Source organism: Flavobacterium zepuense, assembly GCF_007097145.1.
Classification (GTDB): domain Bacteria; phylum Bacteroidota; class Bacteroidia; order Flavobacteriales; family Flavobacteriaceae; genus Flavobacterium; species Flavobacterium zepuense.
The window spans coordinates 230,686-288,356 of record NZ_VJVZ01000002.1; the positions used below are offsets into that span (position 1 = coordinate 230,686).

Below are 57,671 nucleotides of genomic sequence, written 5' to 3' on the forward strand. Positions count from 1 at the left end.
CCGAAAGTGAAATATTAAGGGTATTTTTAGTTGACCTTAGTCGAGCGGGAAGCAATTTTATTTTTCAAAAAATCTAAAATTGAGTGATTTTTTTAAAAAATGCATCTTGCCGCAGATGGTAAAAATTTTGTGATTTTAAATTTTTATCCCACCGAAATCCTGACAGAAAATACGGATGATTTTAAAGCAGCACCGCCTTAAAATAAGAATTTTATTAAGGGCATTGAACCTCCAAAATTTTGAAAATCAAAAACATATATAAATGAAAAAACCTCCCATAAATGGGAGGTTTTCCGTTGGTCCACAAGGACTCGAACCTTGAACGACTGCACCAAAAACAGTAGTGTTACCATTACACCATAGACCAATTGTGCTTCATTGCGGGTGCAAATATAGAACATATTTTAAATAATGCAAACACTACAATTAAAAAAATTAAAAAATATTTTTTGGCATTGTGGTAACAGCAGAAAATAGTTTCTTTGCACCACATCAACAACCCTGTTAATCAACATGAACCACCTTACTTTTAAAAAATGGAATACTATATTGGGTTGGGCAGTTTTTGCCATTGCCTTTGTAGTATATACACTAACTGTAGAACCATCCATGAGTTTTTGGGATTGCGGCGAGTATATTTCTACCGCAGCAAAGCTGGAAGTTGGCCACCCACCCGGGGCGCCGCTCTTTCAGATGGCGGGTGCGGTGTTTGCCATGTTCGCTACCGGGCCTGATAAAGTCGCGCTTATGGTTAACATGGTATCGGTACTATCAAGTGCATTTACGATACTGTTTATGTTTTGGTCGCTCACAATGCTTTTAAAAAGCCTTACAGCGGGTTTTAATGAATTTACAGGAGATAACCCCAAGATGGTTTTAGGGGCAGCTACAGTAGCTTCTTTAGCCTTTACATTTACCGATTCTTTTTGGTTTAACGCTACCGAAGCCGAAGTATATGCCATGGCATCGCTTTTTATATCGATACTGCTGTGGGCGGGCTTAAAATGGGGCGAGGAGATGCATACACCGCGCGGCAACAAATGGCTGCTATTGATATCCTTGCTTATCGGGCTTTCGTTTGGCGTTCACTTTATGGCGCTATTATCTATCCCATCAATCGGGCTTATTTACTTCTTCAAAAATTATAAAACCGTTACGGTAAAGAATTTCATCATAGCCAACATTTTAATTGTGGCGGTACTGTTCTTTGTTTTTGGCTTCCTACTCCCTTATACGCTTGCACTTTTTGGCAAGACCGAGATCTTTATGGTTAACAGCCTTGGGCTGCCACTCAATTCGGGCACCATCTTTGTCTTTTTACTTATTATTGCAGTGTTTTACCTTGGGTTACAGTATACTCAAAAAAAAGGACTCTTTCTTTACAACACAGTGCTGCTGTGCCTGCTGTTTATCTTAATCGGGTTTTCTACTTGGGTAATGCTGCCGGTACGCGCTAACGCCAATGTGGTTATTAACGAAAACAATCCAAGCAATGCTGCCGAGGTTCTCGCCTATTACAACCGTGAACAATATCCGCAGCAGCGTACTTTTTACGGGCCAATGTACACTGAAGCCTACGCAGGCCTTGACCCCGACAAGCCTTATATTGATGCCAAGCCCAATTACGAACCTGATTATAAAACCGGCAAGTATGTAATTGTAAATGATTATAAAAACGCCAAGCAAAACCCTGATGAGCGCCAAAGTGGGTTCCTTCCCCGTATGGGTGATGCCGACAAGGCTAAAAACTACATGATATTCGCCGGGCCGCCTAAATTCAGCATCGACCCGGCTTATGATTTCAGTCAGGAACTACAACGGTCGGGCGTGGATATAGAATCGCTAAGCGACGAAGAAGCCGGTATGGCGCTTGCACAGGCACGCGGCCAGCTGGAACAGATAATCGGGCAATTTAAGTCGGCTTACGCGCAAGGCGGGATAGGTAATGAGGAATACGATGAATTCCTTAAAAACTACGGACAATACCTACTTGTAGAAAAACCCACATTTGCACAAAATATGGCATACATGTTTGAATACCAGTTTGGCTATATGTACTGGCGTTACCTAATGTGGAACTTTACCGGCCGCCAGAACGACGAGCAGGGACGCTACGGCTATACCGATGGAAACTGGATGAGCGGCATTACATTTGTAGATGAAGCCCGTCTGGGCCCTCAGAGCCACCTTTCGCAGGATATGCTACACAACAAAGGCCGCAACCACTATTACTTCCTTCCGTTTATTTTAGGCGTTATAGGCATGATATACCACGCCCGTAAAGACTGGAAAAGTTTTTACATGTTGCTTGCCCTGTTTTTATTTACGGGTATTGCCCTAAAAATATTTCTTAACGAGCGCCCATTTGAGCCTCGCGAGCGCGATTATGCCCTTGTAGGCTCCTACTATGTTTTTGCCCTATGGATTGCCTTTGGCACCTATGCTATTTACGATGGCCTTAAAAAATACCTTCAGCCTAAAATTGCCATTCCTGTTGTACTTGCAATAACACTGCTTGCAGGCCCCGTGCTTTTAGCGAAAGAAAACTGGGACGACCACGACAGGTCTGACCGTTACACCGCAGTTGCAATGGCGAAGGCCTACCTGGACTCATGTGAACCAAATGCTATATTGTTTACCATTGCCGATAACGACACCTTTCCGTTATGGTATGCCCAGGAAATTGAAGGCTACCGTACCGATGTTCGCGTGGTGTGTACTACACTTTTCCCTACCGACTGGTATATTGATTCTATGAAGCGCAAGGCGTACGAGTCAGATCCGTTGCCAATATCTTTTGAGCACAGCCAGTATGTAGAGGGTACCCGCGATTATATACTCTATGCACCCCGCACCGATGAGCGCATAAGCATTAACGATTTTATGAGTTTTGTAGCCTCGGATGATGAGAGAGCCAAAATAACCCTGCAAAACGGTCATAAAGCTAATGTATATCCATCTAATAAGATCAGTTTCCCTGTAGACAGGGAGGCCGTCATCAAAAACAAGGTAGTAGCGCCACAGCATTACGATTCTATCGTGAAAAGTATTGATATCGACCTGCCTAAAAATGCTATTTATAAAAATGGCCTTATGATGCTGGATGTCATCCGAAACAATAACTGGAAACGCCCTATTTATTTTTCCGGCGGAACAAATGAAGATGCCGATTTTGCCTGGATGAAAAATTACCTGCAGCAGGATGGCCTTGCGCTTAAGCTGGTGCCTATAAAAACAGCATTACCCGAAGACGCAGGCATGTTAGACTTGGGGTACGTGGATTCTGAATCGATGTACAATAAGGTTATGAAGTGGGACTGGGGCAACAGTGGCAGCCCTGATATTTATGTAGACCCGCAAACAAGGCATAACAGCATTACCTTCCGCATGAACCTTGCCCGCCTTATGAATGCCCTGATAATAGACAAGCAGCCCGAAAAAGCCCGAAAAGTTATAGAGCTGGCATTAAAAAATATGCCGGTAGAGCGTTATGAATTTTACTTTATCAATGAGCCATTTGCCGGTGGCTACTACCGCATAGGCGATACCGCTGCCGCACGCAAATTGTTGGAGCAGCTTATCGCCAAGTACAAAGATGCGCTAACCTATTACGCTTCGCAGCCCATAGCCATGCAAAATAGCAATGCCACTGCCATAGTAAGGGAAATAGAACAGTACCGCAGCCTGCTTATTGTAATGCAGGAAAACAATGACACTGCTTTTTACAATAAACATAAAACAGCGTTTAACATTTTTAATCAAAGGTTTAAACATTTTGGCAGGGAAAACGAGAAGTAAGTTTTAACAAAATTTTAAATATTAGCTAACAAAAGCGGCATTGTATTACAAACAATGCCGCTTTTGCATTTATAAAGGCATTAAAAAAATGGTATTACACTTTAGCTTTGGCAAAAAAATAGTTTCTTTGCAGTTACGTTTTAATACCGGAACAATTCACCATACATGATAACATTCAATTTCAAAAAATGGAATACCATCCTTGGGTGGTCTGTTTTTGCCATTGCCCTGCTTGTTTACTCACTAACCGTAGAGCCCACCCTTAGTTTTTGGGACTGCGGCGAATACATACCCACTGCCGAAAAGCTTGAAGTAGGCCACCCACCGGGAGCACCACTTTTCCAGATGATGGGTGCCTTTTTTGCCATGTTTGCCCCAAGCCCCGATAAGATAGCGCTAATGGTAAACATGCTATCGGTATTCTCGAGCGCGTTTACAATTTTGTTTTTGTTTTGGTCATCAACCATTATCTTCAAAAATCTCGTAGCTAAATTTTCAGAGCTTAACAACAGCAATTTACAAGCTGTATTAGGCAGTGCCTTTGTGGGCAGCCTTGCCTATACGTTTTCAGATAGTTTTTGGTTTAACGCCGTAGAAGCCGAGGTGTATGCCATGGCATCATTATTTATTGCCCTGCTATTGTGGCTGGGGCTGCGTTGGGAGCAGGAAATGCATACCCCACGCGGTAACAAATGGCTGCTTATCATATCGCTTGTTATTGGTTTATCTTTCGGGGTTCACTTTATGGCATTGCTAACCATCCCTTCAATAGGGTTTATTTACTTCTTTAAAAATTACAAAACCGTTACGGTTAGAAATTTTATCATAGCCAATGTGGTAATTGTTGCCATCTTGCTTTTCATTTTCAAATTATTGTTGCCTTACACCATGGCGCTTTTCGGCAAGACCGAAATCTTTATGGTAAACAGCTTTGGCATGCCTTTTAACTCGGGTACTATTCTTGTATTTGTAGCTATTGTAGCTTTCTTTTACTTCGGGCTGCAATACACTAAGAAGAAAGAGCTTCCGCTTTACAACACCATCCTGCTTTGTACGCTGTTTATCTTAATAGGTTTCTCAACCTGGATGATGCTGCCTATTCGTGCCAATGCTAACGTGGTTATTAACGAAAACCGCCCAAGTGATGCCGCCGAGGTACTTGCCTACTATAACCGTGAACAGTATGGCGAGCAAAAGTTATTTTACGGCCCTATGTTCTCTGATGCTTACAGCGGACTGGACAAAGTGCGCCCTTATGAAGACGAGAAACCCAACTACCAAAGGGATTATAAGACCGGCAAATATGTAATTGTAAACAATTATAAAAACGCCAAACAAAATACCGATGACCGCCAAAAAGGCTTTATGCCAAGGATGTGGAGCCCCGATCATGCGGGTAATTATATGAGCTTTACGCATCCGCTGGAATTTAAATTTGACCCTGAATACGATTATGTAGAAGACCTATACCGTATGGGCTTCCCTGTTGATAAGATGGGCGAGGAAGAAGTAGGTATGGCTGTAGCCGAGTTAAGGGGTAATGTAGAAAAACAGGTTAACGAGTTTAGGGCAGGCGTTCGCACCGGCCAGGTTGATATGGATGAGTACAACAAATTCCTTAACCAAAACAGCAGGTATTTACTGATAGAAAAGCCATCGTTTACAGATAACATGCAGTTTATGTTTGAGTACCAGTTTGGCTATATGTACTGGCGTTACCTGATGTGGAACTTTGCCGGCCGCCAAAACGACGTTCAGGGGCGCTATGACCACTTGGACGGTAACTGGCTAAGTGGCATTAAACCTTTAGATGAAATTCGCCTTGGTTCCCAGGATAACCTTCCGTCCGACCAGGAAAACAACAAAGGCAGGAATGTATATTTCTTCCTTCCGTTCATACTGGGTGTGGTAGGTTTTATCTACCATGCTAAAAAAGACCTTAAAAGCTTTTATGTTATACTGGCATTGTTCCTGTTTACAGGCCTTGCCCTTAAAATTTACCTTAACGAGAGGCCGTTTGAGCCCCGCGAAAGGGACTATGCACTGGTAGGATCGTTCTACGTATTTGCCATATGGATAGGCCTTGGGGTGTATGCCATTTATGATGCGATTAAAAATTACATTGCCCCTAAAGTGGCCGGCCCTGTAGTAATTGCGGTTACGCTTTTAGCTGCCCCGGTACTTATGGCTTCGCAAAACTGGAACGACCACGACCGTAGCGGCCGTTACACGGCACTGGCTATGGCTAAGGCCTACTTATCGTCCTGCGAGCCCAATGCTATACTATTCACCATCGGAGATAACGATACATTCCCCCTATGGTATGCGCAGGAAGTTGAAGGCTACCGTACCGATGTGCGTATTGTAAACACCAGCCTGTTTATGACGGACTGGTATATTGACCAGATGAAAGCCAAGGCTTATACATCTGAACCGATGCCTATCAGCTTTACCCACGAGCAGTACCAACAGGGTACACGCGATTATATGCTGTTTGTTCAGGGTACCGAGGCACGCTGGAACCTTGGCGACCTGCTTAAGTTTATAGCATCGGAAGATCCGCGTGCTAAGAAAGAGCTTAACAACGGCCATTTTGTAAACTTTTATCCTACCAACAAAGTAAGGGTACCGGTTAATAAAGAACAGATCATTAAGAACAAAGTGGTATCTCCGGCGCTGTACGATTCTATCGTGCCGTATATAGATATTGATATTAAAGGCGATGCGTTGTACAAAAACCGCCTTATGATGCTCGACCTGTTTTATAACAACAACTGGAAAAGGCCTATTTACTTTACCGGTGGCAGCTTTGGCGACGATGATTACCTTTGGATGAAGGATTACCTGCAATTGGATGGTATGGTTTACAAACTGGTTCCGGTTAAAACCGCGATTCCTAAAGATGGCAGTCCGCTGGATATGGGACATATTGATACTGAGAAGATGTACAATATTGTGATGGCATGGGATTGGGGCAACAGCGAGAGCCCGGCCATTTACCACGACCCGGAAACGCGCAAAAACAGCATTACATACCGTACCAACCTTGCCCGCTTAATGGAGGCACTTATTAACGAAGGCAAGAGAGATAAGGCTAAAAAGGTTATAGACCTTGCCATGGCAAAAATGCCGTTAGAATACTTTGGCTACTATACCCTGCTTGAGCCTTATGCAGCCGGATATTATGAGCTTGGAGAAAAAGAAAAGGCAAGGCAGCTGTTAAACAAAATGATCAAGAAATACCAGGAGGAGCTAACGTTCTTTAAGGGTATGTCGTTAAACGATCAAAACTCGGTAAGGGTAGATATTGCTACCAATATAGAGCGCTACCGCAGCCTGCTGTACATTATGAAAGAAAATAATGATACCGAAAGCTACAACGCTGCCCGCAAAGCATTTAATGAATATAATCAGAAAATGGGCAGGCACAAGCGCGAAAACGAATAGTTTTTAAGCTAAAATTTATAACTTTGGGATGCAGCTTTAGGCTGCATCTCTTATTTAAGGCTATTTACAAATGAAAAAGTACTGGGTAAAAACGGGCAGGCTGGTTAAAAAGCTGTTTTCTAATTTTGTGTGGGATATACCTGCTGCACAAAAAACCGTGTACCTTACTTTTGATGACGGCCCCCACCCCGACGTTACTCCCTGGGTGCTTCAAATTCTAAAAGAGCACGATATTAAAGCGGTGTTCTTTTGCATTGGCGATAATATAGAAAAGCACCCCGATACCTTTAGGCAGGTTATAGAGGCTGGCCACATTATAGGCAATCATACCTTTAACCATCTTAATGGCTGGGGCACACCTAACGATGTTTACACGGATAATTTTAAAAAGTGTGAGGAGTCTATAGCAAAACGGATTACTGAGCCAGCAAAGCTTTTTAGGCCGCCGTATGGCAAAATAAAAAGCACCCAAAGCAAATGGGTGCGCAACAGGGGCTATAAGATTATAATGTGGGATGTACTCAGCGCCGACTTCGATCAGTCTATAACGCCACAGCAATGCCTGCACAACGTTACAGGTAGTGTAACCGGAGGTAGCATCATAATATTTCATGACAGTGTTAAGGCACAGGCTAATTTGCGCTATGCCCTGCCCAAAGCCATTGAGTACTTAAAGGAAAATGATTTCAGGTTTGGTGTGGTAGCCTAAATTTGTTCCTGTACAAGCCCTATAATCGTGTTGGCATCAAGCTCACCGCTTTGCCTCCACACCATCTGGCCGTCTTTATAGATCATTAATGTAGGCAGCCCTTTTATCCTTAGCGCTTCGGCCAGTTCCTGGTTTTTATCTACATCAATCTTTATAACTTTGGCTTTATCGCCAAGTGCAGCTGCAACATCGCGAATTACGGGGTGCATGGATACCGATGGCTCATTCCACTCTGTATAAAAATCGATCAGTACCGGAACCTGGGAGTTTATAAGTTCTCCGAATTTTGACATAAAGTTGGTAGTTTTAACTTACTTTAAAATCCTTATTTTGGTAAATTATTACACAAATATAGCATTTTTACCAAATCACACTATTTTTTAACCCTTTTTTAGTTCTAATACTGTAATTTCTGGCCAGATACCTACCCTGCCGGGATATGCATGAAAGCCAAAACCACGGTTTACATATACATACCTGCCAATGTTTTCATATAAGCCTGCCCACTGTTTATAAACGTATTGTACAGGGCTCCACTTAATTAAGCCCGGTATCTCTATACCAAACTGTAACCCGTGGGTATGCCCGCTTAGTGTTAAGTGGTAATTGCCCGGATGGTTCTTAACTTCATACTCCCAGTGCGATGGGTCGTGGCTCATTAATATCTTAAAATCCTGCGGGGTAAGCCCTTCTGATGCTTTTTTAAGATCGCCCGCTTTTTTAAAGTTATGGCCCCAGTTCTCTAAACCAACCAACGCAATCTCCTCGTCGCCTTTTTTAATTTTAATATGCTCGTTAAGCATCAGTTTAAAATCTATCTGGCGGTGCAGGTCTTTTATGGCAGCAAAATTATCGTCTTTTTCTTTTTGGGTAGGCCAGTCGATATACTCGCCATAGTCATGGTTGCCTAAAATCGAATATTTACCAAACTCAGGTGTTTTAATTCCTTTAAAGGTTTCTATCCACGGGTACATCTCCCTGGCATGGGTATTTACAATATCGCCGGTAAATAGTATAATATCAGTTTTTTGCTCGTTAATAAGGTCGATAGCATATTGTATACGTTCTTTATTATCAAAACTGCCGCTATGAACGTCGGATATCTGGGTAATGGTAAAACCGTCAAAATTGTCGGGCAGGTCAGGAAATGTTATTGTTTGGCGTATAACCTTAAAATTGTACTTACCCTTTGTCATACCATACAATAACGATAAAAACGGCATAGCTGCCAGCCCAAGTGCGGTTAGACTTACAAAGCGCCTCCTTTCTGACAGGAAAGGCTGTTTGCTGTCGCCCATAAACATACGGATGAAGCCCCCCAATACCCTAATTATGTCTTCGCCAAGCATAACAATAGTAATAACAAGCTTTGGCACAACCGTTATTAGTAGCAGCCCCATAGTAAAGAGCGACTGCTTGTTTTGCCCTTCGCGCCTGTCAAACTGGGTAAAGGAGTAAATAATGTAAAGTATTACAAGTATTGAAACTGCCAGGTACACCCAGTGCACCCATTTAGTTTTAGTAGCAGCTTTTACAGCCTGAAAAGTATAGATTTCGGCAATAAGAGCCACAATAAGCAGGAATATGAGAAAACGGCGCATTAAATGAAGTATTTATAAGAATATAACTGCATCATAAAACATGCCATAAAACCCGTGGCAGAAATTTATTACACTTTGTCAGCCTCTGTATAGCGCTTGCGGTGGTTAACCCCCCACTCTCTAAGGGTGCTTATAACATTATCTAACGTGTGGGCATACTCCGTCATGCTGTACTCTACCACTACCGGGATGGTGTCGTGCACTACGCGCTGCACAAGGCCGTTCATTTCCAGGTCGCGCAGCTCTTTACTAAGCATACGGTCGGTTATCTTAGGTATTTCGCGGGCCATTTCGCTAAAACGTTTGCTGCCAAAAGTTAGTGATATAATTATAGGGAGTTTCCATTTTCCGCTTAAAACATCAAGTGCATCGGTTACCGGACGAATCATTCCGGTACACTGATTATGGTCTAATTGAGATACATCTTTCATACTATAGTGTGTGATAGCACTATACACCTGTACAGTACTTACTTTTATATAGCAAAGGTACGTAGTTTTACATTCAGTATTAACCAACATCAATAAAAAATGAAATACAGTTTATTAGCAGGCAGGATATTGTTCTCGCTTATCTTTATTATATCATCGTTTGGGCACTTTGGCGAGCAGTCAATCGGTTTTGCCGCAAGCAAGGGTGTGCCGCTTGCGGGCGTATTGGTTCCACTATCGGGTATTATAGAATTATTTGGTGGGTTGAGCATTATACTTGGATACAAAACAAAATGGGGCGCATGGCTTATAGTCTTGTTTTTACTGCCAGTTACCTTTATGCTGCACAACTTCTGGACGATAACCGACCCAATGGCGCAGCAAATGGATATGGCTGCTTTTATGAAAAACATCTCTATGATAGGCGCGGCGCTTATCATTGCTTACCACGGCGCCGGGCCGCTGAGTTTAGATAACAGGGCTACCCGCAATAATGATATGCTTGAGTAAATTACTTAGACAATCATTCTTACCCTACTCCCTAATATTTAGCAAAATCCTATGGTATCCTTAGCATATATTTTAGATATGGAGTAGTAACTTTGGTAAACAGAAAAGGATAAAACCACTCTAAAATACGCAACTCTATATATACAGCACCCTGTAGTTTACACTAAAACTACAAGGTGCTGCACTTTTATAAAAAGCACCCCGGGGCTTCTTATTGTGGTGCGGTTTGCTTATTTTTACGGCAAATAATTTTTTCATGTCTCAACAAAAACGACTTTTCCTGCTCGATGCTTACGCCCTTATATTTCGTGGTTATTATGCGTTTATAAAAAATCCGCGCATTAACTCCAAAGGCATGGATACCAGCGCCATTATGGGTTTTATGAACTCGTTGCTGGATGTTATTAAACGCGAACGCCCAGACCATTTAGCGGTTGCATTTGATAAGGAAGGTAGCACCGTACGTACCGAAATGTATACTGCATACAAAGCCAACCGCGATGAAACGCCCGAGGCTATAAAAATATCCATCCCCTACATACAGGCATTGCTAAAGGCCATGCACATACCGGTAATTGAGTCGGCGGGTTGTGAGGCAGATGACCTTATAGGCACCATTGCCAAGCAGGCCGAGAAACAGGGCTACCAGGTTTTTATGGTAACACCCGATAAAGATTTTGCACAGCTGGTAAGCGAAAATATTTTTATGTACCGCCCTGCCCGTATGGGTAACGGTATAGAAATTTGGGGTGTGCCCGAAGTGTTAGCCCGTTTTGAGATCGAGCGCCCTGAGCAGGTTATTGATTATTTAGGGATGATGGGCGATGCGGTAGATAACATTCCCGGACTGCCGGGAGTAGGCGAAAAGACAGCTAAAAAGTTCCTGAAAGATTATGGTACTATGGAGAACCTACTTGCCAACACGCACGAGCTTAAAGGCAAACTGCGCGAAAACATTGAGGCCAATAAAGAAAAAGGCATTATGTCTAAAAAACTGGCAACTATTATAATAGATTGCGATGTTACCTTTAACGAGCATGATTACGAATTAACCAAGCCCGATACCTCAAAGGTAGAAGAGCTTTTTAACGAACTGGAGTTTCGCCGTATGGCGGATCAGTTTCATAAACTGTTCTCTCATGGCGAAGAGTTTGACCAGGTGGCTACAACAGGTTATTCGCCAACGCAGACCATACTTAAGCCAACGCAGCAATTTGACTTGTTTAACGATGGCGCAGCCGACCCTGAAACTGCTGCCGATACTCCCGGCTTTTATAAAACACTTGAAAATACCGACCATCATTACCAGCTTGTACAGGGCAACATGGCCATTAGCCTGCTGTTGCGAGACCTGCTTAAACAGCCCTGCGTGAGCTTTGATACTGAAACGACCGATATTTGTGCCCTTACAGCAGAATTGGTAGGGCTTTCTTTCTCATGGGAAAAAGGCAAAGGCTTTTACGTTCCCGTGCCTGCTGACCGTGATGAGGCACAGGAAATTATAAACAAGTTCATTCCGTTTTTTGAAGATGAGACGATTGAAAAGGTGGGCCAAAATCTTAAATACGACCTTGAAATATTAGCCAACTATGGTATTACCGTAAAAGGTAAATTCTTTGATACCATGATTGCGCATTACCTTATCAATCCGGATATGCGCCACGGTATGGACATTCTTGCCGAAACGTATCTGCGCTACTCGCCTATGCCTATTGAGGCCCTGATTGGTAAAAAAGGCAAAGGCCAGAAAACCATGCGCGATGTAGAGTTAGAGCTGGTTAAAGAATATGCTGCCGAGGATGCCGATGTTACCTTACAACTAAAAGAAATATTTGCCCCGGAACTGGAACGTACCGGTACCCGCAAATTATTTGACGAAATAGAGATTCCGCTAATGCCGGTACTGGCCTATATGGAGCAGGAAGGCATTAACCTTGATACCGCTTATCTTAAAGAGCTTTCGGGTGAATTGAGCACCGACATTAAGGCATTAGAACTCCGCATTTACGAAACCGCGGGCCAGAGTTTCAACCTTGGATCGCCAAAACAGCTGGGAGAAATATTATTCGACAAGCTAAAAATTGGTGGTAATAAAATTAAAAAAACCAAGACCGGCCAGTATGCCACCGGTGAAGAGGTTTTATCATACCTTGCATTAGAAAACCCTATAGTTCAGGATATTTTAGAGTGGCGCCAACTAATCAAGCTGCAAAACACCTATGTAGATGCGCTGCCGTTACAGGTTAAACTGCTCACCGGCCGCGTACATACTGATTATATGCAAACCGTAGCCGCCACCGGCCGCCTTAGCTCTAACAACCCTAACCTGCAAAACATTCCTATCCGTACACAAAGGGGCAGGCAGATACGTAAAGCCTTTGTGGCACGCGATGAAAATTACACCATAGTATCTGCGGATTACTCGCAAATAGAACTGCGCATTATTGCAGCACTAAGCGGAGACCCCGAAATGATACGTTCGTTTAAAAACGGAGAGGATATTCACGCCTCTACAGCATCAAAAGTATTTAATGTACCGTTAGAAGAGGTTACCCGCGAACAGCGTAGCCATGCTAAAACAGTAAACTTTGGTATTGTGTACGGGGTTTCGGCATTTGGTTTAAGTAACCAAACGTCGCTTAGCCGTGGCGAATCTAAAGACCTTATTGATGCGTATTACAAAACCTACCCAAGGCTTAAGCAATACATTGGCGAGCAGGTAGAAATTGCCCGCGAGCAGGGCTTTGTACAAACCATATCAGGCCGCAGGAGGTACTTAAAAGACATTAACTCGCAAAACCAGGTAGTACGTGGCGGTGCCGAGCGTAATGCCGTTAATGCCCCTATACAGGGCAGCGCGGCAGATATTATTAAAATTGCCATGATAAACATCCATAAAAGGCTTATTACTGAGAACTGGCAAAGTAAAATGCTGTTACAGGTACACGATGAGCTTGTGTTTGATGTGCATAACAGCGAATTGGAACGCATCAAACCCATGATAAAAGAAGAAATGGAAAGTGCCTTTACTTTAGAAGTTCCGTTAGAGGTAGATCTTGGCGAAGGGCTTAACTGGCTGGAGGCGCATTAATAAAATGCAATTCCCTACCCTGTTAACCACATAATCAATACCATTGTTCATTCAGCTACAAACAAACCCATTTATGGATATTTACCATATAACACAGCCAACTGCGCCTAAAGTGCCCATTATAATAAGTTCGCCGCATTCCGGCACCTATTTCCCTCCTGACATCGCCTCCAGGCTTAAGCCCGAAATGGCACAGCGGCCTGATGATGCCGACTGGTTTATAGACCGCCTGTACGATTTTGCCCCGCAAATGGGCATCACACTTATAAAGGCCAACTACTGCCGCTGGGTTATAGACCTTAACCGCGACCCCGAAAGCAAGCCCCTGTATACCGATGGGCGTGTAATTACCGGCCTGGTGCCGCTTACCAATTTTAACGGTGAGCCATTGTATGCAACTGGCGAGCCTGATGATACAGAGATTGCCGAAAGGGTAACACAATACTATGTGCCGTACCACGATAAGGTAAACGAGCTGTTACAGCAAACCAAAGAAGAGTTTGGAGTGGCGTTGCTGTTTGATGCGCACTCCATCCGCAAGGTAGTGCCGGGCATCCGCCAGGAGCCATTCCCTGAACTGATACTTGGCGATAACGACGGGGCTTCGGCTTCCGCCGAGATTATCAGCGCCGCCTGGGCCGCCCTGCAAAGCAGCGGCTACGAGGCAGAACACAACCACCCGTTTAAGGGCGGGCATATAACACGTTACTTTGGGCAGCCTCAAAACAACATCCATGCCCTGCAGCTAGAAATGGCCAAGACCAATTATATGGATACCTCCGAGACGGAGTATGACGATGCCAATGCTTCTAAAATACGCGGGGTGCTTAAAGGCATGTTCGAGCAACTTATCAAAACACTTCAGTCGTAATGGCAGCTACAACCTATACCTTTAAAGGCCTCTTAACCGAGAATGGATGGATAGCGAATGCAGTTGTAGATTTAGATGCGTCAGGAAACGTGATTTCAATATCCGAAAGTGAAATATCAAGGGGTGAATTTGTAAATGGGTATGCATTTCCGGGTTTCCAGAATGCCCATTCGCATGCCTTTCAGTATGCCATGGCCGGCCTTGCCGAACTGCATGTTGACACCGCAATTCAGGATGATTTCTGGAGCTGGCGCAACGCTATGTACGGCCTGGCGCTTACGCTATCACCTAATCAGCTGGAGGTTGTGGCTACAATGCTGTACAGCGAGATGGCACGCCACGGCTATACGGCTGTAGCAGAGTTTCATTACCTGCACCACGATAAAAATGGTAAACCCTATGCCAACCTCGCCGAAATGGGCGAAAGGCTTGTTGCTGCGGCCCAAAAAGCAGGTATCCGCATTACACTGGTGCCCCAGTTTTACCAGCAGGGAGGCTTTGGCCAGGCACCGGTGGATCGCCAAAAACGGTTCATTTCCAACACTATAGATGATTATTATAAGTTATTGGAAAGCAGTAAGGCTGCTGCCAAAAACTATACACATGCCAATACCGGAATTGGTATACATTCACTCAGGGCAGTAAAGCCTGAAGATGTAATTATCATTTGCAACTCGTTAAACAACAGCATTTTACACATACATGTGTCGGAGCAATTAAAAGAGATTGAGGATTGCATTGCCTATCATGGTAAACGCTCGGTAAAGTGGCTGTTAGATAATTGCAATGTAGATAAGAACTACCACTTAGTGCATGCTACTCACTTGGATGACAGCGAAGTAACCGGTATTGCCAAAAGCGGTGCCAGTGTGGTGCTGTGCCCAAGTACAGAGGGTAACCTGGGCGATGGGTTGTTCCGCTTTGAGGAGTATAAGAATCAAGGCGGCAACTGGAGCATTGGTACCGATAGTCATGTGGGCCTTAACCCGTTGGAAGAGTTACGATTACTGGATTACGGCCAGCGCCTTATAAGCCATAAACGCACCACATTTGTTACACCTGGCCAGGGCGAAAGCGCTTTTAATGCCCTAAAAATGGCATGGCAGTCGGGACGGAGGGCTATGAATGCTCTTGATGCTGAATTTTTTGCTGTAGGCCAACCTTTTGATGCTGCGGTTGTTAAGGCTACATCTCCGTTAATAGCTACGGCCAGCCTGCGCAATTTGTGTAATACGGTTGTGTATTCGGCAGATGTTAGCGATATGGCGGGTACCATTGTTGCCGGTAAATGGATATGCAAAGACGGGCAGCCGATACATAGTGAAATGGCTGTAAATGATTTTGTTACGGTAATTAAAGACCTGGGAACGAGATTGTAATCGCACTATTTCTTATGCTCGGCAGGCTCAGCAGGACAAGCAGAGCATCAAAATGAAATAACTCATCTTTGCGCACCCACTATAATTACTTATTTTTGGCTTTATAATTTGATACTATGCTTGGACTTAAACTGTTAACCGACCCACGTTGGGCTAATATAGCCGAATCTAACTTAGAGGAGATACTAACCGATCATGCCTGGTGTGAGCAAAAGGCAGCCGCTAATGCGCTGTACCTCATCACCAATAACCCGGAACACATTGAGATGGTGCAGACGCTGGCTGAAATTGCCATTGAAGAAATGCAGCACTTTAATATGGTGGTAGATATCATTAAACAACGCGGTTATAATTTGGGGCGCGAAAAGCGCGATGACTATGTGGGTGAGCTGTTTAAGTTCGCTAAAAAAAACTGTAGTAGGCATGAGTCGTTTGTAGACCGGTTATTGTTTGCGGCTATGATTGAGGCCAGGAGCTGCGAGCGTTTCAGGGTGCTGTCTAAAAATATCGCCGACAAAGAACTGGCTACGTTTTACCATGAGCTTATGGTATCTGAAGCTACACATTACACTACCTTTTTAGGTTTCGCGCGTCAATACGCTGTGGTGTAGATGTTGAAAAACGCTGGGCAGAATGGCTGGAGTTTGAAGGCGAACTTATTCAGAGTTATGGGAAGAGTGGTGCGGTTCATGGGTAACACGTAGAGAGGCATTGCTAAGCGTCTCCAAGCCTATTCTTAATCTTCATTATTGTTTGTTACCGTTCAATCTGACTATTTATCCATGTAAGGTTGGGATTTAATCTTAAATACGATTTTTTCCGTATTTTAGCCCACTATGAAAAACCTGTCACGTTATATACTGCTTTTAACCCTTGCTTTTGTAATGGCATCGGCGGGCGTACATAGGTTTTACGTGTCGGTTTTCCAGATGGAGTATGTCCCTGTTAAGAAAGAAATACGGATAACAGGGCGCATTTTTATAGACGACCTGGAGGCGGGCCTCAACAAAAAGTACGGTAAAAAACTGTATCTGGGCACACCAAAAGAATCGGGTGAAGCCACGGGCCTGCTCAAAAAATATTTTGCAGAAAAGATCGTCGTCAAAATAAACAATAAGCCTAAAGTGCTCACACTTTTAGGCCGCGAGACTGAAGATGATGTGCTTATATGCTACTTTACCCTTCCGGCGGAAAGCAAAGTACAAACCATACAGGTCAGCAATACAGTGCTGTTTGATATGTTCAGCGAGCAGCAAAATATAATCCATACCACGGTAAACGGTAACAAAAAAAGCCTTTTGCTTACCAATAGCGAAACTTCGGGTACCGTACAATTTTAAATGTTATGAAAAAAGCGCTTTACACCCTTTTTGTCCTTGCCGCATTGCAGGCTATCGCACAGGATAACCCTGCAACGAAACCAGCAGAACCCGGCCATGCCGATAACAACAAGTTTAGCCAGATGTACGATCTTTTGGCTACGCCCAATATGTTCCGCACAGCATCGGGGGCGCCCGGCCCTGCCTATTACCAGCAGCAGGCCGACTATAAAATGGATATAGAGCTTGATGATAAAAACACCAAACTGTACGGTACAGAGACTATTACTTACCATAACAATTCGCCCGAGGCGTTAGAGTATTTGTGGGTGCAATTGGATCAGAACCAGCATGCGGCAGATTCGCCATCCAAGCTTATCGACAGCCAGAAAATGAACCCGGCTTATAATGCGAGTGGCTTTACCCGCGAATATATGGAGCAGGAGTTTGATGGCGGCTTTAAGCTGGAGTATGTAAAAGATGCTGCCGGTAAACCTATGAAATATACGGTAAACCAAACCATGATGCGAATAGACCTGCCAACGCCGTTAAAGCATGGCGAGCAGTTGTCTTTCTCTATAAAATGGTGGTATAATATTAATAATTACCAAATTGTAGGTGGCCGTAGCGGCTACGAGCATTTTGCAAAAGACGGCAACAACCTGTACGTTATTGCGCAATTTTACCCACGTATGGCGGTGTATAATGATGTTGAAGGCTGGCAGAACATGCAGTTTTGGGGCGCAGGCGAATTTGCGCTGCCTTTTGGGAATTTTGACGTGAACATTACCGTACCTGCCGACCATATCCTTGACGGTACCGGCGAACTGCAAAACCGTAAAGAGGTGCTTACTGCCGACCAGTTTAAACGTTACGAACTGGCTACAAAAACGTATGATAAACCTGTGGTTATTGTAACCCAGGCCGAAGCCGAAGCATCATCTAAAGGTTTTTCGGATAAAAAGAAAACATGGAAGTTTAAGGCAACCAATGTGCGCGATTTTGGCTTTTCATCTTCACGTAAGTTTATTTATGATGCTATGGCGGTTAAGCTGTCGGAGAAATCGGTTATGGCACTATCGCTGTACCCGCCGGAGGCTAACCCGTTTTGGGGCGAAACCTCTACAAAAGTGGTAGCTCATACGCTAAAAACCTATTCTAAATACACGTTCGATTACCCCTATCCTAAAGCCATTTCTGTTTCGGCGGCAGACCAGGGAATGGAGTACCCTATGATATGCTGGAATTTTGGCCGCCCTGATGAGGCTGGCTTTATGAGCGACCAGGTTAAATTTGGCATGATAGGCGTTGTAATTCACGAAGTGGGGCACAACTTCTTCCCGATGATCGTAAACTCTGATGAAAGGCAGTGGACCTGGATGGATGAAGGGCTTAATACGTTTCTACAATATTTAACCGAGCAGGAATATATGCCCAACTACCCGTCGCGCCGTGGCCCTGCTGCCAAGATAGTACCATATATGGCAGGTGAGCAAAAGTTCTTAGAGCCTATAATGACCAACTCAGAGTCCATTCACCAGTTTGGCTCTAATGCCTATGCTAAGCCTGCTACAGGTTTAAATATGCTACGCGAAACCATTATGGGCCACGACCTGTTTGACCACGCTTTTAAAACCTACGCTACCCGCTGGAAGTTTAAGCATCCAACCCCGGAGGATTTTTTCAGGACTATGGAAGATGCCTCAGCGGTAGACCTTGACTGGTTTTGGAGGGGATGGTTTTACACTACCGATTATGTAGATATGGGCATTATGGAAGTAAAACAATACTATGTTACCGAGACCAAGCCTAAAGATACCGAAGATCCTAAAATTAAGCGTGGCAGGTTCGATCAGGAGCAGGGGCCGTTTGTATATATGATTGCTAATGATGCTGATGCCAAAAAGAATAATGCCAAACCTTTAGATACTAAAGAAGTTAAACTGCTTAATGAATATATTCAGGAGAAATTTTCACCGGAAGAAAAAGCAAAATTAAAACAGCCTAAATATTTTTATGAGGTTACTTTTAATAAGCCGGGCGGAATGCTTATGCCTATAATTGTACAGCTTACTTTTGAGGATAACACTACAGAGACTACTACCTTCCCGGTACAGATATGGAGAAAAAACAATCAGACCGCAATAAGGGTTTTTGCTACAGATAAGCCGGTTAAAAAAATTACACTCGATCCTAAACTGCTTACTGCCGATGTAGATGTTACCAACAACACCTGGCCATCTGAAGCTGTGCCAAATAAATTTGACCAGCTTGAGGGTAAAACCAAGAAGTAAGTGTTAAATTTTATAAAAATATAAGTGCTTATTTGTAATTAGTTGCGTGATTGTAAGGCGTTTTAGTAATATTTGTTATTTTTGGGCAACTTAAAAATATATGCCCTTATGAAAACAAAATTACTTTTACCTGCTTTATTATTATCAATTGCCGGCTTTGCTCAGGAGCCAATAGGTTCTTTTTACAGCTCTACCATTGTAGATGGTGCTGTTAACGAAGACAAATACCTTTTAGTAGATTCTGAAACGCCTATTGACCAGAGTGCGGCAGGTGCCAACGTGGTTTGGAATTTTGATGGACTTACCGAATATACTCAATCCTATACCAGTGTTATTATTCCGTCTGCGGCAGATATAGCAGAGTACCCAACTACAAACTGGAAAGTACAAACCAGGACAATTACCGGTAATGGAGAGAATATTACAAATTACTTTTTAAACGTAAACGACATTGGCGGTACATCATTAACCGGAGCAGAAGCATCGGGCATAGTGCTTAACTACAGTACAAACAATGCTTTTTTAGGCGATTTTCCCATTAGCTACGAATATACGAACACCGATCAGGTTGCCGGGAATTTTGAAGGCCAGGGCGTAGAAGGTACTTTTACAGGCACAGGTACTGTTACAGTTGATGCTTATGGCACACTTACAGTAAACGAAGGTATTGCCGATGCAACTCCTGTTACCCGTTTAAAAACCGTTCAAAACCTTACGCTTAACTATCTTGGCTTTCCTGTAGGTACACTTGAGCAAACCATTTACAGTTATTATAATACAGATGTGCTTGCGACGGGTCCAATATTCAGAAGTATTACTACACACGTAGTTGTAGAAAGTGCAGAAGTAGACCAAACGGTAGAGTCGTATGAGTCTTATGAGGCAACAGCACTTAATGTTAAAGACATTACTTTAGCATCAAACAAACTTTTGGTTGTTCCTAACCCTGTAAACAATGTACTTCATTTTGAAGGTAATACAGTTGTGAACTCGGTAAGCATTGCTGATATTACCGGTAAAATTGTTTTAATTGCCAATACCGCTAATGATATTAATGTAGGCGCTCTTAATTCAGGCGTTTACTTTATTTCGACACAAACTGAAACAGGAGTTCAGTTTACAAAAATAGTTAAGCAATAATAATTGCTAACAGCCATAAATTTAAAACCGGTTGTGTAATTTAAATTGCACAACCGGTTTTTTCGTTAAATAAGATTAAAATTCACTTAAAAGCACATCCGGAAACCCATTTAAAAACGTATTTATAATTACATTTGTATATTAAATTTAATGTTATGTTTGGAATAGGAGGCGGAGAGCTATTTTTTATCATACTGGTAGTGCTTATGCTTTTCGGGAGCGATAAGATACCCGAAATTGCACGTGGCCTTGGCCGTGGTATGCAACAACTTAAAGATGCTACTAACGAAATTAAAACCGAAATTCATAAAAGTGCTGATGTAGAAGGTCTTAAAAAGACTTTTACAGAAATTGGTACCGGTGATATAGAAAATAATATTACTGCCGAGATTAATAAGGTAAAAGAAGACGTGGATATTGAAGATTTATCGGGCCCTATAAAACGCATGAAATAAATGATTAAAAGACTGGCAGAATTAGACAGGGATTTGTTTGTATTCCTAAACTCCCTGGGTTCAGAAACGTTCGATCCGCTTTGGGAACTTATTACTAAGTTTACAAGCTGGATCCCTATTTTTGCAATTATCTTCTACCTAACATTTAAAAGGCTGGGCTGGCGGCATGCCATGCTGGTTGTAGGTATGATAACTCTTTTGTTATTGCTTACAGATCAAACTACCAATTTAATTAAGAATGGCATACAAAGGCTTCGCCCAGGCAATAATCCGGAGATAGCTACTATTATAAGGGCTGTTGTAAAGCGCCACTCGTTTAGCTTTATATCTGGCCATGCCTCAAACTCTATGGCGGTAGCTTTCTTTTTATACAGGGTAATGCACCCTTATTTAAAGTATATGGGCTTTTTCTTTTTATGGCCGTTAATATTTGCTTACAGCCGTATATATCTTGGCCTGCACTATCCCGGCGATATTCTTGCAGGATACCTTTATGGCTTATTTACCGGCTGGCTTATACTTAAACTATACATTTATTTACGCGACAGGTTTTTCCCTAAAGAGCAGGAAGATTTAGATAACCCTACTAACAGTGAGCCCATCACGAATGGGTAACAAAACCGTTTCTACACGGGGGTCTTCTTTAAGCAGCAAATTATATTCTAAAAGTACTTTAGTGCTCTTGTCGTTCGCCTTTACAGGCTCTAGCACCTTACCGCTCCACAATACATTATCGCTAAGTATAATACCGCCTTTGTTCATAAGGGGCACAATCATCTTAAAATAATTGGGATAATTCTCTTTATCAGCATCAATAAAAACAAGGTCGAATTTCTTGTTTAGTGTTGGGATAATCTCAAGTGCATTTCCTAAATGCTGGATTATCTGTGCATTCCACTGCGATTTATCAAAATATTTCTTCTGAAAATCGTACAATTCCTCATTGTTGTCAATCGTATCTAAAGTACCGTCTTTACGAAGCCCTTCGGCTAAGCTTAAGGTAGCATAACCGGTAAAAGTTCCAATCTCTAATATATGCTGTGGGTTAACCAATTTGGCTATCATACTCAGAATTCTGCCCTGAAAATGCCCGCTAAGCATGCGCGGCTGCAATACCTTTTGGTGTGTTTCGCGGTTAAGTGCGGCTAAAAGTTCAGGTTCATTTTCGCTGTGCAAGGCGGCATAATCTTCAAGTTCTTCCGATATGAAATGCATGGTATACTTTTTTACAAAGGTAACAATTGCCCCTTAAAGAATAAATTATACTAAATAGCGCTCCATAAGTAATAAACGATTATTTTTATAGCCTGTAAATCAACCTTATGAAAATAAAAATTACTTTATTAGTACTGTTTTTTGCTACAATAAGCCAAGCCCAGGTTAGCAACCAGGGGCAGCCACAAAGCTGGAGCCTAAATAATATAGAAAATCCTGAGGCAGTAGTTATGCCCCAATTTGATTTAAAAGCATTGCGGGCTGAAGATAAAATTAACGACGCAAAGCAGGATAAGCCGTACCGCTATGGGCACGAATTTTTAGTAGACCACACCCTGCAAAATAGCGGTAAATGGACAACCCTGCCTAATGGCGACAGGATATGGAGAATGCGCTACCTGAGCAAAGGTGCACAAACACTAAACTTTTTGTTTACCGACTTTTATATGCCTAAAGGTGCAACCCTATACTTGTATAATGCCAACCATACCGATTTGCTTGGCGCTTATGATGATAAGCAAAATAATGCCCAGAGGGTTTTGGGTACCTGGCTGGTAGCGGGAGAAGATATAACGATAGAGTATTTTGAGCCCGCCGAACAGGCAGGGCAAGGCAAGCTTGAAATTTTTAAAGTAGTGCATGGCTACAGGTCATTAAGTGCTACCGAAATAGACCCGGATAGCGGGCTCAATGCTTCGGGCAGTTGCATGTATGATGTAGAGTGTTATATTGAAGGCATTAATAGCCTTAAAGAAATAAGTAAAAAGTCGGTTGCTCTTATAATTGTTGGCAACTCTAACTGGTGTACCGGTTCACTAATCAACAATACAAGTAACGACGGCACCCCTTACTTTCTAACAGCCGATCATTGTTACTCAGATCCTTCACAATGGGCCTTTATGTTCAACTGGATAAATCCAAACCCATCTTGCGCAACAGGCATACCCAGCACGAACAATGCGCCCAACTATCATTTAACGGTAAGTGGTGCAGAACTTAAAGCTAGGAGAGAAGAAAGCGACTTTACATTGGTAGAAATTACAACAGGCTTACCAGATGACTGGGGCCTTGTATGGTCGGGCTGGGACAGGAGCACAACCATCCCACAATTTTCCTATGGCATACATCATCCTGCGGGTGATATTATGAAGGTAAGCCTTGATTACGATTCTCCTACTATGGTTAATGATAACGGCGATTTCGGAATTGTTTGGGATATCGCTAACTGGGAAATTGGTGGCCTGCAGCCGGGATCATCAGGATCGCCAATGTTTGATAATAATGGCAGGATACGTGGTCAGGCATGGTACATATATGGTGCTTCGGTATGCAACGGACTTAACGCAGGTGGGCAAAGCAGCGGCTATGGCAGGTTTAATGTATCATGGGATGCAGGCTCTACGCCTTCAGCCCGCTTAAAGGAATGGCTGGATCCTCAAAACACCGGAGCTTTAACCACAGATACTTATCCTTTGCAACCTGTTTATACTGTAGATGCTAAAACTATATTTACAGAACTTGGTAACAACTGTAACAGTATTGTTGCTCCTGCCATCCGTATAATTAATAACGGAACGCAAAACTTGACATCTGCACAAATAAATTATACACTTAATGGAGTAACAGAAGTACTTTCATGGATGGGTAACCTGGCTACAAACGAAAGCGATGTGGTAGAGTTGCCACAATCGGCAGGTGCGGCAGGCGAAAATACTATTGCGGTTACTATAACAAGTCCTAACGGCACATCAGATCAAAACGAATCTGACAACGTTATATCAGCAATTGTTACTGTTGTAGAAGGATATCCTGCGCAGCAGATAACATTAACCCTTTTAACCGATAATTATGGCGAAGAGGTAAGCTGGGAGCTTACTAATGAAAATGGTGAGGTGCTTTATAGTGTTGAGGAAGGTGCTTATGCGAATGCAACAACTTACACTGAAGTTTTTGACATCGTTGATGGTGGCTGCTATAATTTTAGTATATACGACAGTTTTGGGGATGGCATTTGCTGCGCCGAAGGTAATGGCGGCTACGTATTATCAACTGCTGATAATCAGGCAATACAGCTTGGTGGCAATTATGGCACGGGCGAGCAGACCTCATTAAGAATTGAAAGTGTTCTCTCTATAGGACAGGCAGCATTAAACGGAGAAGCAAAAGTATATCCTAATCCATCTAATGGCTTATTTACAGTAAAAGTACCATCGGGCTATAGCCCAAATTATACGGTTTATAATTTATTAGGGCAGGAAGTAACAAAAGGCTTGCTTACTAATAACTTAGATACAGTAAATTTAAGCAATGCCGCTGCCGGCGTTTACCTTTTAAAAGTTATAGATGCCGCTACGGGCAGCGAAACCTCTTTCAAACTAATTAAGCAGTAAAAAGTGCATTTGCATTAATTGGCAAATAGTTACTACCTTTGCAGCATGCAAACGGAGAAGAAAGATATAAGGGCGCTTACAAAAGAACAGTTACGGGATTTTTTTTTGGCAAATGGCGATAAGGCATTCCGCGGCAACCAGGTGTATGAGTGGTTGTGGAACAAGCGTGCGCATAGTTTTGATGATATGACCAGCATAGGTAAGCCAACGCGCCAAATGCTGATGGATAATTTTGTTATAAACCACATTCATGTAGACCAGATGCAGCAAAGCAGCGACGGTACGGTTAAAAATGCCGTTCGCCTGCACGATGGACTGGTGGTAGAGAGTGTACTTATACCTACCAATACCCGCACAACTGCCTGTGTATCCAGCCAGGTTGGCTGTAGCCTTGATTGTAACTTTTGCGCAACTGCAAGGCTTAAGCGCATGCGTAACCTAAATCCGGATGAAATTTACGACCAGGTAGCTGCTATAGATGCCGAGAGCCGACTGTACCATAATAGGCCGCTGAGCAATATTGTTTTTATGGGTATGGGCGAACCTCTTATGAACTATAATAATGTGCTAAAGGCTATAGAAAAGATCACTTCGCCGGAAGGTTTAGGCATGAGCGCAAGGCGTATCACGGTTTCTACATCGGGCTTGCCCAAGATGATAAAAAAACTGGCAGATGATAATGTTAAGTTTAAACTGGCAGTATCACTACATTCAGGTATAGATGAGGTTCGTAGTAAGATTATGCCGTTTAGTGCCAATTTTCCATTGGCCGATCTGCGCGAATCGTTAGAATATTGGTATTCTATGACCAAAAGCCGCATTACCTATGAGTATGTGGTTTGGAAAGGCATAAACGACCGTAAGGAAGATATAGATGCCCTTGTAAGGTTCTGCAAATATGTACCCTGCAAAGTAAACCTTATTGAGTATAATCCTATTGATGATGGCGAATTTCAGCAGGCAGATGAAGCAACCATAAATGCTTACATTAAAGCCCTTGAGCGTGCCGATATCGTGGTAAAAGTACGCCGTAGCCGTGGTAAAGATATAGACGCAGCCTGTGGGCAGCTTGCAAACAAAAACGAAACTGTTAGCTAATAAATCTAATTAAAACATTAGACAACAAAAAAAGCGGCCAATGGCCGCTTTTTATTTGCAAAGATCTTGCTGTTCCCGCCCCCACGGGATCCCTGTAAAGGGCAAAGCAAAACCTGCTAATTTATTGTGTTTAGTAAGCAATAGAAAGGTCTTTAAAAATAGTTTCAGCCGGGATAGAGAAACCAAGTCCTTCTACGCCAACACCAAATACTTTTGCGTTAACCACGCCTATAAACTCACCATTTTTATTTACAAGTGCACCACCGCTGTTACCACCGTTTACGCTGGCATCAGTTTGGATAAGGTTGTTTTTTTCGTAAGTCCTGAAACCGGAGATAATACCTTTACTTAACGACTGGCCTAACTCGATAGATTTAGGAGTACCAATTGCAAAAATATCATCGCCTACTTTATAGTTTTTAGATGAAGGCAAGGTAAATGCCTTGCTAAAGTTACCTTCTACTTTTACAAGTGCAAGATCGCTGTACTCGTTCCTGCGAACAACTTTACCATCATACTCTTTACCGTCTTTAGTGATAACGGTAATTTTCTCAACACCAGATACTACGTGAAAGTTAGTTACAATGTAACCATCATTAGTTACAAAACATCCGCTGCCGTGGCCGTCTTTAGATTTTATAGTAACTGTAGCCTCCATAGCATCCTCAAGGTTGCTAACTACAGCAGGGCGGCTTAGCTTAATAGTTTCAAGTTTAATTTCCTTAGTATCTTCTTTAGGTAAAAGTTTTTGTACTTCGGCCGCATCAAGAAATTTAAAGAATGATGCAGTAATAGCATCTTCAAGGCTGTTTTTAAAAGCACTTTCACGGTCATAATCTAATGAGAACTCACCAGATTCTGCTTTAATAGTCTTTTTGTATTTAGACTGGTTGTAAAGGTCAAAAATTTCCCACTCAATATCAGCTTTAGTGATAAGGAAGTTCATGTAATTTTTAGCAGCAATAGCATAAACATTACCAAATTCCACTTTAGTTATCTTAGCACTAATATAAAGGGAGTTAGTATTGCTCTTAAATATAGTATTTGTAGTATCAACGTAGTTGTGGTCTTTAAGAACCTGGTTAACCGCATCTGTAAAGATAGAGTTGTCAAATTTTAGGTCTTCAGTACCTTTACCTTTATCTTTAGCCTTGTTTATTTTATTCTTTTTAAGCTGCCTGTGCTTAATTTGGGTAAATTTAATGTCCTCTTTCTTAATATCAAAAGCGGTATTTTTAAGATATACATACCTCTTATCATCGGTCCTGTTCTTAATTTCAAGCATGTCTTTGCTTGTGCTTAATTCTTTTGGATAGTTAAATGCTTTAGGGGCATAATCCATAAGTGGAGGGTAAAAAAGAACACCAAAAGGAACCCATGACATAATGTATAATGGCGATTTCCTGTCCTGGTAATGAATTTTGTAAACTGGCTTGTAGCCATCGCGCTCAACACGAACCTGCTTTACGTTAGCATCACGCTTCATTTTTGCAGTAACACTTTTACCGGTGCCCTGTAATTCGTCGTTTACATAAACTTTAGAATCAGATGAACTGGTATGTACGGTTACCTTTTGGTACTTACCATTTAAAATGGATGCACAGCTTGTAAAAAGCGAGGCTACCATTAACAGCAATAGTAATTTTGGAGTAATTTTCTTCATAAAATGGTTAAAGATTTGTTAATGCTGTAAAGGTAAAAATTAACTCGATTTAACAAAATATTTTTACCGTTTTGAGCTAACAAAAATGCCTGAAATTTATAGTATCTTTGAGGCGAATGAAAATAGTTGAGCAAATAAAACAGCCCATAGCGCAGGAGATGGAACTTTTTGAAGGAAAGTTCTTAGAATCTATGTCCAGTAAAGTGGCGTTGCTTAACCGTATTACCTATTATATTGTAAACCGTAAGGGTAAGCAAATGCGCCCCATGTTTGTGTTTTTAACAGCAAAGATGGTTAGTGGCGGTGTTATTAACGACCGTACCTACCGTGGCGCATCGGTAATAGAATTAATTCATACTGCTACCCTGGTACACGATGATGTAGTAGACGACAGTAACCAGCGCCGTGGCTTTTTCTCGATCAATGCTTTATGGAAAAATAAAATTGCCGTTTTAGTGGGTGACTACCTTTTATCTAAAGGATTGTTGCTTTCTATAGATAATGGTGATTTTGATTTGCTTCGCATTATTTCAGTAGCTGTGCGCGAAATGAGTGAAGGCGAACTGCTTCAGATAGAAAAAGCACGCCGGCTTGATATTACCGAAGATATATATTACGAGATCATCCGACAAAAAACTGCCACACTTATTGCAGCCTGCTGTTCCCTCGGAGCATGTTCAGTTAATCCGGAAGGTGATGATACTGAGAAGATGCGCAAATTTGGCGAACTTATAGGTATGGCGTTCCAGATTAAAGACGACCTTTTTGATTATACCGAAGACTCTATTGGTAAACCTACAGGTATAGACATTAAGGAACAGAAGATGACGCTACCACTTATTTACGCCCTTAACAATTGCAATAAGGATGAAAAAAAGTGGGTTATCAATTCAGTTAAAAACCATAACAAAGATAAAAAGCGTGTTAAAGAAGTTATAGCCTTTGTAAAGCAAAAAGGCGGCCTTACTTATGCCGAAGCTAAGATGGCACAATTTCGTGAAGAGGCGCTTTTGATACTTTCCGGCTATCCGGCATCGCCTTATAAAGATGCGCTTGTTTTAATGGTAAACTACGTTATTGAGCGAAAAATATAATTTTTCATTCTGCTTTAAAAAATATGCTCCCTATACAAAAGTGGTTTTTATTCAAAATCAACCTTTACATTACCACAACACAATCGTAATAGCCAGACATTTTTTATGTTCAAGGCTTATTCGTTATCCCTTACAGTTGTTGATTTTTTGTAAAAATCAGCCGTGTAAATTATAATAATTTAATTTTTAAGCAAAATAATTATTGATTATCTAATTTTAGTGTTTTGAAAGTGATATTTTTAAATACAACAAAATATCACGAAAATGAAAAAAATCTACTTTACTTTTTTACCACCGCTCGCAGCTATTGCCACATGCAATGCACAACAGGATATGAATTTTGAACCTGCGGGAGTTGGTTCTGCCTACACTTGGAATGTATTTGAGAACGATACTAACCCTGCGTTAGAGTTTGTAGCCAACCCAAGTGCAACAGGTGCCAATACATCTGCCACGGTTGCCAAATACACTACATTAATTACGGGCAATCCGTGGGCAGGTACCGAGACCAACCATGATAATGGTATGGCCGATTTTGTTTTGGATGCTGAACATAGCACCATTAAAATAATGGTATACAAATCGGTAATTAGCGATGTGGGTATAAAGCTTGTTACACCAAGCGGTGCTGCATTGCCCGAAATAAAAATTTCCAATACACTGATTAACCAGTGGGAAGAACTTACGTTTGATTTCTCGAGCCAAATAGGCTGGTTTGCCGAGCCTTTTGACCAAATAGTGGTCTTCCCCGATTTTTCACCAAACCCAAGAACGTATGGTACAATAACGTATTTTGATAACATAGTATTTGGAGAATCGGACGAGCCTGCAAACCTTATGGAGCCAATGACTGCTGCACCAGATCCTACAATGCCACAGGATCAGGTTATATCTATGTTTAGCGGTGTGTACACCAATGTGCCTGTAGACACTTGGTTAACAGGTTGGAGCAGTGCCGGTATGAGCGAGGTGGAGATACAGGGCAACCCAACAAAAAAATATGTAAACCTTAGCTATGCAGGTGTAGAAACCGTTGCAACACAAATTGATGCTACAGAGATGGATCATTTTAATCTGCACGTTTGGTCGGCAGATTTTACACAGTTCAGGATCAAGTTGGTTGATTTTGGAGCTAATGGGGTTTATGACGGCCCGGGAGTTGCCGATGATAAAGAGCACGAATTAACTTTTGAAGCCCCTGCACAAAACCAATGGATTACCTATAGCATTCCGTTAACTGATTTTACTAACCTTGCAACAAGGGCTAATATGTCTCAGTTTATATTTTCCAGTAATGGCACATCTACTGTGTATATAGATAATGTATACTTTAGTAAAATGGCAACATCGGGTGTAAATGATATTGCCGCATCTAAAGCAGTGGTGTATCCTAATCCTGCAAATACTATGCTTACAGTTACTGCGGGGCAGGACATTCAGCAGCTTGCTGTATACAATACGGTTGGGCAACAGGTGTTGCTAAGTGCTCCTAATAGTGCCACTACAAATCTAAATGTGTCGCAATTGCAAAATGGTGTGTATATGCTGCACATTACAGCAAACAGGCATACCACTACCCAAAAGTTTATTAAGCAGTAATTTTATATAACCTGATTTTTATTGAAAGGCTCCGCTATTGCGGAGCTTTTTTTATAGCCTTAAGTATACGTTTGAGGTTATAAAATTCGTTACCTTAGTAGTAATCACCTTTACTATGGCCTTACGAATTGCTTTACATGTAATCTTCGGCTTGTATGCCGCTGTAGCCCTTGGGCAAGGCGGAGAAGATGTGCGCCTGTTTGAACCTCTAAAAGCAACAACCCCTAACGCGAAAGATTTCTATTACGAACTGCCTTTTGAGTATCCCGGCGCTATAATTATAAAGGCCGATATTGGTGGCGAAACCTACAACTTTGGGCTTGATACCGGTGGATATACCATGATAACCGACGCTATTCAGCAAAAATGTAATTTCATCATCATAAAGAATGAACCGTTAGGGAGCACCAATGGGCTAACAAAAAATACAGATATCGTGCGGGCCGATAGCCTTGCCATGGGCGGTTTAGTTTTTAAGGATGTAGAGGCATACACTGTAAATTTTAGCAATTCCCCCACAGCGCAATGCCTTATGGACGGCGGGCTGATAGGCTCGGCTATTATAAAGAACTATGTGTGGCAAATTGATTATTCCACTAAAAAAGTTACCGTAACCGATAATATAAGTAAAATTAAAGGCCTTGATAAGGCTACTAAAGTGCGTGTACACTTAAATAATCACGGCCAGCCCTATTTTATGATGCAGGTAAACGGCCATTACCAGTGGTTTATGTTTGATACCGGCTGTTCGTCCTTACTATACATGGATCCCAAAGATGCTGCTAAATACACCACAGACGCCACTGCCCATGCCCAATTGCTGGATGGAATGGTAGAAACGCACCACGGCCGGGTAACTGATACCATAAATGTGTTTAAGGCCGATATAGATTTAGAAGGTATCCAATTTAAAGACAAACCTGTATTTTACAGGCAGGGTTCGGGGTTAACGTTACTGGGCAGCCCTATCATCAAAAATTATATTGTAACGCTAAACTTTAGCGATGATGAAATGTACTTTCAGCCCATAGAGCAATCGCCACCCGCCGATGGATGGGAGCGCTTTGGCTTTAACCTGGAATATACAGATGGGCAATACAAAGTAACAGGCCTTATTGCCGGCAGCCTTGCCGCAAAAACAGGATTAAAGTCGGGCGATGTTGTTTTAGCCATCAACAATAATAAAATTACCTGTATTGATTACTGCGATTGCCGCGAAACCTCCCAATCACTGCTGGAAAAAGAACAGGTTCTTACCCTTACAGTAAAGCAAAAGGGTCAGCCTAAAAAAATAGTTGTCAAAAAAGAGAAAATTTTTTAATTTTTAATTTACTGTCTTTCAAATTGTTAAATTAAATAATTGAAAAATTATTACATTGCATGCAACCCTTTTGCAACGCAAATCGTCTATGATAATAGAAGTCGGTTAGTAATTTAAAAATAACCAACTTTGCAACCAACCAACAACACGAGTTTTGAAAGTAATTGCCTTACATCAGGAAGAGAAAGACCTTATAAAGCAGGCTGCCGAAAACAACCGGCATGCCCAGCAAAAGGTATACTCTAAGTATGCACCTAAAATGCTTAGCGTTTGCAGGCAGTATATTAAAGACCTGCACCAGGCCGAAGACATTATGATAACTGCCTTTATGAAGGTTTTTACCAACCTTAAGAATTTTGAGCACAAGGGTAGTTTTGAAGGATGGATTCGCAGGATAATGGTTAACGAATGTATATCATATATAAGGGTGCAAAAAAAGGTTAACTTTTTAGAAGATGAGTTTTATGTAGAAGATACATTTAATAATATAGAAAGCCATTTTAGTGTAGAAGATATACAGGCGCTTATAGACAGCCTGCCGGATGGCTACAAAATGGTGTTTAACCTTTATGCGATTGAAGGTTTTAAACATGCAGAAATTGCAAAGATGCTGGGGATTAATGAAGGCACAAGCAAATCGCAGCTCTCTCATGCACGCAAAATGCTACAGGAGCAAATAAACAAACAAAAGAATTATGAAAATGGAACCGAATAATATAGAACAGGATTTTAAGCAAAAGCTGGAACAGCGCACCATACAGCCTACAGAAATGGCATGGGACAGGCTGGATGCCATGCTTAGTGTTACCGAAGAAAAAAAATCTAAAAAGCCTAACCGCAACTGGATGTATATGGCAGCCTGTTTTTTAGCACTACTGCTTGTTGGGGTTCTTTTCTTAAACCAGGAAAAACAAAATACTATAAACGGCACAAACACAAACGGCAATAGCGTAGTAACCACACAGCAGTCTGTTACGCCGTCTAAAATAGAGAATGATGCTACAGTTGCTCCTCAGCCTGTAACTGTAACACAAGAGGCCGTTGCAACAACAAATACTGCAAAGCCTTTAAAGAAAAGAAGTCAGCAAATAAGTAAAATGTCAAATACCGCAACTACAGAAACTCGGGTTTATACAAATAACGAGCAGGTTGCTGTAAATAACGAAAATACAGTTGCACCTGTTATAGCAAAACCCGGAAAAATAAAAGTAGATGCTAATGAGCTCCTGGCATCTGTAGATAGAAATTCGGTAAGCGGCCCTAAGCAGCATATTAATAGCACTAAAATAAAGCAGGATGGAGTTAAGGTAAATCCTAACTCACTCCTAACTTCGGTGGAGGGAGAGCTTAATCAAAGCTTTAGGGACAAGGTGTTAGAAACTGTATCTAAAAACTACAATACCGTAAAAAGTTCCCTGGCTACCAGGAACCATCAGTAAATCATCATCAATTACAAATAGTTAAACATCAAACAACATGAAAACACTTACTTTTTATGTAGTGGCACTGCTATGCCTTGCTGCTACCAAACTTAACGCTCAGGTATCTTTTGAAGAAAAAGCAGAAATGATTGCTAAGAACATCTCTAAGATTACCAAACAGGAAAAAGATTCGCTTAAAATTGAAGTGGAAGCCGTAAACGACAGGCTGGACAGCAAAGAGATAAGCAAAGCGGAAGCTGAAACCCAAAAGCAACAATTTGCCGAAAAGCGTGCTAAGAATATTGAAGACCGCGTTGCTGTAGAGCAGGAAAAACTATCCGACCTTGTTAAGGATAAGGTAGATGGTAAGTTTGATACCGTAAAAACCAAAAAGTTTACATGGTACTGGCACTCAAAAGACAGTACCGACAGGAAAGAGATAGAGTTTAAAAGGACAACATCACAATTTGTGTTTGCCTTAGGTGCTAACCGCCTGGTAACCGATGGCGGTGGCATAGATGACGAGAACTTTAAAGGCCGCTCTGATTTTTATGAATGGGGTGTAAGCTGGAACACCAGGATGTTTAAAAACAACAACCTGCTGCATATTAAATATGGGCTATCATTACAATACAACAACCTGCGCCCGGATAATGATAAGGTGTTTGCAGTAAATGGTAACCAAACGGTTCTTGTAGATGCCGGCCGTGATATAGATGTTGCCAGATTACGATATGTAAACCTTGTGGTGCCTGCATTCCTTGAGTTTGACTTTACTAAAAAATACAGCAATGGCGATAAAACCTACTTTCCAACACATAAAAGCCTGCGCATAGGCCTTGGAGGATATGCCGGACTTAATGTAAAAGAAAAACAAATTATTAAATACGAAGACGACAACGACAATAGAGTTAAAGACAGGACAAAAGGCGATTTTAATGTAAACGACTTTGTGTATGGTGTTGCAGGGTATATAGGTATAGGCGAGGTTAGCCTTTATGCTAAGTACGATTTGCAAACTGTTTTCTCAAATAACGAAATAGATCAAAATAATTTGTCTCTTGGCATACGTTTTGATTTCAATTAAGCATAAGGGTTAGTTTTGTACTTTGAAGAAAGGTGTTCCGTGGGTTATGGAACTCCTTTCTTTGTTTTTAAGATATTAAGCGTTCATTTAAAATGTATATTTAACGCTGAAATTCAACACCCTATGGATGAGATAAAATTAACCGGCGGAGCAAGGATAGGCCGCTCTAATGCCACCTGGCCGTTTGCCACCCTTACAGTAACTAAAGATAAACTTGAGCTTAATGCTACTATACTCGGTAAGTTTGTTTTCCTTTCAGGCGATATAGTTTCCTTTGATACCCTTAACAGCATTGGTAAGTATAATGGGGTAAGGATATATCATATAGTACCGGGCTATAATGAAAAGGTGGTATTCTGGACACCTAAGCCGGCACAGCTTATACAGCAGATACATGCTACCGGGTTTATAAGCAATACCGGTATTCCTTCAGCTAACAGTCCCGAAAGAAAGCTCCAAGCCGCCGGTGGCTTCCCATTAAGAAAATCAGCCGCAATAATTGCTGTAGTAGTATGGAATGTATTGTTTATATCGGGTATAGCTAGTATAATTTTAACCAATGGCAATATGAAATTGTTTCAGCTTGCGGCATCGGCTGCTTTGGCGTTGCTTATTATGTTTTCGTTATTAACAATGTTTTCAAAATCCTTTGCTGCAAAAGTGCTTAAAGAAGGCAGGGAGGTATCAGATATTAAAAAGTTTTTAATCTTCTTAATCATCATCGCTGCATTTATGCTGGTTAATTTTACATTTTTGGCTGCCGCGTTTAGCGAACCTTATTAACGTAATCTTTATATTGCTTATTTGTAATGCATTAAAATATATCTTTTGCTTTAAGATAAAGTTAAGGACATTAATGGCTGTAATAGTTTTCGTAATTTTATACCAAACAAAACTACAAAATGCCCCACGATCACGCACACAGCCATGGCCACGACCATGCCCATAATATGTCGGCCAAAAATATAAAGGTGGCCTTTTTTCTCAATCTGGGCTTTACGGTGCTGGAAGTTGTGGGTGGGTTTTATGTAAACAGCGTCTCCATACTTTCAGATGCGCTTCACGACCTTGGCGACAGCCTTTCACTAGGTATATCGTGGTACCTGCACAACCATTCTAAAAAAGGGGCTGATAGCAAGTTTACATTCGGCTACAGCCGGTTCTCACTGCTTGGCGCATTAATAAATAGTGTTATACTAATTACAGGTTCCTGCTTTGTGGTATATGAGGCTGTTAACCGCCTTATGCACCCTGAACACGCTGATGCCAGGGGAATGCTTGCCTTTGCCATTGTTGGTATACTTGTAAACGGTTATGCGGCTTTTAGGTTAAGTGGTGGAACCTCTATGAATGAAAAGGTTGTGAGCTGGCATTTAATAGAAGATGTACTGGGCTGGGCAGCGGTGCTTATAGCATCAATAGTAATGATGTATACCGATGCGCCCTGGCTGGATCCTGCATTATCATTAGGCATAACCTTATTTATTCTTTACAATGTAATAGGCAGGCTAAAAGAAACCATGGTAATCCTCCTGCAGGGCACTCCCGCTGATATTGATATCGATGAAATAAGAAACAAAATACTACAGGTACCACATGTAACCGCTATGCACCATGTAAATGTATGGTCCTTAGAGGGTGAGCACCACGTATATACTGCCCATGTACAAACGGTGGGTATAGATACCTTTCCGGAAGTTATGCAAATAAAGCGGGCTGTAAAAGATATCCTTAAGCAATACCCGTTTACGCACTACACCATTGAGATAGAACTGGAAGGGGAAACCTGTGAGCATTTAAAGTAGTAGGCTCTATACTCTTTATGGCATATATCTTCTTACCAAAACAATAACAACTGTTTAAGTAAAATAACGGGCACATTTTCATACATTTAAGTAAACAAAATTGTATGAAAATCCTTGTAACTGGCACTACGGGCTATATTGGCAAACGGCTCATTCCGTTTTTAATAGAGGCGGGGCACGAACTCGTATGCTGTGTTAGAGATGCCGGCCGTGCCCCGGAACGTTTTAAAAAAGAACCCAAAATCACTTTTGTTGAGGTCGACTTCCTTAAATACGATCCATCTATCACTGTTCCTAAAGATATCGAATGTGCGTATTACCTTATGCACTCCATGTCATCTTCCGGCGATTTTGATACAATGGAACTGGAATGTGCTGAGAATTTTAAAAAATACGTAGCCGATACTAATATAGAGCAGGTTATTTACCTTAGCGGAATTATTAACGAGCAGGAACTATCCAAGCACCTTAACTCGCGAAAACAGGTGGAAGAAGCATTGCAATCGGGTCAGTATGCTATGACCACTTTTAGGGCCGGTATAATTGTGGGCAGTGGCAGTGCTTCGTTTGAGATTATCCGCGACCTGGTAGAAAAGCTTCCGGTAATGATTACCCCAAAATGGCTTAACACTAAGGCACAGCCCATTGCCATACGCGATGTCTTAGCCTACCTTTCTAAAGCGGCTGGCGATAAAAGGCTTTACAATAACAACTACGATATTTATGGTCCAGATGTGCTTACCTACAAGGAAATGCTCCTGCGGTTCGCAAAAATACGCAGGTTAAAACGCCGTATAATTACCCTGCCGATAATGACACCCAAACTATCGTCGTATTGGTTATACTTTGTAACATCTACCTCTTACAGGCTGGCAGCATCTTTAGTAGACAGTATGAAGGTTGAGGTGGTAGGCAGGCCCAATAATTTGCAGGAAATGCTCAACGTACATCCTATAAGCTATGAAGAGGCTGTAAAAAAGGCTTTTGATATTATGGAGCACGACGGTAGCCCCTCAAGCTGGAAAGATAGTGGTGTGAGCAGCCGCTTTGGTAAAAAATTATCGGCATACATAACCATTCCTAAATTCGGAATTGTTGAGGATAAAAAAGAGCGAACTATTAAGGATGAAGAAGCGGTTCTTAACAAAATATGGGCCCTTGGCGGGCAAACCGGCTGGTACTATGGTAACTCTTTATGGAAAGCCCGTGGTTTTATAGATAAGATTTTTGGCGGAACGGGATTAAGACGTGGACGCACCCACCCTACTAACATACAGGCCGGTGATGCGCTCGACTTTTGGCGTGTGGTACTTGCCGACAGGAAAGAAAAACGCCTGCTGCTGTATGCCGAGATGAAACTACCCGGCGAGGCATGGCTTGAATTTAAGATAGATAAAGATAAACTTTACCAACGAGCAGTCTTTAGGCCTAAAGGCCTGTTGGGAAGATTATACTGGTATAGTGTTTTACCGTTTCATTATTTCGTTTTTAACGGACTTATTGACAGCCTGGTTAAAACTGCAAAATAATTCAACAACCCATATAAATTAAAAAAGCCCTCAACTTTCGTTAAGGGCTTTTTGCAGAGCGGAAGACGAGGCTCGAACTCGCGACAACCAGCTTGGAAGGCTGGAGCTCTACCAACTGAGCTACTTCCGCATTTGTGGGTGCAAATATACATAATAACTTTTCTTAGATGCAAACTTTTTTTCAAAAACTTTTAACCCCGTGCCGCTTTATCATTTAAGATATTTAGCCTTAATTTGTTACCCTAAAATAAATTTTACATGCCCGTTATTAAACAAATTACCTCGCAACAAACATTTGTGGTACGCCAACCTGTGCTGCGCCCCGGTAAAGCACTGGACACCTGCATTTTTGATGGCGATGACCTGCCTGCTACCATACATTTTGGTGTTTTTGAAGAGGAAGGCCTGCTTGGCGTAATTTCGGTTTTTAAAGCCAGTCATGATTTTTTTACAGAAGCCGATCAGTATCAGATACGTGGCATGGCGGTGTTAGAAAACCAGCAGAAAAAAGGCCTGGGCGACCTGTTGGTGCAGGCAGCAGAACAATACATATCACAACAAAATGGTAAAAAAATATGGTTCAACGCCCGCGAAATAGCTGTGGGCTTCTACAAAAAAATGGGCTATGCCGTTACAGGCGAACCATTTACCATTGGCGATATCGGCATTCATTATGTTATGCATAAAACGTTGTAATTTAACCTAATCCCAACAAAAAATTACATTTTTCGCAATACATTTTCCGCCTTCAGTTTTGTAACTTTATTATGAATTTTGAAGGTGGCTATACCACGATCCGGCAATTCATTCCTGCTCGCGGAGCACTAATCCTGGACCGGATATTTCTTACCCCCGTTTGGTAAGGCTTGGTGGCAAGCCATTTACAGCATTCGTTTAACCAAAACAAAACAATATGCTTAAGGCCGCCACCATAGTATTACTGCTGCTTTTATTATTCCCCGCCTGTAAAAACGCACAGCGTGGTAATGATAATGTAATTGCACGCCCGGTAAATACCGCACACTTAAAAAACACCCCATTACCTATAGATGCTTCACTATTAGAAGAAGCCCCTAAAAATGTTCAGGCCTTTTATGCCGCTAACGGTACTACTACATTGTGGACTGACAAGGCTGATCGCCTTGCCCTTCAGGAAGCTATAAATGACATTGTAACTGATGGCCTTATGCCATCTGACTATAATATTGCCTATTTAAAAGAATTCGAAGCCCTTACCGCCATAAGCGAAGAAGAGTGCATGCGCTACGACATCCTTATGACAGAGTCGTTCGGTAAGCTGGCATCACATCTTTTTAAAGGAAAGCTAAAACCGTCGGGCGTATATTATGACTGGGCACTTTCTCCGAAAAAGATAGAGGTAAATACTTTACTTACCGAAGCCCTTAAAGACCACAGCATTAAAGAAGTTGTAGCACGTTGCAGGCCGCGCCATGTCATTTATGGAAGCCTTCGCGAGAGCCTCGCCTATCTAAACAACTTACCGGATGACAAGGATATCCCTCAAATAAAAATCACAAAATCGGTCACGCTTAATGATTCTACTGCAACCGTTGGCATCATAAAACAACGCCTTGCCTACTGGGGCGATCTGGATGCATCTGCTTCAGCAGGAACTATTTATGACAAGGCAACCTCTAAAGCGGTTAAAAAATTTCAGGAAAGGCATGGCATCGTTGCAGATGGCTCTGTTAACAACCGCACAGCCGACGCCCTTAACTTTAGCCGAAATGCCCGCAAAGAGCAGGTAATTGCCAATTTAGAGCGTTGGAGGTGGTTTCCGTACGACTTTGGCGAAAAAGCAATCGTAGTAAACATTCCTAACTACCGCCTTGCCGTGGTGGAAAACAATAAAGACACCGTAGCCACTTACAATGTGGTGGTTGGTAAGGCCGACAGGAGGAGCCCTGTATTGCATTCGGTACTCAGCGGGCTGGTCCTTAACCCAACCTGGACGGTGCCACCAACTTATTTAAGGAAAGACTTAACCCCGGCCGCTATTAAAGACACAGCGCATTTTGCCCATCTAAATATGAAAATTTACAGGGGGGATAAAGAAATACCCGTTGCCGAATGGGATTCGCTTAAACCCGACCATTATGTGTATGTGCAAAGCCCGGGAAGCCATAATTCGCTTGGGCAGATTAAGTTTAATTTCAGGAATGGGTTTAGCGTTTACCTGCATGACACCAACCACCGCGAATATTTTAAAAAGCCGTACCGTGCGCTTAGCTCAGGCTGTGTGCGTGTGCAGGATCCTTTAAAACTTGCAGGTTATGTGCTGGATAAAGAAGATGCCGGGTGGACAAAAGAAAAACTGGACGAATTGCTTGCCACTACCGACACACAGAATGTGGGACTAAAAAAAACCACCCATGTGCACCAGTTGTACTGGACCGCATGGATGGATAAAGGCGGGCTGCAATTTAGAAATGACATTTACAGCCTCGACAAAATGTTGTATGATAAATTAAGAAGCCAACGCTGATTTGGCAAAATATTTTTGTGTAGGGTGATAAATAAAAAGGCACGATCTGTCCTTTATCAAATCAATAACCTCTTTAGTTAAGTTAGTTGGCAAGGCAGGGCAACCCTGGCTTCTGCCAAGCCTGTGGTGCATTTGTATAAAGTTTTCGCTAACATAGTCGGCGGCATGTACTACCACTCCCCTGCTGCGCGCATTGCTGTTTATTCCCTGCTCTAAACCATCAAGGCGAAGCGACTGGCCATGCTTGCCATTATAAATTTCGCCGGTAGCATAAAAGCCAAGGCTGCTTTGGTTAGAAGAGTTATCGTTGCTAAAGGCATTGGCAAACTCATCACCACTATTGCGGCCGTGCGCCACAAGTGTATTGTATAATACGGTTTGTGTAGCCATATCTATAATCCAAAGTCTTTTTGTATTAGATGACTGACTAAAATCAATAACCGTTAAAAGGTCTTTTTTAATTTTGCCCTGTGCTTTAAGTGCTTTAAAACCTTTCATGGCTTTAGTAAAGCACGCAAATGCCGGCATGGTTGCAGAATGTGATTTAATTGTGTTGTAAACAGATTCTGTTTCGGTCATGGCATTGGTTTCGTTAGAAGCCATTGCTTTTGTGTTTTTTGGTGTTGTAGTGGTAAATGAAAAGAACAAAAATAAAATTGATGTAAAAAAATTGTAACCCATAATAATCTTGTAGTTGTGTGTTTAACCTGGTTGCTAAATAAGTTAATAAAACCTTAAAATCCAAAAGCAACTGTGTTAAAATCAAATATTTAACATTTTCATTTGGCAGGGATGCATACCTGTGCCGTTCTCACTTCATTATTTGTATAACGGGCTAAAAAAGAATGTTATTGCCTTTGGGTGTAATTTTTAACTAAAAAAATTAAAAGGCCGCGTTAACTTAACCCTAATAAAACACGAAATCTACCTATTTTATAGTAACTTTATCGCTTGTTTCGGCTTATATTAAGCAGAAACTATGCCAAAACGTTATAATTAATTGAAAATGAATAAAAAAGTTATCCTGATGATACTGGATGGCTGGGGAAAATCGCCCGACCCAAAAGTATCGGCTATAGACAATGCCAACGTTCCGTTTATAAATAGTTTGTATAAAGATTATCCAAGCGCACAGCTGCGCACCGATGGCCTTAACGTAGGCCTACCTGAAGGGCAAATGGGAAACAGTGAGGTTGGCCACATGAACCTGGGTGCCGGGCGCATTGTGTACCAGGACCTTGTAAAAATCAACCTTGCCGTACAGGACAAAACCCTGGAAAAAGAACCTGCCCTTGTAGCCGCTTTTAATTACGCTAAACAAAACAACAAAAAAGTGCATCTGCTTGGCCTTGTATCTAATGGTGGTGTGCACTCGCACATAGACCACCTTAAAGGGTTGGTTGATGCCACTAAAGATGCCGGTGTAAGCAACGTTTTCATCCATGCGTTTACCGATGGGCGCGACGTTGACCCTAAATCGGGTGTTGGGTTTATATCCGACCTTGAAAACCACCTGAAAAATACCGATGCTAAACTGGCAACTATTGTAGGCCGTTACTATGCAATGGACCGCGATAAGCGCTGGGAGCGTGTTAAACTCGCGTACGACCTTTTGGTTAACGGCGAAGGCACACCAAGCACTAATGCTGTAGACAGCATTCAGGATGCGTATAAAGAAGGCATTACCGATGAGTTCATAAAACCTATTGTAATGACCGAAGACGGCACAACGCCGCTTGCTAAAATTGAAGAAGATGATGTGGTTATCTTTTTTAACTTCCGTACTGATCGCGGCCGTGAGTTAACCGAAGTGTTATCGCAATTTGACGTTCATGAGCAAAACATGCACAAGCTTAAGCTGTACTTTGTTACGCTTACAAATTATGATGACACCTTTAAAGACATCCATGTTGTTTACGATAAAGACAATTTAACCGAAACCCTTGGCGAGGTGGTATCTAAAGCCGGTAAAAAGCAAATTCGTATTGCAGAGACTGAAAAGTACCCGCACGTTACGTTCTTCTTTTCAGGTGGCCGTGAGGAACCTTTTGAAGGTGAAACCCGCCTGCTTCGCAATTCGCCTAAGGTTGCTACGTACGACCTTCAGCCGGAAATGAGTGCTTTTGAACTTAAAGATGCTTTAGTACCGGAACTTGAAAAAGGCAAGGTAGATTTTGTATGCCTTAACTTTGCCAACGGCGATATGGTAGGCCATACCGGTGTTTTTGAAGCTGCTATTAAAGCCTGCGAAGCAGTAGATGCCTGCGTTAAAGAGGTTATAACCGCCGCCCTGGCAAATGATTACACCACTATAGTAATTGCCGACCACGGTAACTGCGAAACCATGATAAATCCTGACGGTAGCCCTAACACGGCCCACACTACGAATCCGGTGCCTATTATCCTGGTAGATAAAGAACTTAAACATGTTAAAGATGGCGTACTTGGCGATATTGCTCCTACCATCTTAGAGCTTATGGGCATTGCCCAACCGGAAGCCATGACAAGGCATTCGTTGGTATCATAATCTTAGATTTTTAGAATCTAAGCGTCTTAGAAACCTTAAACAGCCCCATCAGTTAAATTGATGGGGCTTTTTTGTTACAATTACCCCACATTTACCCAATATGCAACAGCGATTATCAGGTTTACAAATAAATGCGCATAATGTTGTACTTTTGTACCCGAAAAATTAGACACACATGATTATTCCAAAAACACGGGAACAGATAGAGTTAATGCGCGAGAGTGCACTTATAGTTTCTAAAACCCTTGGCATGATTGCCACCGAGATAAAACCGGGCGTTACTACCCTGCAGCTGGACCGCATGGCCGAAGAGTTTATTCGCGACCATGGCGCCGTACCTGGCTTTAAAGGTTTATACGATTGCCCAAGCACTTTGCTTACCAGCGTTAACGACCAGATCGTTCACGGGCTTCCTACCAACCGCCCTATTGAAGAAGGCGATATCGTATCGGTAGACTGTGGTGCCCTTAAAAATGAATATTATGGCGACCACGCTTATACTTTTGAAATTGGCGAAGTAGCCCCTGAAACTAAGAAACTGCTTCAGGTAACTAAAGAATCACTTTACGTGGGTATACGCGAGTTTAAAATTGGTAACCGTGTTGAAGACGTGGGCAGCGCCATACAGCGTTATACCGAAGCACATGGCTATGGTGTGGTTCGTGAGCTTGTAGGCCATGGACTGGGTAAAAAAATGCACGAAGGCCCCGAAATGCCTAATTATGGCAAGCGTGGCCGCGGTAAATTATTTGTAGAAGGCCTTGTGGTTGCTATTGAACCAATGATAAACATGGGAACTAAAAACATACGCCAGCTTAAAGACGGCTGGACGATCGTAACCCGCGATGGTAAGCCAAGCGCCCACTTTGAGCATGATGTTGCTCTTATTGATGGCAAGCCGGAACTGCTTAGTACTTTTGCTTATGTATATAAAGCTCTTGGTATTGTGAGTGATGAAGAGAATGAATTCAGGAGGGAACCTTTAGCGGTTTAATAACTTGAATATAGTTTTTCAGACACGAATTACACAAATTTTCACGAATTATGTCATCCATACTGTTTAAAGAAGAGGCTTTTGAAATAATCGGGCTTTGCATGGAGGTTCATTCACATTTAGGTAAAGGCCATAATGAAATTGTTTATAAAGATGCTCTTCAGTATGAATTCTTTAAAAATAATATTCCATTTGTACGTGAACAGAAATTTGAAATAATTTATAAAGATGTAATATTGCCTCATCATTATTTTGCTGATTTTATAGTTCATGATTACATCATACTGGAAGTAAAAGCAATAGAAACACTTCATAAAAGCCATATTAAGCAAACACTGAATTATTTAGCAGCATCAAGATTAAATTTAGGGCTACTCGTAAATTTTGGAGAAGATAGTTTAATTCACAAAAGGGTGATTTTATAATTTGTGAAAATTTGTGTAATTCGTGTCAAAAAAACCTTTGTGCCTTCTTTGCGAATCTTTGCGAAATATTTTCTTAAAATGAAGAAACTTTTTAAACTCATACTCAACACCATTCCCCGCCCGCTGCTTATACGCTTAAGCTATGTGGCGCGCCCAATGCTGGCGTTTGCCCTTAAAGGGAATACCTATACCGACCCGATAGACGGTAAAAGCTTTAAAAACTTTTTACCTTATGGCTACGGGCACCAGCGCAATAATGTACTGGCTCCGGGTACGCTTTCATTAGAGAGACACCGCCTGTTATGGCTGTATCTTAACAATGAAACCGACTTTTTTACGGCTCCTAAAAAGGTACTGCATTTTGCCCCAGAACAGGCCTTTTACAAACGCTTTCGTAACCAGAAAAACCTGGATTATACAACAACCGACCTGTATTCACCCCTGGCGGATGTGAAGGCCGACATCTGCAACCTGCCATTTAAGGATAATGAGTACGACCTGATACTATGCAACCACGTATTAGAGCATATACCTGATGACACCAAAGCTATGCAGGAACTGTACCGGGTGCTTAAACCGGGCGGTATGGCAATACTGCAAATTCCGCAGGATTTAAAAAGGGAAACTACGTTTGAAGATAATACTATTGTTGACCAAAAAGAACGGGCGCGTATTTTTGGACAATACGACCACGTGCGTGTTTACGGCCGTGATTATTTTGATAAACTTCGCAGTATAGGCTTTAGGGTAGTTGAAGAAGATTACACTAAAAAGATACCGGCACAAGATGTAGAACGCTATTGTTTAGCCAAAGGGGAGATAATCCCGGTGTGTTTTAAAGATTAATTGCTTCAAAAATATACGACACTAATTTCACTAATTTATTCAAAACAACAATTACTGAAATTCAGATAAAACAAACCCCGGCAGGAATATCCTGACGGGGTTTCTCAATTTAAAAACAAAAGAAAAAATTATTTCGTTTCAGGCATAAGTATGCCTATAACTTTATCTTTAGTAAGGTATTTTTTAGCAACTTCCTGAACTTCTTTAGCGGTAAGTCCGTTTACTTTGCCCTCTACTACAAGGATATCATCGGGGCTGATACCGTTAATGTAAGCCCTTTCAAAATTATCCATCCAGTATTTATTCTCTTTAATCTCTTTTTTGTATTCAAGAAGCTCCGCTTCTTTGTACTTGGCAAGATCTTTAGCCTCTGGGCCGTTATCTATAATTTTTTGAAGTTCCCTAAGGGCAGAAGCTGTAAGCTTTTCGGCATTATCTGGCCCGCATGGGAAACCTATATTAAAGCTATAAGAGCCATAAGGCACTTTGCCCATGCTACCGTTAGCACTTATACCATATACGCCACTTTCGTTCTCCCTAAGCTCTTCAATAAGCTTAATGGTAAGTATCTCGCCCAGTGCATTCATGGCAAGCGCCTCTTTAGGACTATATGATGCTTCGCCATAATACATGATCCTTACATTACTCTTAGGGTCAGAACCCTTATTGATGATCTTTTTGTGCTCGCCTTTTATCATGCGGTAGCCAAGATCGGTAGCTTTTTCTTTTTTATCGCTGCCCGGTAACGATGCAATGTATTTAGATGCAAACGCTTCTATAGCCTTGTCATCTATGTTACCCACAAAATAAAATTCAAAGTCGGCTGCATTGGCAAAACGCTCTTTGTATTTGTTGTAAGCCAGCTCATAATCAGTTTCGGCCCATGATTTCTCCGTTGGGATAAATCCGTTAAACCTTGGGTTATCCTTGTAAAGGAAACCATAAAGCTCCTGCTGGAAATAAAAGTTAGGCTGCGATGCCATGTTGTTATAAAACGCCGACTGCTTTTGCTTGTAGCTGTTAAACGCGTCTTTATCAAGATTAAGATCGGTAAAATAGGCATATACCATTTGGAACAGGTACTCTAAATCTTTAGGGGTAGCGTTACCGCTTAAACCCTCGGTAGTGCCGCCGATGTATGGGTATACCTGAGCAATTTTACCCGTCATGAATTTATTAATATCATTAAGCTTAAGTCCGCTAAACCCGGCCTCGGTTAAAGCCCCGTTAGCAAACTGAACCTTTTTAACATCGGTATTGTTGTACAGATTACTTCCGCCAAAACTTACCGCCTCAAAAAGAACCTCATCATTTTTAAAGTCGGTTTTTTTGTAGGTAACCTTAGCGCCATTGCTTAGCGTTAAAGTACTAGTACCCAGTTTAGCATTGCTTTCTTTTTTAGTAATGCTGCCCGGCTTAACGTCGTTACGCAGCAGGCTGGTAGCTGTGGCAACATCTTCGTAAGCTGTTAAATTATCGGTGCTTGCGTTTAGTATTTTAAGCACATCCTGCTCAGTTGGCTGCTTAAGGCCGTCTTTTTGCGGACCCGTTAGCACAACAACCCTGTTATCAGGCTTAATATAATCTTTAACCAGCTTGTTAATATCTTCTATCTTTACAGCCGGCAGTAATTTTTGCATGGCAGCAAACGTCCACTCAATGCCCGGTGCAGGTTCCTGCTCAAGGAAGTTAGCCTGGTACTCCCCTACAAAGTTTTCCGATTCTGTTTTATCCCTGTCGTTATACTGGCTTTCCATCTGGGCTGTAAACTCGGCTTTAGCCCTTTCAAGCTCGCCGGCTGTAAAGCCAAACTTACGTACCCTTTCGTTCTCGTCTACAAGCACTTTAAGCGCATCAAGCTGCTTGTCTTCCTGCATCATTGCGAACGACTGGTACGCCTCTTTAGTACGCGCCCATGTACCACCGTGATAGGTATATCCGTAAGTAAACGGAGGATTAGGAGCATTGGTAAGCTCGTTTAACCTGTTGTTAAGCATTGTAGAGAAGAGCCCCTCGTTAATATAATCTTTAAAATCGTTTATAGTAACCAGTTTTTTAGGATCGGTGTAATCTTTATAAATAAGCTGAACCCTTGAGTACGAAGCTTCTTTATCACTTTCTACCGACACCAAAGTTTCTTTGTGGTTGGGTACATCAAAAGTTTTCCTTGGCTTTTCGTTCTTAGGATTTTTGTACGACCCAAAGTGGTCCTGGATTTTTTTCTCCATAGCGGCCACATCAATATCGCCCACCACAATAACCGCCATAAGATCCGGCCTGTACCAGTCTTTATAAAACTGTGTGATCTTTTCGTACTTAAAGTTCTCAAGTATCTCTTTTTGCCCAATAGGCAAACGGTTCGCATAATGAGATTTGTACATCATTTTAGGCATAAAGTGGTTCATCATCCTCTTTTCTGCCCCAAGGCCTATGCGGTATTCCTCTAATACTACGCCACGTTCTTTGTCAATTTCTTCGGGTGTAAGCACGGCATTAAAAGCCCAGTCTTCAATAACCTGAAAGCCTTTTTCCAGCTTTTCGGGGCTATCACTTGGTATGGGTAAAAAGTACACTGTTTCATCAAAACTGGTGTAGGCGTTTAGGTGCTGGCCAAACTTTACGCCTATGCTTTGCAGGTAATCTACAAGGGCATTTTTAGGAAAACGTTTGGTACCGTTAAAGCACATGTGCTCCATAAAGTGAGCAAGGCCCTGCTGGTCGTCATTTTCCAGGATAGAACCGGCGTTAATAACAAGCCTAAGATCTACTTTGTTTTCGGGCTTGGCATTTTTCCTAATGTAATAGGTAAGTCCGTTTTTAAGTTTCCCCGTTTTTACATTCGGGTCAAACGGAATGGGGTCGGTTCCCCGGAGTTCCTGTGCGGTACCAAGAAGTGGTGCAGCGGCAAGAAACATCCACATAGTAAGGTGTTTCATAATGTGATTGGTTTATAAATTGGTTTTATTGAAACTGAGAAAATTCTTATTTATTGTAAATTTTAACATTCAACTATAAATTTAGTTATTCTATAAAAGCAAACAGCCGTGAGCTTTATAATAATATTAGTTATCTTTACGTTGTCGAATAAAACAATCAAAAATGATACAACCCGCTTACCGGTTAGTTGCTTTTGCCTTTTTAGTGTCACTATTATCTTTTAATGCCTTTACACAGGTACAGCAGGAAATAGCCCCTCCTTATAACATTAAAACGGTATCGTTTACAAAACAGGGTGAAAATGTTTTCCCTTACTTTAAGCTAAGCGATATCATACAATTGTCTTTTGATGACCTTTTTGGCAACGAAGCCAACTATTATTATACCATCACACATTGTAATTATGACTGGACACCCAGCAGCCAGCTAACCGTTAACGATTATATTGAGGGTTTTGACAACCAAAGAATACAGGTCTACGAAAACTCGTTTAACACCCTGCAGGTTTACTCGCGTTATACCCTCACCTTCCCTAATAAATTTACGCGCTTATTGCTAACAGGCAACTACATAATAAAAATTTTAAACGAAGACCGTGAAGTGGTTTTTACCCGAAAGATCATTGTTTACGACGATCAGGTTAGCGTACCGCTACAGGTAAAACGAGCCCGCGATATGGATGTGATACAGGAAAAACACAACCTTGATTTTGCTATTAAAACACAGGCTTTTAACTTTCAGAGTCCGCTGCAAAATGTAAAGATCGCTATATTTCAAAACGGGCGTTTTGATAATGCCATTTATAACGTTAAGCCTCAATATACCATTGGCAACGACCTTATTTATAAGTACGATAAAGAAACACAGTTTTGGGCCGGTAACGAGTATTTGTACTTTGATAATAAAGACATAAGGAATGCCGTAAACAATATTGCCCGTATTACTGCCGGGGATATTTACAATACCATTTTATATACTAATGATGCACGGTCGAGCAAAGGGTATACGTTTTTCCCGGATGTTAACGGCAACTTTCAGAATAAGAACATCAACCTGAGCGTAACCAACCAAAATTTAGAATCGGATTACTCATGGGTATTTTTTAAGCTGAGCGCCCCGGCGTTTTACGAGAAGAAAGATATTTATATAGGTGGCATGTTTAATAACTATGCCAAGACCGATGAGTATAAGTTAGAGTACGACGAAAAAACAGCTACTTACAGTAAAGCTATAATGATAAAACAGGGCTTTAATAACTTTATGTACATTACTGCCAATAAAAACGGCAATGTAGATGGCGAACACGCTGTAGATGGCAATTATTACCAAACCGAAAACGATTATAACATTTTTGTATACTATAGGCAAAACAACGAGCGTTATGACAGGGTAATAGGCCGTGGCAACGCCAACTCAGAAAATATTATCAACTAATATGCAAAGAGTTAAAATTAAATTCGGGTTAATTTAATACTTGTAATTTAAGCCTGCACTAATTAATTTTGTATTTTTGCTCTGCATTAGAGCCTGTAAACCAATAGCAGCATGGTATCACAAATAACAAGAGGCATAAAAATATCGGTATCTACCAGTTTTGAAGGCACGTACTTTAAAAACTACAGGATTCAGTTTGCTTTTAGCTACGAGATCACCATTGAGAATCAAAGCAAAGATTCTGTACAGCTAAACACCCGCCACTGGGAAATTTACGATTCTTTAAACGATATCGAAATTGTAGATGGCGAAGGTGTTATTGGCAAAAAACCCGTGCTTAAACCCGGCGAAAAACATACCTACAGCTCTGGTTGCCTTTTGGCATCGCCTTTTGGAGCCATGAGAGGTTATTTTAGCATGATCAATTTTACCAGCACCCGCAACTTTAGGGTAATAGTACCTACTTTCAGGCTTAGCGCCCCTTTCGCACTGAACTAATAATTATTACTTCCCAAAACAACTCCTTTTAGTTTTTAATCAGCATATTGCGTTTTTTGCTGCTGTATCTTCAAATACAGTCTGCATAATTCTTTGTATATTTGCAATGCTTAAAAATTTAATCCTTTAAAACACTTTATATCATGCCAAAAGGAATTTACAATGTACCTAAAGCTATTAACGAACCGGTTAAGGGTTATGCCCCCGGCAGTAAAGAAAGAGAACAGGTACTTGCTACATTTAAAGAACTTTACAGCACTACTGTAGATGTGCCGTTGTACATAGGTGCCGAGGAAATACGCACCGGAAAAACCAAAACCATCAACCCGCCTTTTGATCATAAAAAAGTAGTGGGCACGTATCACGAAGCCGAAAAACACCATATAGAAAAAGCTATTGCAACTGCTCTTGCAGCAAGGCAGCAATGGGTTAACCTTTCATGGGAGCAAAGGGCATCAATATTTTTAAAAGCTGCTGAGCTTTTAGCCGGGCCATACCGCGCTAAAATAAACGCTGCCACCATGATAGCCCAGGCTAAAACGGTGCACCAGGCCGAGATCGATTCAGCTTGTGAGTTTATCGACTTCCTGCGTTTTAACGTAGAGTTTATGTCACAGATTTATGCAGAGCAGCCGGTATCGAGCGAAGGAATCTGGAACCGTTTAGAGTACCGTGCTTTAGAAGGTTTTGTATATGCTGTTACACCGTTTAACTTTACGGCTATTGCGGGTAACCTGCCTGCGGCACCGGCCCTCATGGGTAACGTGGTAGTTTGGAAACCAAGTGCATCGCAAGTTTACAGCGCCAACGTAATTATGGAAGTATTTAAACTTGCCGGATTACCCGATGGTGTTATAAACATGGTACATGGCAACCCGGTTATGATTACCGATACGCTTTTGGCAAGCCCTGATTTTGCAGGTATCCATTACACAGGTTCAACCTCTGTATTTAACGATATCTGGGCTAAAATAGGGCAGAACATCTCTAAATATAAAACCTACCCAAGAATAGTAGGCGAAACAGGCGGTAAAGACTTTGTTGTGGCTCACCCATCATCTATTCCGGCTCAGGTTGCAACGGCTCTTACAAGGGGCGCATTTGAGTACCAGGGTCAGAAATGTTCGGCTGCATCAAGAGCTTACATTCCGCAGTCTATATGGCCTGCTGTTAAAGAGCATTTGGTTAATGATATTAAATCATTTAAAATAGGTTCTCCGGAAGATCCTACTAACTTTATATCGGCAGTGATACACGAAGGTTCTTTTGATAAGCTGGCTAAATACATTGATGCTGCAAAAGCTGCACCGGATGCCGAAATTATAGCCGGTGGCACCTACGACAAATCTATAGGCTGGTTTATAGACCCAACCGTTATTGTTACAACTAATCCTAATTACGATACGCTTTCTACTGAATTATTCGGACCTGTATTAACCATTTATGTTTTTGAAGATGCTAAATGGGCAGAAACCCTTAAACTGGTAGACGAAACATCGCCATACGCGCTTACCGGGGCAATATTCAGCCAGGACCGCTATGCTATAGAAGAAGCTGCTAAAGCGTTAGAGAACTCAGCCGGTAACTTCTATATTAACGATAAGCCAACAGGCGCCGTTGTAGGCCAGCAGCCATTTGGTGGCGCAAGGGCATCGGGTACTAATGATAAGGCAGGTTCTGTCCTAAACCTTTACCGTTGGGTATCGCCACGCACTATTAAAGAAACATTGGTTCCACCAACAGATTACAGGTATCCTTTCCTGGGGTAATCCTTTTATAAATATCAACTCAAAACGCCTGACACTTAGAATGTCGGGCGTTTTTATTTTCTGTAGAGACGCAATGCTTTGCGTCTCGGGTGATGTTATAGAAGACGCAAGGCATTGCGTCTCTACACCTTATACTTCATCCCTAAATGCACCACTTTCTTCGTTTCAAAAAACTCATCTGAAAAATAATCGGAAAGATCAAATAATGTAACTTTCTGAAATACTGCAAGCTCCTCGGTAAGGTCGCCGCCCTTTAGGTAAAGTATTCCGTTTGGCAATTCATGGTTCTGGGCTTTTTTAACCTTGCCACGCACCCACTTAACGAAGTCGGGCATATTGGTAACAGCACGGCTCACAATAAAGTCAAACTCCTCGTCTATGTTTTCGGCACGTTTTTGTTCGGCACGAACGTTTGTAAGTCCAAGGGCTTCGGCCACGCCTTTTACCACTGTTATTTTTTTAGCAATAACATCTACAAGATAAAAATTAACTTCAGGAAACAGTATAGCCAGCGGGATCCCGGGGAAACCGCCACCGGTGCCAACATCTAAAATAGTTGCGCCCGGCATAAAGGGCATAACCTTTGCAATACCTAAAGAGTGCAGTACGTGCTTGGTATAAAGCGCATCGATATCTTTGCGTGATATTACATTTATTTTTGCATTCCAGTCTTTGTACAGCGCTTCAAGGCTGGCAAACTGCTTTAGCTGCGTTTCGGTAAGATCAGGAAAATACTGTATTATTTCCTCCATTATTTTAAATTTTTGACAAAAGTAATCATTTCCGTTATGAAATTTTACCCTATTTTTATCGTTTACCTTTTGATTAATAATTACCTTTGAAACCAAGATTGCAACAACTTATGAATGTAAATCCTCCAGTTTTTTCGAAAACCGACTCATTAAAATTCTTCCGGACGCTTACTAAACGCGTTAACGACTATTTTAAGGATAATAACCTTAAAAAAACCGGTAACTGGAAGCTGCACCTAAAAACCATCATAATGTTCTCGTTGTACCTGGCTCCCTATTTTGTGTTATTAACACTGCACTTACCGGCCTGGGCACAGTTGCTGCTTACCATTATTATGGGTGTGGGCATGGCGGGCATAGGCATGAATGTTATGCACGATGCCAACCACGGGTCGTACTCCGGTAAAAACTGGCTTAATAAAATAATGGGCGGCAGTATGTACCTGCTTGCCGGCAATGTAAACAACTGGCAGGTGCAGCACAATGTTTTGCACCATACGTATACTAACATTCATGGGCATGATGAGGATCTTGAAGCCGGACGTATTATCCGTTTCTCTAAATCGGCGGACTGGATGTGGATTCATAAATTTCAGCACTATTACTCTATTTTCCTTTACGGACTCCTAACCTTTAACTGGGCTATTACTACCGATATTAAACAAATGAGACGCTATATTAAACGTGGCTTATCGTACGGAAAATTTCAAAGCCCCGTAAAGCAATGGACCATATTGGTTATTACTAAAATTATTTACGTTTCGGTTTGGTTAGTGTTACCAATGGTATTGGGCATAACCTGGTGGAAGGTACTAATAGGCTTTTTCGTGATGCACTATGTTGCAGGGTTAATATTAAGTGTTGTTTTTCAGTTGGCACATATTGTAGAAGAAACCGACAACCCAACACCTAACGAACTCGGCGAAATGGAAAATACCTGGGCCATACACCAATTGTACACCACAGCTAATTTTGCTACTAAAAACCGTTTTGTAAACTGGTTTACGGGTGGCCTTAACCACCAGATAGAGCACCATATTTTCCCTAATATAAGCCACGTGCATTATAAAAAATTATCTGAGATAGTAAAGCAAACGGCACGCGAGCACAACCTGCCTTACCATGAGTTTAAAACCATGAGGGGGGCTATTGCGGCACACTTTAAGCATCTTAAAGAACTGGGTATGGAACCCGCATTAAATTAAATAAATTTAAAACCACTATACAACAATGAGCGCGCTTTCAGACAGGATTAATAACTTATCTACATCGCAAACACTTGCAATGGCTGCAAAAGCCAGGGAACTTAAAGCACAGGGTAAAGACATTATAAGCCTTAGTTTAGGTGAACCCGATTTTAATACCCCCGATTTTATTAAAGAGGCTGCCATACAGGCCATACACGATAATTACAGCACGTACTCCCCTGTAGACGGTTACGCAGAGCTTAAGGATGCTATTTGCCGCAAGTTTAAACGCGATAACAATCTTGACTATAAGCCATCGCAAATTGTTGTTTCTACCGGAGCCAAGCAATCGCTTTACAACCTTTGCCAGGTGTTGCTAAACCCAGGCGATGAGTGTATACTGCCTGCCCCATACTGGGTAAGCTATGCTGAAATGGTTAAAATGGCCGAGGCCAACCCTGTAGAAGTACCTACTACTATAGAGAGCGACTTTAAAATAACACCGGCACAGCTTGAGGCGGCTATTACACCAAAAACCAAGCTTATTATGTTCAGTTCGCCTTGTAACCCAAGCGGATCTGTTTATAATGAAGCCGAGCTTACTGCCCTTGCACGTGTGTTAGACAACTACCCTAACATATATGTAGTAAGCGATGAGATATATGAGCACATTAACTTTTCGGGCAATTTTTGCAGTATAGCAACTATTCCGGGTATGTTTGATAAAACCATTACCGTAAACGGTGTAGCTAAAGCTTTTGCCATGACCGGCTGGAGGATAGGCTACATTGGCGGTCCCGAATTTATTGCTAAAGCCTGTACTAAAATGCAGGGCCAGGTAACAAGCGGTGCCAACAGTATTGCACAGCGTGCTACCATTACTGCGGTAGATGCAGATCCTGCTGTGTTAAAAGATATGGTCGCTGCATTCCACAGCCGTAGAGATTTAGTTGTTGGTTTGCTAAAAGAAATTCCGGGTGTTAAGATAAATGTTCCTGAAGGTGCGTTTTACGTTTTCCCTGATGTATCTTCTTTCTTTGGAAAAACATTACGAGGCGTTGAAATCAAAAATGCCGACGACCTTTCTATGTACCTTTTAGAGCACGCTAATGTTGCTACTGTAACCGGCGATGCTTTTGGTAACCCGGACTGTATTAGGTTCTCTTACGCTACCAGCGAAGAAATTTTAACCGAAGCATTAAAACGAATAAAAGAGGCATTAGCCGCTTAATTATACAGAGGGTCCCGCAATAGCGGGACTTTTTTAATTCAAATAGGTTGTTATCTTTTATAAATAGAAAATAATTTATTTATGTACATTATTTTGTACATTTGCAAGTACATACTTCACAATATGAAAACGATAAGCGTAACTGATTTGAGGAAAAATCTAAAAGAAACACTTGATAGTGTAAGCAGTAATAATCAGGAAATTATTGTGCACCGCCCTAATAATGAGGATGTTGTAATAATATCGTTAGCTGATTATAATTCGCTTAATGAAACATCTTACTTATTATCATCAGAAAAAAACAGGGAACGGCTTTTATTAGGTGTCAATCAGGTAAAGCAGGGTAAAACTACCAAAATAAACCTGGATGAGCTTTAGTATTGAATTTACTGAAACTGCTTTAGAGGATTATAATTTTTGGAAGAAAACGAATAATATTCAGGTTCTTAATAAAATTAAATCGCTTTTAGCCAACATGAAGGATACGCCATTTACTGGCATCGGGCAACCCGAAGCTTTACGGCATGAGCTAAACGGCTATTATAGCAGGAGAATAAATAAAGAACACCGTATTGTATATACCGTAGACAACACTATTATATATGTAGTTCAGCTACGGGGTCATTATTAATCAAACACATCATATAAAATATATAATGCAAAAAAAGATAGTACTATTAGGATCGGGAGAATTGGGTAAAGAATTTGTAATTGCCGCACAACGTATAGGCCAAACCGTTATTGCGGTAGACAGCTATGCCAATGCACCCGCTATGCAGGTTGCCCATGGTTTTGAAGTGATCAACATGCTTGACGGCGATGCCCTTGATGCTGTTATTGCCAAACACAACCCTGATTTTATAGTTCCGGAAATTGAGGCCATCCGTACCGAGCGTTTTTACGATTACGAGAAACAGGGCATTACAGTAGTGCCATCGGCTAAGGCAGCCAACTTTACCATGAACCGTAAAGCCATACGCGACCTGGCAGCGAAAGACCTGGGGCTTCGCACCGCTAACTATCGTTACGCAACATCGGCTGAAGAGCTTCAAAAAGCTGTTGCCGAAGTAGGCATACCATGTGTGGTTAAGCCATTAATGTCGTCATCAGGTAAAGGGCAGAGCACTATTAAAACACAGGAGGACATTGAGAAAGCATGGAAGTATGCCGTTGAGGGTTCCCGTGGCGATGTGGTAGAGGTTATTGTGGAGGCATTTGTGAATTTTAATTCGGAGATTACCCTGCTTACCGTTACGCAAAACAACAACCCAGCCCTGTTTTGCAGCCCTATTGGCCACCGCCAGGAGCGCGGCGATTACCAGGAAAGCTGGCAGCCTGCCAATGTTACTGATGCTGCCCTTGCTGAAGCCCAGGACATGGCCCGTAAAGTTACCGAAGCCCTTGGTGGTGCAGGTATCTTTGGTGTAGAATTTTTCCTTACGGATGAAGGTGTGTATTTCTCTGAACTATCGCCACGCCCGCATGATACCGGCATGGTCACCCTTGCCGGCACACAAAATTTTAATGAATTTGAATTGCACTTACGTACGATATTAAGCCTGCCAATAGCAGAAATTACTCTTGAAAAAGCCGGTGCAAGTGCTGTTATATTAGCAAGCGATACCAGCGACAGCCCTACATTTAGCGGTGTAGAAAAAATCGCGGCCCTGCCTAAAACCGATTTCAGGTTGTTTGGCAAGCCTACCACACGCCCTTATCGCCGTATGGGTGTAGCGCTTGTTAGCGATACAGTAGCTACACCCGTTGAAGGCATTGTTGAGAAAGCTAAAGCGGCTGCGGCATTGGTAACGGTAAATCCAAAATAACATACATCGTTGTTTTATAATATCAAAACTGTACTTTTACAAAAAATAACAAACCTATTTTATGAAAAAAATATTTTCGATCATTGCATTCATGTCAATGGCCATGCTTGTATCATGTAACGATGCACAAAGTAAAGCTGAGAGCACCGCAAAAAGCTTTTTAGAGGCTAATGCCAATGCTGATTTTGCCGAAGCAAAAAAATATTGTGATGCTAACGCCGCCATGATGATAGGCATGCTGGAAGGCATGATAGATGCCGCTAAAAAAGAAGAAATTAAAAGCAAGGATATTAAAATAAACATAATATCAACCGAAGTTAAAGATAACACAGCGGTCGTAAAATATAAAGTAGTAAGCAAAGGCAGCCCTGAAACTTCAGAAAAACAGCTTGACCTTATTAAAGAAGGCGAAGACTGGAAAGTTACCCTTGGTAATAAAACTCCAAATGGAAGTACAGCGCCAACTGCGCCTGCACCATCGGCTGAAGCGCCTGCAACAGCTCCTGCTCAGTAGTATATTGGATTTATAAAACACAAAACGCTGCCCCTATTGGCAGCGTTTTTTATGATTTATATTTAAAACGTCAGTTTACTTCCCTCCTAACTTTAAGTTATCAAAGGTAGAAACGTCTATCACTTCTTCGTTATCTAAATCAAATGAAATAGTAATGCTGTCGCCTACCTGTGTTACCGGCAGCTCATTACTAAGCTGCGATGAACCGATAAATATTTTAGGAGATCCCTGCACGGTAAAGTAGTAAAAACTGTTGCCATTTTTAATATCGCTTTGTATACGGGTTACAACATTTTGTAAAGTTTTGCGGTTGGCCTGTGCCGTAGGGTTAATACGGTTACCGGCCATGTTAAACACATTTTTATAGCTCATAAGTGTTTCGCGCATTGTGTTGCCCACGCCCACAATGGTATAATCGCCTATTGCAACCATAGCATACATTTTTACGAGTCCGCCGCCGTCTTTTAGCGTCATAACATATGTTGGGATGTTGTTTATGTTGTACGGGATAGGCAATGAGGCTTTATACCCTTTTTCCTGCACCTTACCTTCGGCAGACCGTTGTGCCGCATACTCTGTAGCACCGCTTTGGTTGTACATGGTAGCCTCTTTAGTGCGGGTATCTACAAGCATAAACCCAACGGCCGATTCTTCCTTACCAACAGATGATACTCCGGTGTACCAATATGACCTGTTGTCGTGGCCATACACAAGCGTTAGGCCTTCGGTAATCATAAGCTTGTCCTCATTACTAAAGTTCCAGTAGCCGTGTACATATTCGCCCCAGTCGGCCAGTTGCTCCTCAATAAATTCTATTGGCTGAATGCGGTCTATCCACGCAGGTACTTTATCAATACTGTATTCTTTAATATCGCCGGTTTGCGCATCAACCGTAATAATACCTGTGGCATCGTTACCGGCAAAGCTAATTTTTTTACGATATTTTGTAACTACCCAA

The 57,671-nt window shown here is 41.7% G+C and carries 47 protein-coding genes, 2 tRNA genes and 1 pseudogene (1 of these 50 running past the window's edge); 39 read left to right on the top strand and 11 right to left on the bottom strand.

Going from position 1 to position 57,671, the window contains the following annotated elements; translation table 11 throughout:
* Positions 1 to 296: 296 nt before the first annotated feature.
* A tRNA-Gln gene (locus FMM05_RS03860) sits at positions 297 to 367 on the bottom strand.
* Between the two features lie 146 nt (positions 368 to 513).
* On the opposite strand from FMM05_RS03860, the gene FMM05_RS03865 reads away from it, so the two are divergent.
* From FMM05_RS03865 to FMM05_RS03875, 3 genes are all read left to right on the top strand, one after another.
* Positions 514 to 3,798, top strand: coding sequence for a glycosyltransferase family 117 protein (locus FMM05_RS03865; RefSeq protein WP_143372024.1), 3,285 nt, complete (start codon positions 514 to 516; stop codon positions 3,796 to 3,798).
* 165 nt (positions 3,799 to 3,963) lie between these two features.
* Positions 3,964 to 7,245: a glycosyltransferase family 117 protein gene (locus tag FMM05_RS03870; protein WP_143372025.1), complete on the top strand. Its 3,282-nt coding sequence runs from the start codon at positions 3,964 to 3,966 to the stop codon at positions 7,243 to 7,245.
* A gap of 70 nt (positions 7,246 to 7,315) precedes the next feature.
* Entirely contained in the window at positions 7,316 to 7,954 is a 639-nt protein-coding gene (locus FMM05_RS03875) for a polysaccharide deacetylase family protein (protein WP_143372026.1), read from the top strand.
* Here the strand turns inward: FMM05_RS03875 and FMM05_RS03880 are convergent.
* From FMM05_RS03880 to FMM05_RS03890, 3 genes are all read right to left on the bottom strand, one after another.
* The gene (locus FMM05_RS03880; RefSeq protein WP_143372027.1) at positions 7,951 to 8,247 is read right to left on the bottom strand and encodes a thioredoxin family protein; all 297 of its coding nucleotides are present in this window, start codon (positions 8,245 to 8,247) and stop codon (positions 7,951 to 7,953) included. The genes FMM05_RS03875 and FMM05_RS03880 overlap by 4 nt on opposite strands.
* An 87-nt stretch (positions 8,248 to 8,334) precedes the next feature.
* Positions 8,335 to 9,555 (bottom strand): metallophosphoesterase, encoded by a 1,221-nt coding sequence (locus FMM05_RS03885; protein WP_143372028.1) that lies wholly within the window; start codon positions 9,553 to 9,555, stop codon positions 8,335 to 8,337.
* 68 nt (positions 9,556 to 9,623) lie between these two features.
* The gene (locus FMM05_RS03890) at positions 9,624 to 9,986 is read right to left on the bottom strand and encodes a winged helix-turn-helix transcriptional regulator (RefSeq protein ID WP_143372029.1); all 363 of its coding nucleotides are present in this window, start codon (positions 9,984 to 9,986) and stop codon (positions 9,624 to 9,626) included.
* A gap of 99 nt (positions 9,987 to 10,085) precedes the next feature.
* On the opposite strand from FMM05_RS03890, the gene FMM05_RS03895 reads away from it, so the two are divergent.
* The 10 genes and pseudogenes from FMM05_RS03895 (at position 10,086) to FMM05_RS03940 (ending at position 21,660) form a co-directional block, all read left to right on the top strand.
* Positions 10,086 to 10,496 carry a DoxX family protein gene (locus tag FMM05_RS03895; RefSeq protein WP_143372030.1) on the top strand — a complete coding sequence of 137 codons (411 nt, stop codon included), beginning with the start codon at positions 10,086 to 10,088 and terminating at the stop codon, positions 10,494 to 10,496.
* Positions 10,497 to 10,752: 256 nt separating this feature from the next.
* Complete coding sequence (gene polA / locus FMM05_RS03900; protein WP_143372031.1) at positions 10,753 to 13,587, top strand: DNA polymerase I; 2,835 nt, start codon at positions 10,753 to 10,755, stop codon at positions 13,585 to 13,587.
* A 73-nt stretch (positions 13,588 to 13,660) separates the two neighbouring features.
* Complete coding sequence (locus FMM05_RS03905; protein WP_143372032.1) at positions 13,661 to 14,458, top strand: N-formylglutamate amidohydrolase; 798 nt, start codon at positions 13,661 to 13,663, stop codon at positions 14,456 to 14,458.
* Positions 14,458 to 15,837 (top strand): formimidoylglutamate deiminase, encoded by a 1,380-nt coding sequence (gene hutF / locus FMM05_RS03910; RefSeq protein WP_143372033.1) that lies wholly within the window; start codon positions 14,458 to 14,460, stop codon positions 15,835 to 15,837. Before FMM05_RS03905 ends, hutF begins: the two co-directional genes overlap by 1 nt.
* Positions 15,838 to 15,953: 116 nt before the next feature.
* Positions 15,954 to 16,534: pseudogene (gene miaE, locus FMM05_RS03915) on the top strand (tRNA isopentenyl-2-thiomethyl-A-37 hydroxylase MiaE).
* A 139-nt stretch (positions 16,535 to 16,673) separates the two neighbouring features.
* Positions 16,674 to 17,177: a DUF6702 family protein gene (locus tag FMM05_RS03920; protein WP_143372034.1), complete on the top strand. Its 504-nt coding sequence runs from the start codon at positions 16,674 to 16,676 to the stop codon at positions 17,175 to 17,177.
* Positions 17,178 to 17,182: 5 nt separating this feature from the next.
* Positions 17,183 to 19,450 (top strand): M1 family metallopeptidase, encoded by a 2,268-nt coding sequence (locus FMM05_RS03925; RefSeq protein ID WP_143372035.1) that lies wholly within the window; start codon positions 17,183 to 17,185, stop codon positions 19,448 to 19,450.
* Positions 19,451 to 19,558: 108 nt separating this feature from the next.
* Positions 19,559 to 20,590 carry a T9SS type A sorting domain-containing protein gene (locus FMM05_RS03930; RefSeq protein WP_143372036.1) on the top strand — a complete coding sequence of 344 codons (1,032 nt, stop codon included), beginning with the start codon at positions 19,559 to 19,561 and terminating at the stop codon, positions 20,588 to 20,590.
* 155 nt (positions 20,591 to 20,745) lie between these two features.
* Positions 20,746 to 21,045 (top strand): Sec-independent protein translocase subunit TatA/TatB, encoded by a 300-nt coding sequence (locus tag FMM05_RS03935; protein ID WP_143372037.1) that lies wholly within the window; start codon positions 20,746 to 20,748, stop codon positions 21,043 to 21,045.
* Positions 21,046 to 21,660, top strand: a complete 615-nt coding sequence (locus tag FMM05_RS03940) for a phosphatase PAP2 family protein (protein WP_143372038.1) — start codon at positions 21,046 to 21,048, stop codon at positions 21,658 to 21,660. It abuts the gene before it with no gap.
* Here FMM05_RS03940 and FMM05_RS03945 read toward each other — a convergent pair.
* Positions 21,619 to 22,260 carry an O-methyltransferase gene (locus FMM05_RS03945; RefSeq protein ID WP_143372039.1) on the bottom strand — a complete coding sequence of 214 codons (642 nt, stop codon included), beginning with the start codon at positions 22,258 to 22,260 and terminating at the stop codon, positions 21,619 to 21,621. The two genes, FMM05_RS03940 and FMM05_RS03945, sit on opposite strands and share 42 nt — an antisense overlap.
* 107 nt (positions 22,261 to 22,367) lie before the next feature.
* Here FMM05_RS03945 and FMM05_RS03950 point away from each other — a divergent pair, with 107 nt between their 5' ends.
* Together FMM05_RS03950 and rlmN are read left to right on the top strand one after the other, a co-directional pair.
* Positions 22,368 to 24,650 carry a T9SS type A sorting domain-containing protein gene (locus FMM05_RS03950; RefSeq protein ID WP_143372040.1) on the top strand — a complete coding sequence of 761 codons (2,283 nt, stop codon included), beginning with the start codon at positions 22,368 to 22,370 and terminating at the stop codon, positions 24,648 to 24,650.
* A 45-nt stretch (positions 24,651 to 24,695) separates the two neighbouring features.
* Positions 24,696 to 25,748, top strand: coding sequence for a 23S rRNA (adenine(2503)-C(2))-methyltransferase RlmN (rlmN, locus tag FMM05_RS03955; protein WP_143372041.1), 1,053 nt, complete (start codon positions 24,696 to 24,698; stop codon positions 25,746 to 25,748).
* 130 nt (positions 25,749 to 25,878) lie between these two features.
* On the opposite strand, the gene FMM05_RS03960 is transcribed toward rlmN, so the two are convergent.
* On the bottom strand, positions 25,879 to 27,411 hold the full coding sequence (locus FMM05_RS03960) for a S1C family serine protease (protein ID WP_143372042.1): 1,533 nt from the start codon (positions 27,409 to 27,411) through the stop codon (positions 25,879 to 25,881).
* Between the two features lie 116 nt (positions 27,412 to 27,527).
* Between FMM05_RS03960 and FMM05_RS03965 the strand changes: the two genes are divergently transcribed.
* The 9 genes from FMM05_RS03965 to FMM05_RS04005 all read left to right on the top strand — a co-directional run bounded on the left by FMM05_RS03965 (position 27,528) and on the right by FMM05_RS04005 (position 37,267).
* On the top strand, positions 27,528 to 28,505 hold the full coding sequence (locus tag FMM05_RS03965; protein ID WP_143372043.1) for a polyprenyl synthetase family protein: 978 nt from the start codon (positions 27,528 to 27,530) through the stop codon (positions 28,503 to 28,505).
* A 264-nt stretch (positions 28,506 to 28,769) separates the two neighbouring features.
* Positions 28,770 to 30,104 (top strand): T9SS type A sorting domain-containing protein, encoded by a 1,335-nt coding sequence (locus FMM05_RS03970; protein ID WP_143372044.1) that lies wholly within the window; start codon positions 28,770 to 28,772, stop codon positions 30,102 to 30,104.
* A 115-nt stretch (positions 30,105 to 30,219) separates the two neighbouring features.
* Positions 30,220 to 31,425 carry an aspartyl protease family protein gene (locus FMM05_RS03975; RefSeq protein ID WP_143372045.1) on the top strand — a complete coding sequence of 402 codons (1,206 nt, stop codon included), beginning with the start codon at positions 30,220 to 30,222 and terminating at the stop codon, positions 31,423 to 31,425.
* 154 nt (positions 31,426 to 31,579) lie between these two features.
* On the top strand, positions 31,580 to 32,140 hold the full coding sequence (locus FMM05_RS03980; RefSeq protein ID WP_143372046.1) for an RNA polymerase sigma factor: 561 nt from the start codon (positions 31,580 to 31,582) through the stop codon (positions 32,138 to 32,140).
* Positions 32,121 to 32,864: a hypothetical protein gene (locus FMM05_RS03985; RefSeq protein WP_143372047.1), complete on the top strand. Its 744-nt coding sequence runs from the start codon at positions 32,121 to 32,123 to the stop codon at positions 32,862 to 32,864. The genes FMM05_RS03980 and FMM05_RS03985 overlap by 20 nt, the downstream gene beginning before the upstream one ends.
* Before the next feature lie 37 nt (positions 32,865 to 32,901).
* Positions 32,902 to 33,933, top strand: coding sequence for a hypothetical protein (locus FMM05_RS03990; protein WP_143372048.1), 1,032 nt, complete (start codon positions 32,902 to 32,904; stop codon positions 33,931 to 33,933).
* A gap of 123 nt (positions 33,934 to 34,056) precedes the next feature.
* On the top strand, positions 34,057 to 34,716 hold the full coding sequence (locus FMM05_RS03995) for a hypothetical protein (protein ID WP_143372049.1): 660 nt from the start codon (positions 34,057 to 34,059) through the stop codon (positions 34,714 to 34,716).
* Between the two features lie 119 nt (positions 34,717 to 34,835).
* Positions 34,836 to 35,738 carry a cation diffusion facilitator family transporter gene (locus FMM05_RS04000; RefSeq protein WP_143372050.1) on the top strand — a complete coding sequence of 301 codons (903 nt, stop codon included), beginning with the start codon at positions 34,836 to 34,838 and terminating at the stop codon, positions 35,736 to 35,738.
* A 104-nt stretch (positions 35,739 to 35,842) separates the two neighbouring features.
* A complete protein-coding gene (locus FMM05_RS04005; RefSeq protein WP_143372051.1) occupies positions 35,843 to 37,267 on the top strand; it encodes an SDR family oxidoreductase in 1,425 nt (474 codons plus the stop codon).
* A 57-nt stretch (positions 37,268 to 37,324) separates the two neighbouring features.
* Here FMM05_RS04005 and FMM05_RS04010 read toward each other — a convergent pair.
* Positions 37,325 to 37,397, bottom strand: a tRNA-Gly gene (locus tag FMM05_RS04010).
* Positions 37,398 to 37,525: 128 nt separating this feature from the next.
* Between FMM05_RS04010 and FMM05_RS04015 the strand changes: the two genes are divergently transcribed.
* Both FMM05_RS04015 and FMM05_RS04020 read left to right on the top strand, forming a co-directional pair.
* Positions 37,526 to 37,963 (top strand): GNAT family N-acetyltransferase, encoded by a 438-nt coding sequence (locus tag FMM05_RS04015; protein ID WP_143372052.1) that lies wholly within the window; start codon positions 37,526 to 37,528, stop codon positions 37,961 to 37,963.
* A gap of 217 nt (positions 37,964 to 38,180) precedes the next feature.
* Positions 38,181 to 39,773 (top strand): L,D-transpeptidase family protein, encoded by a 1,593-nt coding sequence (locus FMM05_RS04020; RefSeq protein WP_143372053.1) that lies wholly within the window; start codon positions 38,181 to 38,183, stop codon positions 39,771 to 39,773.
* Here the strand turns inward: FMM05_RS04020 and FMM05_RS04025 are convergent.
* The gene (locus FMM05_RS04025; RefSeq protein WP_317129558.1) at positions 39,756 to 40,376 is read right to left on the bottom strand and encodes a murein L,D-transpeptidase catalytic domain family protein; all 621 of its coding nucleotides are present in this window, start codon (positions 40,374 to 40,376) and stop codon (positions 39,756 to 39,758) included. The two genes, FMM05_RS04020 and FMM05_RS04025, sit on opposite strands and share 18 nt — an antisense overlap.
* Before the next feature lie 403 nt (positions 40,377 to 40,779).
* Between FMM05_RS04025 and gpmI the strand changes: the two genes are divergently transcribed.
* The 4 genes from gpmI (at position 40,780) to FMM05_RS04045 (ending at position 44,565) form a co-directional block, all read left to right on the top strand.
* Positions 40,780 to 42,300, top strand: coding sequence for a 2,3-bisphosphoglycerate-independent phosphoglycerate mutase (gene gpmI, locus FMM05_RS04030; RefSeq protein WP_143372055.1), 1,521 nt, complete (start codon positions 40,780 to 40,782; stop codon positions 42,298 to 42,300).
* A 175-nt stretch (positions 42,301 to 42,475) separates the two neighbouring features.
* Complete coding sequence (gene map / locus FMM05_RS04035) at positions 42,476 to 43,294, top strand: type I methionyl aminopeptidase (protein WP_143372056.1); 819 nt, start codon at positions 42,476 to 42,478, stop codon at positions 43,292 to 43,294.
* 50 nt (positions 43,295 to 43,344) lie between these two features.
* Positions 43,345 to 43,719, top strand: a complete 375-nt coding sequence (locus FMM05_RS04040; RefSeq protein WP_143372057.1) for a GxxExxY protein — start codon at positions 43,345 to 43,347, stop codon at positions 43,717 to 43,719.
* Between the two features lie 78 nt (positions 43,720 to 43,797).
* Positions 43,798 to 44,565 carry a class I SAM-dependent methyltransferase gene (locus FMM05_RS04045; protein WP_143372058.1) on the top strand — a complete coding sequence of 256 codons (768 nt, stop codon included), beginning with the start codon at positions 43,798 to 43,800 and terminating at the stop codon, positions 44,563 to 44,565.
* A 128-nt stretch (positions 44,566 to 44,693) separates the two neighbouring features.
* On the opposite strand, the gene FMM05_RS04050 is transcribed toward FMM05_RS04045, so the two are convergent.
* Entirely contained in the window at positions 44,694 to 47,501 is a 2,808-nt protein-coding gene (locus FMM05_RS04050) for a M16 family metallopeptidase (protein WP_143372059.1), read from the bottom strand.
* 163 nt (positions 47,502 to 47,664) lie between these two features.
* Between FMM05_RS04050 and FMM05_RS04055 the strand changes: the two genes are divergently transcribed.
* From FMM05_RS04055 to pruA, 3 genes are all read left to right on the top strand, one after another.
* Positions 47,665 to 48,936 (top strand): type IX secretion system plug protein, encoded by a 1,272-nt coding sequence (locus tag FMM05_RS04055; RefSeq protein WP_143372060.1) that lies wholly within the window; start codon positions 47,665 to 47,667, stop codon positions 48,934 to 48,936.
* A gap of 111 nt (positions 48,937 to 49,047) precedes the next feature.
* Positions 49,048 to 49,434 (top strand): Co2+/Mg2+ efflux protein ApaG, encoded by a 387-nt coding sequence (gene apaG, locus FMM05_RS04060; RefSeq protein ID WP_026991277.1) that lies wholly within the window; start codon positions 49,048 to 49,050, stop codon positions 49,432 to 49,434.
* A 143-nt stretch (positions 49,435 to 49,577) separates the two neighbouring features.
* Positions 49,578 to 51,203: an L-glutamate gamma-semialdehyde dehydrogenase gene (pruA, locus tag FMM05_RS04065; protein WP_143372061.1), complete on the top strand. Its 1,626-nt coding sequence runs from the start codon at positions 49,578 to 49,580 to the stop codon at positions 51,201 to 51,203.
* A gap of 122 nt (positions 51,204 to 51,325) precedes the next feature.
* Here the strand turns inward: pruA and rsmG are convergent, their stop codons facing one another.
* Positions 51,326 to 51,955 carry a 16S rRNA (guanine(527)-N(7))-methyltransferase RsmG gene (gene rsmG / locus FMM05_RS04070; protein WP_143372062.1) on the bottom strand — a complete coding sequence of 210 codons (630 nt, stop codon included), beginning with the start codon at positions 51,953 to 51,955 and terminating at the stop codon, positions 51,326 to 51,328.
* A 110-nt stretch (positions 51,956 to 52,065) separates the two neighbouring features.
* Between rsmG and FMM05_RS04075 the strand changes: the two genes are divergently transcribed.
* The 6 genes from FMM05_RS04075 (at position 52,066) to FMM05_RS04100 (ending at position 56,713) form a co-directional block, all read left to right on the top strand.
* Positions 52,066 to 53,160: a fatty acid desaturase family protein gene (locus FMM05_RS04075; protein ID WP_143372063.1), complete on the top strand. Its 1,095-nt coding sequence runs from the start codon at positions 52,066 to 52,068 to the stop codon at positions 53,158 to 53,160.
* Positions 53,161 to 53,185: 25 nt separating this feature from the next.
* On the top strand, positions 53,186 to 54,373 hold the full coding sequence (locus FMM05_RS04080) for a pyridoxal phosphate-dependent aminotransferase (RefSeq protein ID WP_143372064.1): 1,188 nt from the start codon (positions 53,186 to 53,188) through the stop codon (positions 54,371 to 54,373).
* Between the two features lie 123 nt (positions 54,374 to 54,496).
* Positions 54,497 to 54,751 (top strand): type II toxin-antitoxin system Phd/YefM family antitoxin, encoded by a 255-nt coding sequence (locus FMM05_RS04085; protein WP_143372065.1) that lies wholly within the window; start codon positions 54,497 to 54,499, stop codon positions 54,749 to 54,751.
* Positions 54,741 to 55,004, top strand: a complete 264-nt coding sequence (locus FMM05_RS04090) for a Txe/YoeB family addiction module toxin (RefSeq protein WP_143372066.1) — start codon at positions 54,741 to 54,743, stop codon at positions 55,002 to 55,004. Before FMM05_RS04085 ends, FMM05_RS04090 begins: the two co-directional genes overlap by 11 nt.
* 25 nt (positions 55,005 to 55,029) lie before the next feature.
* Complete coding sequence (purT, locus tag FMM05_RS04095; RefSeq protein WP_143372067.1) at positions 55,030 to 56,199, top strand: formate-dependent phosphoribosylglycinamide formyltransferase; 1,170 nt, start codon at positions 55,030 to 55,032, stop codon at positions 56,197 to 56,199.
* 61 nt (positions 56,200 to 56,260) lie between these two features.
* A complete protein-coding gene (locus FMM05_RS04100) occupies positions 56,261 to 56,713 on the top strand; it encodes a nuclear transport factor 2 family protein (protein WP_143372068.1) in 453 nt (150 codons plus the stop codon).
* Between the two features lie 75 nt (positions 56,714 to 56,788).
* Here the strand turns inward: FMM05_RS04100 and FMM05_RS04105 are convergent, their stop codons facing one another.
* A protein-coding gene (locus tag FMM05_RS04105) for a hypothetical protein (protein ID WP_143372069.1) crosses the window boundary here: on the bottom strand, positions 56,789 to 57,671 show its 3' portion. 746 nt of this gene lie beyond the right edge of the window; 883 of the gene's 1,629 nt are visible here — the last part of the coding sequence; its start codon lies off the right edge, out of view; its stop codon occupies positions 56,789 to 56,791.

Excerpts from the sequence above, each read along its gene's own strand:
- rsmG (WP_143372062.1), bottom strand. The coding sequence starts at position 51,955 with ATGGAGGAAATAATACAGTATTTTCCTGATCTTACCGAAACGCAGCTA.
- FMM05_RS03885 (WP_143372028.1), bottom strand. The coding sequence starts at position 9,555 with ATGCGCCGTTTTCTCATATTCCTGCTTATTGTGGCTCTTATTGCCGAA.
- FMM05_RS03945 (WP_143372039.1), bottom strand. The coding sequence starts at position 22,260 with ATGCATTTCATATCGGAAGAACTTGAAGATTATGCCGCCTTGCACAGC.
- rlmN (WP_143372041.1), top strand. The coding sequence starts at position 24,696 with ATGCAAACGGAGAAGAAAGATATAAGGGCGCTTACAAAAGAACAGTTA.
- FMM05_RS04055 (WP_143372060.1), top strand. The coding sequence starts at position 47,665 with ATGATACAACCCGCTTACCGGTTAGTTGCTTTTGCCTTTTTAGTGTCA.
- FMM05_RS04005 (WP_143372051.1), top strand. The coding sequence starts at position 35,843 with ATGAAAATCCTTGTAACTGGCACTACGGGCTATATTGGCAAACGGCTC.
- FMM05_RS03895 (WP_143372030.1), top strand. The coding sequence starts at position 10,086 with ATGAAATACAGTTTATTAGCAGGCAGGATATTGTTCTCGCTTATCTTT.
- FMM05_RS04090 (WP_143372066.1), top strand. The coding sequence starts at position 54,741 with ATGAGCTTTAGTATTGAATTTACTGAAACTGCTTTAGAGGATTATAAT.
- FMM05_RS03905 (WP_143372032.1), top strand. The coding sequence starts at position 13,661 with ATGGATATTTACCATATAACACAGCCAACTGCGCCTAAAGTGCCCATT.
- FMM05_RS04100 (WP_143372068.1), top strand. The coding sequence starts at position 56,261 with ATGAAAAAAATATTTTCGATCATTGCATTCATGTCAATGGCCATGCTT.
- FMM05_RS04075 (WP_143372063.1), top strand. The coding sequence starts at position 52,066 with ATGAATGTAAATCCTCCAGTTTTTTCGAAAACCGACTCATTAAAATTC.
- FMM05_RS04015 (WP_143372052.1), top strand. The coding sequence starts at position 37,526 with ATGCCCGTTATTAAACAAATTACCTCGCAACAAACATTTGTGGTACGC.
- hutF (WP_143372033.1), top strand. The coding sequence starts at position 14,458 with ATGGCAGCTACAACCTATACCTTTAAAGGCCTCTTAACCGAGAATGGA.
- FMM05_RS04085 (WP_143372065.1), top strand. The coding sequence starts at position 54,497 with ATGAAAACGATAAGCGTAACTGATTTGAGGAAAAATCTAAAAGAAACA.
- FMM05_RS03875 (WP_143372026.1), top strand. The coding sequence starts at position 7,316 with ATGAAAAAGTACTGGGTAAAAACGGGCAGGCTGGTTAAAAAGCTGTTT.
- FMM05_RS03950 (WP_143372040.1), top strand. The coding sequence starts at position 22,368 with ATGAAAATAAAAATTACTTTATTAGTACTGTTTTTTGCTACAATAAGC.
- polA (WP_143372031.1), top strand. The coding sequence starts at position 10,753 with ATGTCTCAACAAAAACGACTTTTCCTGCTCGATGCTTACGCCCTTATA.
- apaG (WP_026991277.1), top strand. The coding sequence starts at position 49,048 with ATGGTATCACAAATAACAAGAGGCATAAAAATATCGGTATCTACCAGT.
- FMM05_RS04025 (WP_317129558.1), bottom strand. The coding sequence starts at position 40,376 with ATGGCTTCTAACGAAACCAATGCCATGACCGAAACAGAATCTGTTTAC.
- FMM05_RS04040 (WP_143372057.1), top strand. The coding sequence starts at position 43,345 with ATGTCATCCATACTGTTTAAAGAAGAGGCTTTTGAAATAATCGGGCTT.
- FMM05_RS03880 (WP_143372027.1), bottom strand. The coding sequence starts at position 8,247 with ATGTCAAAATTCGGAGAACTTATAAACTCCCAGGTTCCGGTACTGATC.
- FMM05_RS03930 (WP_143372036.1), top strand. The coding sequence starts at position 19,559 with ATGAAAACAAAATTACTTTTACCTGCTTTATTATTATCAATTGCCGGC.
- pruA (WP_143372061.1), top strand. The coding sequence starts at position 49,578 with ATGCCAAAAGGAATTTACAATGTACCTAAAGCTATTAACGAACCGGTT.
- FMM05_RS03985 (WP_143372047.1), top strand. The coding sequence starts at position 32,121 with ATGAAAATGGAACCGAATAATATAGAACAGGATTTTAAGCAAAAGCTG.
- FMM05_RS03890 (WP_143372029.1), bottom strand. The coding sequence starts at position 9,986 with ATGAAAGATGTATCTCAATTAGACCATAATCAGTGTACCGGAATGATT.
- map (WP_143372056.1), top strand. The coding sequence starts at position 42,476 with ATGATTATTCCAAAAACACGGGAACAGATAGAGTTAATGCGCGAGAGT.
- FMM05_RS03865 (WP_143372024.1), top strand. The coding sequence starts at position 514 with ATGAACCACCTTACTTTTAAAAAATGGAATACTATATTGGGTTGGGCA.
- FMM05_RS03995 (WP_143372049.1), top strand. The coding sequence starts at position 34,057 with ATGGATGAGATAAAATTAACCGGCGGAGCAAGGATAGGCCGCTCTAAT.
- FMM05_RS03940 (WP_143372038.1), top strand. The coding sequence starts at position 21,046 with ATGATTAAAAGACTGGCAGAATTAGACAGGGATTTGTTTGTATTCCTA.
- FMM05_RS03990 (WP_143372048.1), top strand. The coding sequence starts at position 32,902 with ATGAAAACACTTACTTTTTATGTAGTGGCACTGCTATGCCTTGCTGCT.
- purT (WP_143372067.1), top strand. The coding sequence starts at position 55,030 with ATGCAAAAAAAGATAGTACTATTAGGATCGGGAGAATTGGGTAAAGAA.
- FMM05_RS03975 (WP_143372045.1), top strand. The coding sequence starts at position 30,220 with ATGGCCTTACGAATTGCTTTACATGTAATCTTCGGCTTGTATGCCGCT.
- FMM05_RS03960 (WP_143372042.1), bottom strand. The coding sequence starts at position 27,411 with ATGAAGAAAATTACTCCAAAATTACTATTGCTGTTAATGGTAGCCTCG.
- FMM05_RS04000 (WP_143372050.1), top strand. The coding sequence starts at position 34,836 with ATGCCCCACGATCACGCACACAGCCATGGCCACGACCATGCCCATAAT.
- FMM05_RS03970 (WP_143372044.1), top strand. The coding sequence starts at position 28,770 with ATGAAAAAAATCTACTTTACTTTTTTACCACCGCTCGCAGCTATTGCC.
- FMM05_RS03935 (WP_143372037.1), top strand. The coding sequence starts at position 20,746 with ATGTTTGGAATAGGAGGCGGAGAGCTATTTTTTATCATACTGGTAGTG.
- FMM05_RS04080 (WP_143372064.1), top strand. The coding sequence starts at position 53,186 with ATGAGCGCGCTTTCAGACAGGATTAATAACTTATCTACATCGCAAACA.
- FMM05_RS03925 (WP_143372035.1), top strand. The coding sequence starts at position 17,183 with ATGAAAAAAGCGCTTTACACCCTTTTTGTCCTTGCCGCATTGCAGGCT.
- FMM05_RS03870 (WP_143372025.1), top strand. The coding sequence starts at position 3,964 with ATGATAACATTCAATTTCAAAAAATGGAATACCATCCTTGGGTGGTCT.
- gpmI (WP_143372055.1), top strand. The coding sequence starts at position 40,780 with ATGAATAAAAAAGTTATCCTGATGATACTGGATGGCTGGGGAAAATCG.
- FMM05_RS04050 (WP_143372059.1), bottom strand. The coding sequence starts at position 47,501 with ATGAAACACCTTACTATGTGGATGTTTCTTGCCGCTGCACCACTTCTT.
- FMM05_RS04045 (WP_143372058.1), top strand. The coding sequence starts at position 43,798 with ATGAAGAAACTTTTTAAACTCATACTCAACACCATTCCCCGCCCGCTG.
- FMM05_RS03920 (WP_143372034.1), top strand. The coding sequence starts at position 16,674 with ATGAAAAACCTGTCACGTTATATACTGCTTTTAACCCTTGCTTTTGTA.
- FMM05_RS04020 (WP_143372053.1), top strand. The coding sequence starts at position 38,181 with ATGCTTAAGGCCGCCACCATAGTATTACTGCTGCTTTTATTATTCCCC.
- FMM05_RS03965 (WP_143372043.1), top strand. The coding sequence starts at position 27,528 with ATGAAAATAGTTGAGCAAATAAAACAGCCCATAGCGCAGGAGATGGAA.